The sequence below is a fragment of the Kurthia sp. FSL E2-0154 genome (assembly GCF_038003625.1).
Taxonomy (GTDB): domain Bacteria; phylum Bacillota; class Bacilli; order Bacillales_A; family Planococcaceae; genus Kurthia; species Kurthia gibsonii.
The window spans coordinates 2,207,501-2,264,469 of sequence record NZ_JBBOPO010000001.1; the positions used below are offsets into that span (position 1 = coordinate 2,207,501).

Below are 56,969 nucleotides of genomic sequence, written 5' to 3' on the forward strand. Positions count from 1 at the left end.
CATCAAAACGCTATGAATTCACGTTAGGATACTGTTCGATTAAAAACAGTGGGTTCCCCCATTCGGAAATCTCCGGATCAAAGCTTACTTACAGCTCCCCGAAGCATATCGGTGTTAGTGCCGTCCTTCATCGGCTTCTAGTGCCAAGGCATCCGCCATGCGCCCTTAATAACTTAACCTAATTGATTCCAATCTGCTGCGTAATACTTTGTCAGCTACACTTGTTCGAATGCTCATGTACGTATGTACACTCCGCTTCTCACTGCGTTTGCTTTCGCGTCTTACTTGCATCTTGAAATAATTTTCACATAAGTCATTAAGCCTAAAAAATTAAAACTTAATAATTCAAAATCTATAAAAGAAATTTGTGTTTGTGTTACTTTCAATGTCGTTTTATCCAGTTTTCAAAGAACAATTTGGTGGAGCCTAGCGGGATCGAACCGCTGACCTCCTGCGTGCAAGGCAGGCGCTCTCCCAGCTGAGCTAAGGCCCCATTACGGGTATAAGATCTAAAATGGTGGGCCTAAATGGACTCGAACCATCGACCTCACGCTTATCAGGCGTGCGCTCTAACCAGCTGAGCTATAGGCCCATTTTAAAAGGTTTCATGAGCCTTCAAAACTAAACAGCAAGTAAGATAATCTGTATAAGACCCAAGGTCTTTTCCGTTATATTCCTTAGAAAGGAGGTGATCCAGCCGCACCTTCCGATACGGCTACCTTGTTACGACTTCACCCCAATCATCTATCCCACCTTAGGCGGCTGGCTCCTTACGGTTACCCCACCGACTTCGGGTGTTACAAACTCTCGTGGTGTGACGGGCGGTGTGTACAAGGCCCGGGAACGTATTCACCGCGGCATGCTGATCCGCGATTACTAGCGATTCCGGCTTCATGCAGGCGAGTTGCAGCCTACAATCCGAACTGAGAACGATTTTATGAGATTAGCTTACCCTCGCGAGTTTGCGACTCTTTGTATCGTCCATTGTAGCACGTGTGTAGCCCAGGTCATAAGGGGCATGATGATTTGACGTCATCCCCACCTTCCTCCGGTTTGTCACCGGCAGTCTCCTTAGAGTGCCCAACTAAATGATGGCAACTAAGAATAAGGGTTGCGCTCGTTGCGGGACTTAACCCAACATCTCACGACACGAGCTGACGACAACCATGCACCACCTGTCACCAATGTCCCCGAAGGGAAAATCCTATCTCTAGGACGGTCATTGGGATGTCAAGACCTGGTAAGGTTCTTCGCGTTGCTTCGAATTAAACCACATGCTCCACCGCTTGTGCGGGCCCCCGTCAATTCCTTTGAGTTTCAACCTTGCGGTCGTACTCCCCAGGCGGAGTGCTTAATGCGTTAGCTGCAGCACTAAGGGGCGGAAACCCCCTAACACTTAGCACTCATCGTTTACGGCGTGGACTACCAGGGTATCTAATCCTGTTTGCTCCCCACGCTTTCGCGCCTCAGTGTCAGTTACAGACCAGACAGTCGCCTTCGCCACTGGTGTTCCTCCAAATCTCTACGCATTTCACCGCTACACTTGGAATTCCACTATCCTCTTCTGCACTCAAGTTCCCCAGTTTCCAATGACCCTCCACGGTTGAGCCGTGGGCTTTCACATCAGACTTAAGAAACCACCTGCGCGCGCTTTACGCCCAATAAATCCGGACAACGCTTGCCACCTACGTATTACCGCGGCTGCTGGCACGTAGTTAGCCGTGGCTTTCTAATAAGGTACCGTCAAGGTACGTTCATTTCCTAACGTACTTGTTCTTCCCTTACAACAGAGTTTTACGATCCGAAAACCTTCATCACTCACGCGGCGTTGCTCCATCAGACTTTCGTCCATTGTGGAAGATTCCCTACTGCTGCCTCCCGTAGGAGTTTGGGCCGTGTCTCAGTCCCAATGTGGCCGATCACCCTCTCAGGTCGGCTATGCATCGTTGCCTTGGTAGGCCGTTACCCCACCAACTAGCTAATGCACCGCGGGCCCATCCTACAGTGACGCCGAAGCGCCTTTCAACTTCAAAACATGTGATTCGAAGGATTATTCGGTATTAGCCCAGGTTTCCCTGAGTTATCCCAATCTGTAGGGCAGGTTGCCCACGTGTTACTCACCCGTCCGCCGCTAAATCAGAGAAGCAAGCTTCTCGTCATTCGCTCGACTTGCATGTATTAGGCACGCCGCCAGCGTTCGTCCTGAGCCAGGATCAAACTCTCCATAAAAGTAGTTTGAAAGCTCATTTGCTTTGCTAGCGTTATCTTTTGATAACAATTGCTTATTCACTTAATGTGATAAGACTTGTTTGTGATTATCTTCTTGCTTGTTTAGTTTTCAAGGTTCATGGAGCGGGTGAGGAGAATCGAACTCCCGACAACAGCTTGGAAGGCTGTGGTTTTACCACTAAACTACACCCGCATATGGTGCGCCCGGCAGAAGTCGAATCCACAACCTTCTGATCCGTAGTCAGACGCTCTATCCAATTGAGCTACGGGCGCATAAAATAAATTATATTGTTTTAAAATGTTTTGGTGCGGTCGAGAGGACTTGAACCTCCACCGAGTTACCTCGACTAGGCCCTCAACCTAGCGCGTCTGCCATTCCGCCACGGCCGCATCTTCAAATTCGAGTTACTAGAATATCATATCAACTTAAATGTTATATGTCAATAACTTTTCAAAAGAAAATGGTGAGTCATGCAGGATTCGAACCTGCGACCCTCTGATTAAAAGTCAGATGCTCTACCAACTGAGCTAATGACTCGTGGTGAAATAAAAATGGCTGGGGTACCTGGATTCGAACCAGGGCATGACGGAATCAAAATCCGTTGCCTTACCGCTTGGCTATACCCCAATATTGAATTTATTTAAATGGCGGTCCGGACGGGACTCGAACCCGCGACCTCCTGCGTGACAGGCAGGCATTCTAACCAGCTGAACTACCGGACCAATATTTAAATGGTGACCCCTACGGGATTCGAACCCGTGTTACCGCCGTGAAAGGGCGGTGTCTTAACCGCTTGACCAAGGGGCCATGGCTCCGTTGGCAGGACTCGAACCTGCGACCCTCTGATTAACAGTCAGATGCTACTACCAACTGAGCTACAACGGAGTAATATGATGTCGTTCAAGTGCGTATCATCTTGTCGACTTTTACTATTATAAAGACCTTTCCTCAAAACGTCAACTACTTTTTCAAAAAAAGTTATTTTTTTAAATATATTCTTCCTGAACACTTGCTACAACAGTATTTTTGAATATTTATCTTTCTCATTCTAGGATAGTTTTGATGACAGCTTTCACAAATATATAGCCACTTCGATGTTGTGATTGGGCGACAATATCTTGGTGAACCTGTTTGTTTCAATAACATTTTAAAATCTAAATCTCTGTGTCGATACCCTTTTCCTTCTATATGTAAATGATAATGACAAAGTTCGTGTTTAATGATTCCTTCTACTTCTCGCTCTCCATACACTTCTAAATACTTTGGATTAATCTCAATATTATGTGTTTGTAATAAATAACGTCCTCCCGTTGTTCGAAGGCGTTTATTAAATACAGCTTGATGTCGAAATGGTTTTTTAAAGTATGTCATTGAAACTTCTTGTACCCATAAAGTTAATTGTTCATAATTCATATTCATTTCCTCCATAAAAAAATAAGAATGAATAAGCATATAGCCTTCTTCACTCTTACTCTTATAGTATAACTTATTTTTCAGGCACAATCATGGTTAATGATACGCGTCCTTTTTTCTCATCTACTTGATCTACATAGACAGTTACAATATCACCAAGTGCTACAACGTCTAAAGGATGTTTTACAAAACCTTTTTTCAATTTTGAAATATGAACTAAACCATCTTGCTTCACACCAATATCTACGAAGGCACCAAAGTCTACAACATTTCGGACAGTCCCTTGTAGCTCCATCCCTGCCTTTAAGTCTTCCATTTTTAAAACATCTTGCTTCAGTAATGGTTGCGGAAAAGCATCACGCGGGTCACGCGATGGCTTCATTAACATATCAATTACATCTTTAACCGTAATCTCACCCACATTAAAACGCTCTGATAGTTCAGCGATTGTAAAATGTGAAATCGCTTCTTCGGCTTCTTTTGTTCCAATCTGTTTTACTGTTAGCCCTGCTACTTCTAAAATAGATTTAGCTAATGCATAACTCTCTGGATGAATCCCTGTACCGTCTAAAGGGTTTTTCGCATCTGAAATACGTAAAAAACCAATCGCCTGTTCATACGTTTTTGCACCAAGACGTGGAATCTTCTTCAATTGTGTACGTGCAGTAAATTTACCTTGGTCACTTCTTACACGCACAATGTTCTCTGCTACCGTCTTTGACAACCCAGAAATATGTTGTAATAGTGATGAAGAAGCTGTATTGACATCCACACCTACTTGGTTTACAGCTGTTTCGACAACAAAATCAAGAGAAGATACTAGCTTCTTTTGTGATACATCATGTTGATACTGCCCTACTCCAACTGCCTTTGGTTCAATCTTAACCAGTTCTGCTAACGGATCTTGCAAACGACGCGCAATTGAAATCGCACTTCTTTGCTCTACTTGTAAATCAGGGAACTCGTCACGCGCTACCTCAGAAGCAGAGTACACACTTGCTCCTGCCTCATTCACAATGACATATGCCGTATTACTTGAAGCTTCTTTTAATACTTCTGCTACGAATGCTTCTGACTCACGTGATGCCGTACCATTACCAATCGCAATAATATCAATCGGATATTTATTTAATAGTTGAAGTAATGTATTTTTAGCTTCTTCTGGTTTTGCTTTAGGTGGATGTGGATAGATTACCGATAGGTCTAAAAACTTCCCTGTATCATCTACCACTGCTAATTTACAACCTGTACGATAAGCAGGATCTAAACCTAATACATATTTACCTTTCATTGGCGGTTGTAATAATAAGTTACGAAGATTTTCAGAGAAGATATGAATCGCTTGATTCTCAGCTTTCTCTGTTAATTCACTTCTCACTTCTCTTTCAATAGAAGGTGCAAGTAATCTTTTATAACTATCTGCAATTACTTCTTCTAAATACGCATGTGCCGGTGACGTTTTTGGTTTTAACCATTTATTTCGCATAGCCGTATGAATCTTTACAGGTTCTACGTGTATGCCCACTTTTAAAATTTCTTCTTTTTCACCACGATTCATCGCTAAAATACGATGTGGTACTACTTTTTTTAGTGGTTCTTCATAATCATAGTAAATCTCAAAAACGCTTTTTTCATCTTGAGTAGCATCTTTTACTGTAGTGCGAATCACACCATCTTGCCATGTGATTTTTCGAATTTGTTCACGAATAGTTGGTTCATCCGCAAACTGCTCTGCTAAAATATCACAAGCTCCTTGCAAAGCATCTTCTACTGTCACTACCTCTTCAGTTATAAACTGTTTCGCATATTTAATAGGTGATTCATTCGATTGTGTAAGTAACCATTCTGCAAAAGGTTCTAGACCTTTTGCTTTTGCGACTGTCGCTTTTGTTTTTCGTTTTTGTTTGTATGGACGATATAAATCTTCTACCTTCTTCAACACAGTAGCATCACGTATTGATTTTTCAAGTTCAGGTGTTAATTTTTGCTGCTCATTTATTAACCGTACCACTTCTTCTTTTCTTTGTTCAAGTTGTTGAATGTAATGGTGACGATCTTCTATATTTTTAATTTGTACTTCATCTAAAGAGCCTGTTACTTCTTTACGATAACGTGCAATAAAAGGAACTGTATTTCCTTCTTCTAATAATTCAATTACTTGATTCACTTGTTGTGGTTTAATATTTAACTCTTGCGCTATTAATTTATTCATAGTTACTCGTTCCATTTGAATCCCTCCAATATTAGTAGTGTATCAAAATACATAAAAAAAAGCCTATTCTACTTAGAATAGGCGTGCTGCGATTAAACTTGCATCATCGTTTTTTAAGGTTAAATAAGATGATTGTACTTGCTGCAATTTAATAAATTCATTCTCTAAAAGTAGGCTTCGAATATCTGTGATTTCTATCCCATCCGTATGTAATAAGAAAAAATCTCCTTTTTTATACTCTAACGCTTGTACAACAAAATGTTGAGTCCGTCCTGAAAGATAACCTCTCATCTGTCTCGGATAAATTACCTTACCTTCACTAGGTCGAAATATATAACAAGAAATGTTTCCAATACTCGCAAATTGAATATGGTTTCGTTGAAAACAAATTCGCATGACAGCAGCCACAGCGCCGCGTAACCCTAACATTTTTAAATCACTACGCCTAAGCAATTCACTTAATTCTAATTCGGGATTTTCTTCTAATTCTTTAATAACAACGGTAGCTGAAGCATTTGCTTCAGTACCGCTACCCAGACCATCTGCTATTGCTAAAATACAAATGTTCTCAAATAATTTAACAGTCAATGCATCACCACTAATAGTAGCATCATTTTTAGCTCGAATCATCGTTGTATAATGCATAAAATTATTTCTACCTTCTGTCTGCATAATTAGACACCCCCAGAAGAAATAATTGCTTGTTGTAATTTTTTTATGGCCTTTCTTTGAAGTCGTGAAACATGCATTTGAGATATCCCCAATCTTTCACCAGCTTCTTTTTGACTTAATTGTTCTAAATAAGTTAATTGAATGATTTGCTTTTCACGTTCTGAAAGGACGCTCATTGCATCTGCTACAATCATTCTTCGATTAGTTTTTTCGTACTCTTCATCTTCTCTTCCAACTACATCAAATAATGTAACCGTACTACCATCTGAATCAGACTCGATTGAATGATCCATCGAAAGAGCCTGATAACTTCGACTCATCTCCATCGCTTCTAACACTTCTTCTTCTGTTACTTCTAATCGTTCAGCAACTTCTGAAACTTTTGGCGAACGCTGCAATTCAGTTGTTAGTAATTCAACGGTCGATTTAATTCTTGGGCCTAATTCTTTGATTCTTCTAGGAACATGAACATCCCAAGTTTTATCTCGTAAGAAACGCTTAATTTCACCAATAATCGTAGGCACCGCAAAAGCTTCGAAACTTCTTCCAAAGTCTGGATCAAAACGTCTTATTGCTCCTAGTAAACCTAGCATACCTACTTGAACAATATCATCATGATAGGAACGTCCATTGGAATATTTTCGCGCAATTGATTCTACTAAATATTGATAATGTAATACCAAATTCGTTTGTGCATCATCATCTTCATTTTCTTGATACTTTTGGATCCATTCTAATACTTGTTCCTTAGAAGCAGATTTAGAAGGTGTCCGTTTCCACATGCTCCTTCACCTGCTCTCGTGCAACATATTTTGTCATGAAAACTGTAACACCGTTGTCATTTAAGACTTTTACTTCATCCATTAAGCTTTCGATTAAAAATAGGCCGAGGCCACCTTCTCTTATAAATTCTGCGTTTGTTTCTTCGTCGTAAGGTCCTACTTTTTCTCTAACTTCTTCAAAATCAAAGCTCTTACCGTAATCAGCAATCATAATTTCAATTTTATCAGTATATATAGCACAACCAACAACTACCTCACCTTGTTCTGCTTCTGGATAAGCATGTTGAATTGCATTCGTAATTGCTTCACTTGAAGCAATCTTAATATCTTCAATGTCATCGTATGAAAACCCAATTCGGTTTGCTAATCCTGAAATTGCCAATCTAGTTATTCCTACATATTGAGTTTTCGATGGTACTCTCATTTCGAAATAATCAAATTCTCTCATGGTCGTTCACAGCCCCTTCTTTCTCTATATGGATTACTCCGCTAAGACCTGTAATGTCAAACAATCTTTGTAAACGTTGAGATAGCCCTACCAAAACAAGTCTTCCTTTATTTGCTGTTACATTTTTGTAGAAAGCTACAATGACACCTAGTCCTGTACTGTCCATATAACTTACTTCTGACAAATTCAATTCAACTAGCATATCCTCTTGAATATCAACAGCTAATAATTCTTCTCTTAAACTCGGAGCAGTGAAAGCGTCAACTTCTCCACTCACCATACTTAACACCTTATTTTCCTCTTTATTAATCTCTATTTTAAAATTCATATTTTAGCACCCCAATTTTTTATAACAGTCTATTAATACTGAATACCTTTTTTTTAAACATCTTAAACATAGGCTAATCATCTTCTTTTTTCAATACAACAAAAGTTAGGTCATCTGCAAGATTTTGGAACTGTGATAATTTTTCAATCTCATGGAAAATAGCCTCTGCTAATTGCTGTGGTATTTTGTCTTTATGTTTAAAAATCAAATCGGTTAATTCAGACTTTTCTAAAAACCGATCGTCCACCCTACATTCAGTTACACCATCTGTCATAATAATTACCATATCGCCTTTTGCCAACTGTACACTTCTCTCTTGGTTATGAACATCAGGTAATACGCCTAATAATAGACCTTCAGACTCTAGTTCAATAAATTTACCATCTTTTGCACGATACAATAATGCAGGTTCATGTCCAGCTGAGCAATAAGTAAATGTAGATTGCACGACATCATATCGTCCATAAAACATGGAAATGAACATATTATCATCTACAGTTTTTTCTACAATGCGATTTAAAACATCCATAGCATAAGAGGGGCTGATACTCGGCTGCCCAAGTGTATCTAAACCATTCTTAACCATAGACATACAAAGTGCAGCCGGAATACCTTTTCCTACTACATCCGCGACACCTACTCCGACAAAACGTTTGGAATCTCCTTGGTAATAGATATAATCTCCATTCATTTTTCGAGCTGGAACAGAGATACTCCCAATAGAAAGACCATCAATTGTTGGAATCGTCGTTTTTAACATTGTCTTTTGAACATTCGCAGCAAGTTCTAGTTCATGATCCATTTCTTCCTGGTTCTTCAACAAAATTTTATGTTCACGTAAAGCTAAACCATATTGAATCATAAATTCAGTTAAAAAGTCCAAAGCATTTTTCATACCATCCGTAAACTCTTCACTACCTTCATAAATTTCCGCAAGAGAATCTTTATGAATACTAATTACTTCTTCTGGTGTAATATCTTTTTGTACCAAACGCCTGCTAAAGTTTTGACCTAAATATAAATTACGCTCAGTTTGATACTGTAAATATTGTCCTAGAAGCATTGTGTACTGTTTTTTTATTTCATTTGTCATGCACTCATCACTTCCTCATCGGAGCCATTTAATGATTCTCACAATTGTTCCTTCATTGACGGTCGTTTGAATGTCAAATTCATCCATTAATCTGCGCACACCTGGCAAACCAGCACCTAGACCTTGAGAAGTTGAATAACCGTCTTGCATGACAAGACGAATATCTTCAATACCTGGTCCTTCATCTTGTGCAACAATTTTAATCCCTTTTGTACCGCTCATATCAATTGTTTCAATCAGTATTCGGCCTTTATCTGCATATAAATAGATATTTCGTGCTAATTCACTAATCGCAGTCGTAATACGCGCCTGGTCTACCGCGCCAAATCCAATACGCTTCGCTTCGTTTCTTCCAAGCTGACGTGCCTCAACAATATCCCACTCTGTTAATATTTCAACAAAAGATTCACTCATATCTTTCTGCCCCCCAGCGCTTTCTGGAGTTTCGTAAGACCACCTTCTAAATCAAGTGCTGTAATAACGTCTTTCAAATAAATTCCTAACTCCACCAGTGTAATAGCTATACTAGGTTGAATACCAGTAATTGTTACTTTTGCTCCCATCAAGGAGGTCATACGAATAATGTCGCCCAAAATACGAGCAATAAAGGAATCAATAAATTCAATACAACTTAAGTCAATTACAACTCCTCTAGCTTTTACTTCACTCAACTTTTGTAAAAGATCCGTTTGAAATTGCATAGCTGTAGGATCATCTAATTCTGATTGAATCGATACAATTAGACAATCTTGTAATTTTAAAATTGGGATGTTTAGCACCATTAATGAATCACCTCACGAATGCATCGATTTGTCTCTTCTAGTGCTTTCTCTATTCCTTCTTGAAGTGTTCCCAATGTCGTGACATCTGATAAATCAACACCCAACTGGACAATCGTTTGCGCAATTTCAGGCCGGATTCCTACTAACATACTTTTACCACCTACAATATGAATAGCATTTACGACTTCTATTAAATGATGAGCTACCACTGTATCAAGAACTAGCAAACCGGTAATATCAATTAGTACAACTTCTGATTTATTCGATACAACTGCATGTAAAACATTTTCCATAATTTGCTTTGCTCGATCTCTATCAATAGCACCAATAATTGGAATGACAATTACGCGATCAAATACAGGAATAATGGGTGTAGATAGTTCCTGTAAGGCAATTTTTTGTAAATGAATAATTTTATTATAGCGTTCTTGTTCATACTTTAATAATTCTATAGATAGAGAATGAACTATTTTACGTAAATATTGCAAAATCTCCATTGACTCTGCTGGCTTTTTATCTTTTTGATTCCGCAATACATAATATGTACTCGTTTCAAAAGCCTCGATAAAGGGAAATAATTGGACAGCTGTTCTATTAAGTGTTCCTAATTCTCGGACAAATTTTTGGATATCTAAATGATTCAAAAAATTTCTGATGTATCTCATCGTTTGCTCTAGCATCTTTTCAAATAATTCTTCTTGAAGACTACCCGTAGCCATCTCTGACTCATCAGCCCTTAATTGTTCTTGCCAAACATCTTCAACTTCTTGTAAATGATTTTTTAAAAATCGAATCGTGGCTTTTTCCAATCAATACCCCTCCCTATCTGTTATATATGCAATTGTATCTCAAATCTTACATTTATTCACTTTTTATTCCTTGTTTTATAAAAATCGAGAAAGCACCACTAATACTATTACCATTTTTAAGAAATTAAAAACACCAGATTAAAAAACCTGATGTTTTCACTCTATGTATAGCTTTTAAAATTTTAATAACCCTAAACTAATAGCCAAAGCATCTTCTACTTCTTTCATCAGTGGCTGATCCAGTTGTGTAATTTTGTCAGTCAAACGTGATTTATCAATCGTACGTAGTTGTTCTAATAAAATAACTGAATCTCGTTCAAATCCGTATTTCTTTGCATCAATTTCGACATGGGTTGGTAACTTTGCTTTTTGAATTTGCGCTGTAATTGCTGCGATAATCACCGTAGGACTAAAGCGATTCCCGATATCGTTTTGAATTACCAAAACTGGTCGAGTACCGCCTTGTTCTGATCCCACTACTGGTGATAAGTCAGCAAAAAAAACGTCTCCACGTTTTACATTCAAATTGTCATCCTCCGCAAACGAGTCGCTCCACCATATGTTCTGCTTCATATTCTAAATGTAGACATTCGCTACATATAGTTAAGTTAATTTGAGACATTTCGGCATATCCCTTAACCATAGCTTCTCGTATATCATTTTTATGAGTCATCTTTTTATATCGTTTCGTTGGTACATATAAATTTTGTTCAGACATAATAGATTGTTGATAAGCTTGCTCGATGTTCTCTGTAACTATATTTGATGATTTCGGTAGAATCGTTTCATTTATACTGTTTTGAACCACAGCTCGCACCTCCAAAAAGTTCCCTTTTATCATATCGAAATTTTCTATGTTAGAACAATCTTATCATTCTAGCAATAGAAAGGAAAGGTCTTTTCTAAGAGTTATGCCATAAAAAAATAGATTTCTCTAAATTTATAACATTTTTTTATCATTCTTTATAATAAACTCTCGGCACGCGTGCAGTCAGTATACATGCTATTTCATATGGAATTGTATGAAGGCGATCTGCCCATTCTTGCATCGTAATTTGGTCTGTTCCTTGTTTACCAATCAAAACTACTTTTTCACTTAATGGGAAACTATGAGGTAATCGAACCATTAACTGATCCATACAAATTCTACCTACGATTGGTACGCGAACACCGCCTACAAGAACTTCTTGCCCTTGTAAACCACGTAACACACCATCAGCATAACCAATTGGTAAAGTTGCAATCCATTCACCATCTTCTTGCGCTTCATAGGTTGCACCGTATCCTACGTGTTCACCCTTTTTCAATTGTTTCACGTGAACAATCTCTGTTTCAAGTTGAAGTGCTGGATGAATTGTAAAAGGTAGATGTTCTCCTACATAACTTGAAGGTAGTAAGCCATACATAGAGATACCAAAGCGAACTGCATCAAACTCTACATGGTCTTTTGTTAAAGAAGCTGCTGTGTTTGCTGCATGAACTAAACGAGGTTTGGTTGGTAATTGATTGACTAAGTGTATAAACACATCTTTTTGTTGGTCATAGTATGTAGAGTCTTCCTCGTCTGCTGTTGCAAAATGCGTGAAAACACCATCAAGTTCAAACTGGGGGGATGATTGAATACCATGATATAGTGCGAGCATCTCTTGTTCATTTCGCACGCCAATTCTTCCCATCCCACTATCAACTTTCATATGTACTTTAACAGGAACGTCTAAAGTTGAAAATTGTTCTTTCGCCGCTCCTAACCAATCCATTGAAAAGACTGTTAGTGTAATATGCTCTTTCGCTGCAAATGGAATAAACGAAACGGGTACGGCGCCTAATACTAAAATCGGTATTTTTGAAAACACTTCTCTAAGGTGTAAAGCTTCATCTGGCGTAGCAACTGCTAACATCGTAACCCCTGCTTCAATCGCTGCTTTTGAGACTTCTACATCTCCATGTCCATATGCATTTGCTTTCACAACTGCAATAATTTCAGCGTCTGTATGTAAGTGATTTCGTAACCCTTTAATATTTTTTTGTATAGCTGTCAGATCAACATGAGCTGTTGTTGGTCTAAAATGTGTCATGTTCATTACCTCTTTTTATTTTTTATTCGTACTAAGGTAAAGAATGTATATACCAACATTCTTTGTTTACCCTACTTTTTCAGAAAATAACCATTTATTGTGAATTTCTTTCCATTAAAATGACTTGAGCAGCAGCATATTCTTTCGAATGTGTGATACTAACTAATCCATCTACTTTTTGTTGCTTGAAATAAAGAATAGGTTGTCCTTTTTCATTTGGCAATATTTCAATATCGTGTAACTTACAATCTCGTCCTAACCCTGTGCCATTCGCTTTTGAATAAGCCTCTTTTGCTGAAAAACGCCCAGCTAAAAACTCAAGTTGTCTTCTTGTTTTTAATTGCTCAAAAATAGCCATTTCACGCTCTGTTAAAATACGCATTTTAAACTTAGGGCTTAGATCATTTGATTTTTGAATACGTGCAATTTCAACTATATCCAAGCCAATTCCTTTAATCATCTTCGCTTCTCCCTTCTCTCTACGAACTGTTCCATGTATAATATTTATATTACACGATGAGGTGACAAAATGTTTAATCGAACTGAAAATCTTTCACTTTATATTAAAAAGTACCCCGTAATTTCTGTTTTAATCGGTATGAACTTGGTCGTATATCTACTTGGTTTGATTCCAGGTATAGGAAACAATCTATATGCTCTTGGTATCGCATATAATTATTCCATCTCTCAAGGTGAGTATTGGCGACTTATTACAGCCATGTTTTTACATGGTGGCTTCTTACACTTACTTTTCAACATGTTTGGTTTATATGTATTCGGTCCTGAGTTAGAGCAATTAGCCGGTAAGTTACGATTCTTCTCCATCTATTTCATCTCAGGTTTACTGGCAAATGTTGCAACCTATGTTGTTGAGCCACTAAACTATGCTTCACTTGGTGCAAGCGGTGCAATCTTTGGTATTTTTGGCGCTTACTTAGCATTGGTATATCACACGCGCAAAATTTTACCGCAACTAAAACAATTAATCATTCCTTTAGTCGCAATTTCTGTTATTATGACATTCGTCCAATCAAACATTAATATTACAGCTCACTTAGTTGGATTAGCTGTCGGTTTTATTTTGGGAATGTTCCAATTTACACCAAAACGTATCCGTCGTTTTAGAGAAAAATAAAAAATGAGAAGTAGCTTGTTCGCTACTTCTCATTTTTTTATTTATTCGGTTGATACCATTTAAATAGTTGACTGATCGCTTGTAAATCAAAATGCTTCAGGTGTGCTGTAAAACCTGTCGTACTCGACATAATATGAACATGGCATGAAGCGATATCCTTTCGCTCAGCAAAATAACTCTGTGTTACGCGCATCGATTGAATTCGATTCTTCTGCACAACAAATGTTGTTTTACTGAAATAACGATGTACAATCGTTAACTGTAAATGATTTACTGCAAAACCAGCTGTTTTATACTGCCAATATGCACGCAACAGTATAAGCGGAATCAGTACAATACTCCACATACCATATGGATAGAAGTAATAACTAACGAATCCAACTGGAATAAGTGGTACATAGATTGGATTTAATAAATAACGAATTAAAGACTTCTTTGGCACCTTTGTATACGTTGTTTCCCAAACGTACTCGGGGAATAATTCTTGTAAAATACGAATTGCATTTTTCTTTTTTATGAAAGGTAGTAGGACGACTTGATCTTCTTTTTCATCGCCTGAACCACCTGCACTATCAATAATGACACGACAGTAACCAAATAATTGACGAATTGGATTTTCGATTATACGAATTCCTTGTACACGATTCATTTGAAGTGTCGTTCTCTTTTTCTCTAAAAGCCCCTTTGATAAAAAGAGCTGTTCTTCTGTTCTTTCAAGTTTAAAACCGTAGTTCACAAAATAAGAAATGAGAATTGCTACTGCCCATGATAATAAAATAGCCCCTAATACAATTAAAATAATAAAGAGGACTCCAAAACGAACAATATTCTGCACCTCTCCGTAAATGCGCTCGTATGGAATAAAATCATTAAACTGTGAAGCAATTGCAGCGACAGCAGAGAATAAAATCCCCATACTACTCGAAGTTGTTGCTAATAAAATTAATTCCTTCGTGTTGATTTGATAGATAAACTCTTTTTCAATACGAATTTCAGCGACATCTTCGATTGTACCATCCTGAGCTACAACCACTTCTTGTTTTGCTTTTTTCATTTCAAGTTCAATTCGACTGGCTTGCTCGCGGGTAATCGCAGTCAAACTTACTTCTGCATCTGCTGAACCGCCAGCTGTTTCAACATCCACACGTACTAATTTAAAAGGTCTATGTAAAATCCCTTCTTTATAGTTCAATGTTTGAATGCGTTCAAATGGAATATACCGTTTATTTTTTACGAATAAACCATATTCGATTCGCAACTCGCCATCTTCAAACCAATAAATAAATTTACGCCATTTAATCCATGCAAAGATAAAAACAATGCATAAGAAGAGAATCGCTCCTCCGAGAACAAAAAGCGTCGGATAAAAATTCTCACCGTCTGATGGGTCTAAACTAAGCTCTAATTTTGTACTAAATACAAAAATGACAACAGGTAATAATAATGTTTTAATCGCATTAAAAAAATTAATGGCGATTGTAATAGGGTGTAGACGCATAACTTGTTCATTAGACATCTTCTTCAGCCACCCTTGCTAATTTAGAAATTCTTCTTCGTAATTCATCTGCTTCTTCCATTTGTAAAGCAGGAATCGTATGTGTAGTTGCTGCAGTTGAAATCGAAATTTCTGCTAAATTATACTTCTTTAAAATCGGTCCTTGCACCGTATCAACATGCTGTACACGAATCATCGGTACGAGTGTTCTCTCAACTACAAACAACCCTGATTGCACTTCAATTTCCTGTTCACGCACTTCATAACGCCAGCGCTGCCAACGAATTTTCGGAAATAAGTAAATACCACAAAAAGCTTCAATTACCCATAACCCTAAAACTGTATATGGAATCCATTTATACCATTCAAAATAATACGTTAAGAAAAAAATAAGAGCAGTAATTAATAATGCAATGCCCGAAAAAATACATGCATGAATTCGCCAAACGGTTAATCCTTTTGAATCAATTTGATATTTTAATTCATCCACCTTAGATATGCCTCCTTTTCCAAAGATTTGGAATCTACTTAATTATACGTATTATAACAAAAAGCGTTCCATTTTTTATGTATAAAAAAACTCATGAATCGCTCGAAAGCCATTCATGAGTTGTATATGTTGATTAATCTTCGCTTGAGCGACGACGACGTTCGCCACCACGGTTATCACGACGACGATCTCCGCCACGTGAACCACCATCACGACGTTCGCTTGAAGAACGTTCACCGCGTGAACCACCGCGACGATCTCCACCGCCACTACGTGAGCCACCACGACGATCTCCACCGCGTGAACCGCCACTACGTGAACCACCACGGTATCCACCGCCGCTACGTCCACCACGTGAACCGCCACCATTTCCGCCGCCACGACGCATTGGTAATGGACGCTCTTCAGAAATTTGGATTGGTGTATCATCTGGCTCGTTCGTTAATGATTTAAGAGCTGCTGCAACTAAATCAATTGCATCATTTGTAGCTAATAAGTCTTCAGCCATACTGCGGTAACCACTCGCATTATTTTTATTAACTAACTCTTGTAATTGTTCAACAGCTAATTTCTTTTGTCCTACTAAAGCTTCATCAGCAGTAGGTGGTTTTAAAGGTGTCATACGTTTTTTCGTTGTTTCTTCAACGATACGTAAGTAACCCATTTCACGAGGTGTTACGAATGTAACTGCCATACCTGATTTACCAGCACGACCTGTACGACCAATACGGTGAACGTATGATTCTGGATCTTGTGGAATATCAAAGTTGTAAACGTGTGTTACACCTGAAATATCTAAACCACGAGCTGCTACGTCTGTTGCTACTAATACATCAATTTTATTTTCTTTGAATTGACGTAATACAGAAAGACGTTTTGCTTGAGATAAGTCACCGTGAATACCTTCAGCAAGGTAACCGCGAATGCTTAATGCGTGAGATAATTCATCTACACGACGTTTTGTACGACCAAATACGATTGCAAGTTCTGGTTGATGTACGTTTAATAAACGAGATAGAACGTCGAATTTTTCGCGTTCTTGTGCTTTTACGAAGAATTGCTCAATGTTATCCACTGTTAATTCTTTTGCTTTAATTTTTACGCTTTCTGGCTCAGTCATGAATGTATCTGCAATTTTACGAATTGCTGGAGGCATTGTTGCTGAGAATAAAAGTGTTTGGCGCTCAGCCGGTACGTTTTCAAGAATTGCATTGATATCCTCAATGAATCCCATGTTTAACATTTCGTCTGCTTCATCTAATACTAACGTTTCAACGTTTTCTAGTTTAAGCGTACGACGTTTGATATGGTCTAAAATACGTCCTGGAGTACCTACGATAATTTGTGGTTTATTTTTTAATGCACGAATTTGGCGGCTAATGTCTTGTCCACCGTATACAGAAAGAATACGAGCACGTTTACCGTGACCAATTTTGTAGATTTCTTCTGAGCATTGGATGGCTAATTCGCGTGTAGGAGCAATTACTAATGCTTGAATTGCTTGATTTTTAGGGTCAATTTTTTCGATTAGTGGTACACCAAATGCTACTGTTTTACCAGTACCAGTTTGTGCTTGTCCGATGATATCGTTGCCTGCAATTGCTAGTGGAATTGTACCTTCTTGGATTGGTGTTGCTGATTCGAATCCCATGCGTTCTAGGGATTTTAATGTTGATTCGCTAATATTTAGTTCTGAAAAATTTGTCAAACTTCTCATTCTCCTTTTTCGTGTTTGAATTTGACAAATGGTTACATTTTCAGATGAAAACTAGGGCAAATCGAGCCTCATGTTAGGAAAATCCCTTAACTATTATATCTCTGTGGAATGCAGAGTAACTTTAGATAAAATAAAGCCCGGTCTTTGCCGAGCGGTTCAATTCTACGCTTTTTAACGGTAATATAGAATCGACCGTAATGTTCAAAAAAAAAGTACTCTCTCATCAATGTATGGAGAGTCTTCATATAAAATGTATCCATTGCTCTAATCATTCTAACACGACATAGACTTGTATGCAATCAATTACAATCAGGCATAATATTCTGATTTCTTTTATCGGCTATTATAAATTGAAATACCCGTTCAAACCACTCGTTTTGATTGTCACTATAACAAATATGATGTTCACTACTTTTTGAAAAATACATTTGCTTATCAACCGATTGAATCTGCTCATATAAAAATGATGCCGCTTCCTTTGGTGCAACACCATCTTTTTCACCTTGTATAATCATCGTTGGTTAGTGAATTCGATGTAGATGCGGTAAGACTGTATGTACCACTTTAAAAAAATGTTTCATTGTTGGTACCGTCATAGGACGCGTCTGGTTGATGGCAGCTTGCAAAAAACGTGTCTGTGCAGTTGTTAACAGCTTTCTTTTTTTGATCAGTTCCTTACATGTGAGAAATAATTTTTTACATCCACAAATTTTGCTGCTGTACTTAAAAGAATTAATTTTTTCACACGGTAACGTAAGCTGAGGTGGGTTGCTAACAATCCCCCCCATTGAAAAACCTACGACAATGACTTCATCCACTTGTTTTTCAAGTAGGCGATAAGCATTTTCAACATCACGAAACCAATGTTCAGAACTAACTCCTTTCAAATTGAGTGTCTCACCATGACCTGTTAATGTTACGACTGAACATGTCCATTCGGAGCGTTTTTCCATTAAATAGTCCACTAACGGTTGCACTTCTGCTGTATTCCCCGTAAATCCATGAATAAACAATATTCCTCATTTCAAATAGGCTCCCTCCATTTAAAAAAACGACTAATGTACTATACCCACATTAGTCGTTTTCTCACTGTATGTTATTGGAAGTGCTTTAGAATTGTCTCAAGTGCCATGCCACGAGAGCCTTTTAAAAGAATCATCGTTTTTTCATCAGTCTGTTGTTCAATTTTTTGAATAATTGGCTCATATGCTTGTTCAGACCAAACAACATCTACAGATGGATATTGCGTCTGAATTGCTTCATATAAAACTTTCATACGAGAGCCATATAGACAAATTGTTTGAATCTCATCAAAATCAATTGATTCGATTAAATCATGATGATATTGTTCTTCTTGTTCGCCAAGCTCTAACATATCACCAAGTACAATCCATTTATTTGGACGCATTTGAGTGGTAGACATGAACGTAAGTGCTGCACGAACTGAAGTTGGTGCTGCATTGTATGCGTCATTGATGAAGAGTAAAGGACCGCATGTTACAAGTTGCATACGCATATTTGTAAGGGATACGTGTTTTAAGGAAGTGCGAATTTGATCGTCTGTCAAACCGATTGTATGCGCTACTCCCATAACTGCTACTGTATTTTTCACTTGATGGCTACCGAGTACAGGAATCATAAACTGTCCGTTTAACAGACCATGCACTTCAAACTGACTTCCTTCTTCATTCGTTTCGATTTGATCTGCGTATAAATCATTCGTGCTTTCAAAACCAAACGAAGTAGTTTGTAGTCCTTTTTCTTGTGCGACTAACTCTTGTAACAACGGTTCATCACCATCAAAGAATAAGCGTCCATTTTCTTGTAGCCCTTGAATGATTTCAAACTTGGCTTTCGCAATACCAGCACGAGAGCCAAGTGCCTCCATATGCGCTTCACCAATATTTGTAATGATGACATGATGCGGCTTTGCAAGCTTCGTTAAAAACTCGATTTGTCCAAAACCATCCATACCCATCTCTAAAATGGCAAATTCCGTATCTTCGTCTAAAGATAAAATAGTAAGAGGCATACCTAATTGATTATTAAAGTTACCCTCTGTTTTTTGAACTTTATAATACGGCATAAGCGTCCCAGCAAGTAAGTCCTTTGTTGAAGTCTTACCATTGGAACCTGTAATACCAATAAAAGTTGCTTGATGTTCTGCACGATACGCTTTCGCCATCTGCTGTAACGCTTCTTCTGCATCATCTACTAAAATAACAGGAATATTCGTCGGCATATTTGGTTCATCTTTTTGCCAAAGTGTCGCCGCTGCACCTGCTTCAATTGCTTGTTGAATATACTGATGCCCGTTCGTTTTTTCACCTTTAAAAGGAATGAATAAATCTCCTGGTTGTAAGGTACGTGTATTAATCGACACACCTGTAATCCATTCCTGTTGACCATTCACAGCCTCTTGTTGTAACCAGTTAGCTACTTGTTGAACTGTTTTTTTCATTTTACTTCCGCCACCTTATTGAAAATGAAGTTGTTGTTTCTCTTCAAAACGCTCAATTCCAAGTGTGATTAGCGCTTCAATTAATTCTGGATATGAAAGACCTGTATTTTTCCACAGAATCGGATACATACTTACAGGTGTAAAACCTGGTAATGTATTCACTTCGTTAATCAATACTTCATCATCTGCTGTTACAAAGAAATCGGCACGTACTAAACCACTTCCGTCCAATACTTTAAAGGCACGTTTTGCCATGTCCGTCATTTTTTGCTCAATTGCTTCTGAAACAGGTGCTGGAATTAATAATTCTGTACTACTATCTTTATATTTTGAATCATAGTCATAGAAATCAGTTAAAGGCTTGATTTCACCTGGAACAGATACTTTTGGTTCATCATTTCCTAGAACGGCCATTTCTACTTCACGTGCAACCACGCCTGTTTCGATAATGACTTTACGATCATATTTGAAAGCTACATCGATTGCCTCAATTAATTCTTGTTGATTTGAAGCTTTATTAACACCGACACTTGAACCAAGATTAGCTGGTTTTACAAACATTGGATACGTTAATTTTTCTTCCATCTCTTTTACAAGTGCTTGCTGTGATTTTTGCCATTCTTTACGAATAAAATACACATAAGGAACTTGTTTAAGACCTGCAATTTCAAATAGTTGCTTCATAACAACTTTATCCATCCCAGCAGATGAAGCAAGTACACCACACCCCACATAAGGAATGTTTAATACTTCTAAAAATCCTTGTACTGTGCCATCTTCTCCGTATGTACCATGTAGTAGTGGGAATACAATATCAAAAGGTCGCTCTTGTTGTGATAGTAAGAAACTTGAGATGTCATGTGGTTGCGCATCTTTTTCTCGATTGAATTGTAATGCTTCTACTGTTTCTACAGGTGCTGTTAAATAAGCTCCTTTCACCCATTCACCTTCACGCGTAATATAAATTGGCACGATCTCGTATTGATCATAATTTAGCGCTTGTGTCACCGCTTTTGCTGTTGATAAAGACACCTCATGCTCTGCTGATTGACCACCGTATAAAAGACCCAATTTTTTCTTCATTTTGACTTCCTCCATATACTCCATTATTTTCTTTTTATTTGGAATCTGAAAATCTTTGAACTTTACAAGACGTATTCTATTTTAGAAGGTTGCACGAATGAACCTTTTAACATATACCCAAATTTCAAGCTTTCAAAATAACATTTCTATCATAGCACTCTCAACATTTATTGGGGCAGAAAAACGTAAAAAGTTATCCTTCTTCATATTTTTTTCACCAAAAAAGCATCCCGAGTCGTTCAAGACGTTGGAATGCTCTAGGCTAATTAGTGAATATTTGCTTGAATCGTTGTTGTTGCATCATGTTTTAAAATAGCATTTAAATCATCCCAAATTTCATCTGGGAATTGAATGTCTGCTACATTACGAACTTCTAAAACATAGGCCACTTTTGGTTTCTCAACACGATACAATGATAGTAATATACCATCTTTTGCATCTTCTCTAATTTGTTCATAGTCTGTCGCCGTATAATGTGGGATACGTGAGAGTGGCTTTCTTCTCCAAAATGAAAGTGAACGTTCTTTCATCTGAATCAAATGATTGAACCATCTTGTTACAATTTGTGAGACTTCTTCTAAATCGCGCACATATACTTTTGTAAACTTCTCGCTTTTTGATTCTAAATAAACAAATCGATTTTGTAGCTGATGATAAAATGGTGAACGAATCGGCTCTTTTTTATGCCCAATGTATAATAATTCTGCTTGCTCTTGTGGTGTTAAAAGATTTAACTTTTTCTCATCGGAAAAATCGATCCAACACAAGTCGCTTTTTTTATCACTCATTTGCTTGGAAAACTTTGTTAGCTCATTCTGTTCAACAAAGGCTAATCGCGTATGCATATTAAAAGAACCTTCTTCTGCATTTTGAATATTTTTTAAAAGCAGTAGATTTCCAAGCTGATCGACTGAAAAAATGAAATCTTGTAAATTCAACCCACTAAAAATAACGAATTGATTCAATTCATTCGTATGTATATATAAATGTCTCATATAATCATCTGCAGTGCGTATTTTTTTCGACAAGTCAATCACCCCTCTCCCCATTATCTATTATAAAATGAAATACGAAAATATGAAACATTTGTGATCTGTTTTCGTCACATCTTTGGTATGAAGCGTGTTACAATAATAAGCGTTATTGCAAACCAAAAGTTATTTTACATTTTTCGTTTGAATTGTTATAAGTTGTGGAATTTTAAGGTAGATACATATTCTTTTCAACTTTGGAGTTTAATATAAGTTAGGAGTTTGCTCAATGAAAATAAAAGTGGACGGGAAAATTTTGACGCTTTTAATTGTACTCTGCGTAATCAGTTGTACATTTATTTATACAGCCGTTGCAGGCTCAAACCAGTACGGCGACCCAAAAAGTTTTGTTATTAAACAGCTTGTTTTTTATGTAGTCGGTATTATTGTCATGATTGTGATTGCCCAAACCGATATTAATAAGTTAAAAACACTCGGTGTTGGTATGTATATCTTCACATTTGTTATGCTACTACTATTAATTGTAGCACCTGAAAGTATCGCAAAACCAATTAATAACGCGAAGTCTTGGTATCAAATTCCATTCGTTGGGACATTTCAGCCATCTGAATTTTTAAAGTTTGCCTTACTCATTTTGACGGCTTACATTATTGTGAAGCATACGGAACGATATCCCGTAAAATCAATCAAACATGATTTCTTATTACTCGGCAAAATCGGTTTGCTTGTATTACCACCATCATTAATTGTCTATCAGCAACCAGATACTGGGATGATTATGCTATACTTCGCAATGATTTTCCCAATGCTGTTTTTCTCAAATATCTCAAAAAAAATTTTATTTCCTGTTTTAGCAGTTCCGATTGCGATTGTATCAGTTGTCGCATATATCTATATCTTTATGAATGATTTTTTCCAAAATAATCTTTTGGCAAAATTATCTCCTCACCAACAGTCACGTATCCGTGGTTGGCTTGACCCTTTTAGTTATGGCGATTCTGCCTATCAAACACAAAAAGGGATTTTAGCAATCGGTTCTGGACAAGAATTTGGTAAAGGTCTGTCAGGTAATAATGTTTATATACCTGAAAAACATACCGATTTTATTTTTGCTAATATTGGCGAAGAAGTCGGTTTCATCGGTGCTTCATTCGTATTGATTGTTTTATTCTTATTACTTTATCGATTTGTACAAATTGCCTTATCAAATAAGTCGCAATATACATCGTTATTAACTGCAGGAATTATCAGCTTGCTGACATTCCAAATTTTCCAAAATGTCGGGATGACGATGGGGGTTCTTCCTGTAACAGGTATTACACTACCTTTCCTGAGTTATGGTGGTAGTTCGCTCGTATCCAATATGTTACTTGTAGGAATTATGGCTGCCATTCAAAATGATAATGGCGATTACATGTTTACGACAAAAGAAGATTAATTTAAAACATGCAGTGTTCACGTATTATACGTGTTCAACTGCATGTTTTTTTACAATAAAAAACCAGCTATCCTTTTTGAAAAAGGATACCTGATTGATTGTTTCATATGTACAAACTAATTTGAAGTGCCTTGCACCACATCAAATTAGTTATGTGTTTGTGGTTTATTTTTTGGCGGCGCGAGTGCTTTAAGTAATTCTAGACGAGATTTCGTTGCAGTTGCCTTCACACCAATTTTGGATAAGTTAGAAATAATTTTCGTTACATCTACTTCTCTCTTCATACTCTTACACCTCTCCTTGCTGTCATTAAATTAAAACGATTTTTAAGAAAATAAGTTTCATACTTGACGGTTTTTTATTTGCTTTTTTCTTACATCTATCATATCATCTTTTGTTATTAAATTGTTTATCAATATTGTTACATCTTAATCTTTTACAAGAAATTTACAATTTTATTTCACAAAAGATTTTAGTACAAATTATACTTACCACTATTTTATCAATTTTAAACTTTTAATTTCCATTCCTTGCATACCCCCATGACGTATGCTATTGTATGTATATCGTAACTTACCAGAATAGTCTTTCTATTTTACATACCCCCGATAGGTATGTTACAGTATAACCATACAAATGAACGTAAAGGAGCGATGCTTTATGACAACTGTTCCTGAGTGTCACACAAATAATGAAGAGCGTAAAAGCCACCACCCAGAACATGTTAAGAAAAATCTGGTGACGCGATTGAATCGTATTGAAGGTCAAATTCGTGGAATTAAGGGTATGGTAGAAAAAGATGTATATTGTGACGATATCATCACACAACTCTCAGCAACACAATCTGCACTAAACTCTGTTGCAAAAGTATTATTTGAAGGACATTTAAAAGGTTGTGTTAAAGATCGCCTACAAAATGGTGACGAAGAAATACTAGACGAATTAGTCGTTACGATGCAAAAATTAATGAAAAAATAAGGAGTGCTCGAATATGACAGAAGAAATGCAATTACATGTTGAAGGAATGTCTTGTGGACATTGCGTAAAAGCAGTTGAAAGTAGTGTAGGTGCCATTGATGGTGTCGAAACTGTACGCGTTACATTGGATCAAGGATTAGTTGAAGTAACGTATGATCCTAGACAAGCCTCTGTAGAAGATATGAAGGCTGCAATTGAAGAAGAAGGTTACACTGTAAAATAATTTTATATTGGGTTGTCTTATATTAAGACAGCCCATTCCTTACAGAAAAATATACCCCATATAGGTATAAAAGGAGCTGGACATAATGAGTAAATCAAGTGAAATTAATCTCGATATTCAAGGAATGACCTGTGCAGCTTGTGCCAATCGAATTGAAAGAGGATTAAATAAAATGGATGGTGTCGAAGCTAATATTAACTTGGCACTCGAAACAGGTAAAGTGGTCGTTCATAATGATACAAGTGCAGAGGATGTCATACAGAAGATTCAATCACTTGGCTACGATGCTGTTGTTCATCAAGATGAACAACAAGATACAGATTATAAGCAAAAAGAAATCAAACGTAAAACAACACAATTGATTGTCTCGATTATCTTCTCACTACCACTATTGTGGACGATGGTTGCACATTTTTCCTTTACTTCCCATTTATATGTACCTGAACTATTTATGAATCCTTATGTACAATGGGGACTTGCTACAGTTGTTCAATTCGGTATTGGTTGGCAATTCTATAAAGGTGCTTACTTTGCACTCCGTAATAAAAGCGCCAATATGGACGTATTAATCGTCCTCGGTACATCTGCTGCTTATTTTTACAGCGTCTATGTTGTTTTACGAAATAAAGCAGCCATTGAACAGGGACAAATGCTCGATTTATATTTTGAAACGAGCGCTGTATTAATTACACTAATCTTACTTGGAAAAGTATTTGAAGCGCGTGCAAAAGGTCATTCTTCTGATGCAATCAAAAAATTACTCAACTTACAACCTAAAACAGCTTTCATTGAAAAAGATGGTGAACTACTCGAAGTACCTGCAACAGAAGTCCAAGTAGGCGATATCTTAGTCATTCGCCCCGGCGCCTCTATCCCTGTAGACGGTGAAGTAGTATCTGGTTCTTCTGCTGTAGATGAATCTATGTTAACAGGTGAAAGTTTACCTGTAGATAAAACCAGTGGTTCCAATGTATTTGCTGCTACTGTTAACAGTAATGGTACACTTCGTATTAAAGCAACGAATACAGGTAATAAAACGGTGTTATCAAATATCATTAAAATAGTTGAAGAAGCGCAGGGTTCAAAAGCGCCTATTCAACGTCTTGCCGATCAAATCTCCGGTATTTTTGTTCCAATCGTTATTGGGATTGCAATTTTAACATTTATTATTACGTTCTGGGTTGTCGATACAAGTTTTATTACAGCTCTTGAACATACTATTGCTGTACTCGTTATTGCTTGTCCATGTGCACTTGGTCTCGCAACACCAACATCAATTATGGCTGGTTCAGGGCGTGCTGCTGAAATGGGTATTCTTTTCAAAACTGCTGAAGCACTAGAACAAACACGCACAATTGATACAATCGTTTTCGATAAGACCGGAACAATTACAAAAGGACAGCCTGTTGTTACAAACTTCTATGTGAATCGCTCACATGATGAGGAAGAAGTAATGCAGCTGATTGCTTCTGCTGAAAAAGCATCTGAACATCCTTTAGCACAAGCGATTGTGCACTATGTCGAAGAAACAATGAAAGTTCAAGCTGCAACGGATTTCCAAGCCATTTCAGGTCATGGTATTGAAGCAACAATTGAAGGCAAACAAGTAATTGTCGGAAACCAACGTCTACTTGAAAATCGTATGATTACAATTCACGATATTGAAAATTTCGATGAACAAGGAAAAACGATTATGTACGGTGCAATTAACGGACAACATGTAGCAACGATTGCTGTAGCAGATGAAGTAAAAGAAACTTCAAAACAAGCAATGGCTGAATTGCATGCACTAAGTATTAAAACGGTCATGCTAACAGGTGACAGAGAAGCTGTTGCACAAGCAATTGCTAAAGAAGTTGGCATTGATGAAGTCGTATCAGATGTATTACCAGCTGGTAAAGCAAATGAAATCAAACGACTTCAAAAAGACGGAAAAGTTGCAATGGTTGGCGATGGTATTAACGATGCGCCTGCTCTTGCAACGGCAGATATCGGGATTGCGATGGGAACAGGAACAGACGTAGCAATTGAAGCCGCTGACATTACAATTATGCAAGGTGACTTAATGCGTGTTGTACAAGCTGTTAAAATGAGTCGTGCCACTGTTCGAAACATTAAACAGAACCTCTTCTGGGCACTCGCTTATAACTCAATTGGAATTCCAATTGCCGCAATCGGCTTACTAGCTCCATGGGTTGCAGGTGCTGCCATGGCATTTAGTTCTGTATCTGTTGTACTCAATGCCCTTCGCTTACAACGTACAAAAGTATAAACACTCTTAAGGAGAAGCTGACACATCGTCGCTTCTCTTTTTTATGCTCTTTACTGTTTTAAGTTACTTGATTACGTGTATAGGTAAAGAATGGATTATTTTTATCTATTCCTCTTTAATCTACTAGGCATATTTGATTTTTTTAGTATAGTATAGAGTGTACAAAATGAAAGAAAGGAGATCATAGTATGAATAAATCATTAATGCTTCTCTTATCCGTTCAATTCCTCGTATATGTTGGATTTGGGCTTGTTATTCCTGTTCTACCACTTGTAGTAACTGAACAAGGATTTAGCGATATTCATGTGGGTGGCCTATTAACTGTCTATTCTCTCGCTAGCTTCTTCACAGCACCTATTTGGGGAAGTCTCTCTGATAAAATGGGACGAAAAAGACTTATTCTGATTGGGTTATTCGGCTTCAGTATGAGCTTCTTAATTTTTGCAATCTTCTCTGATTCATTAATCATGATGTATGTATCTCGTATTATCGGGGGGTTATTCTCTGGCGCACTTTATACATCGGTGACTGGATTTATCGGTGACTCATCTTCAGATGAAAATCGTAATATGTATATGGGCTTCATGGGGATGTCGATTGGTTTAGGCTTCATTTTCGGTCCAGCAATCGGTGGATTACTTGGTGCAATTAGTATTAATATGCCATTCTATGTATCATCTATTCTATTACTTATTTTATTAGTTTATGCATCGCTCGTATTAAAAGACCCACCACGTAAAGGTGAAGCCGAAAAACGTGCAATCATTCCAAAAGGAGCTTCGACTCTTTTAAAATATCGTGTACGTTATCTATTCTTCTTCTCATTCATGGTGACATTCTTATTAGCAGGTGTTGAATCAACACTTCAACTATTCCAAATTGATAAGATTCATATTACATCGGCTCAACTTGGCTCACTATTCTTATTTAGCGGATTAGTCGACTTTGTGATCCAAGGCGGTGTTGTTCGTAAAATCAAAGACGGTTCCGAATGGATTTTCATCATTATTGCACAAATCGTCACAGCATTCGGACTCGCTATGTTCCCATTCACAAGTAGTTTAGCATTTGCTGGTTTTGCACTATGTGTATTTACAGCAGGTAATGCACTAGCTCGTACATTAACTACTTCGCTTGCGTCAAAAGAATCTGGTGGTAAGTATGGTACAGCTGCTGGTTTAAGCTACTCGATGGATAATTTGGGTCGAATTATCGGTCCAATGTTCTTCACATGGGTATTTACAATGCAAATTAACTTACCTTATATCATTGCAGCTTCACTCGGTCTATTATCAATCTTTGTCATCTTAACATTCAAAGCAAGTAAAAAGACCTTACGTGAACCACAAGTGAAGGTTGAAAAAACTTAACTAAAAAAACAGGCTCGGTATATTGTATCTCACAATACATGCCGAGCCTATTTATTTATCACAATAAAAAAGCACACCTATTTGTATGATAGATGTGCTCTCTTTATTAAACTTCTGTTAAGTTTTGAGGTTCTTTTGAGTTGAATGTATCTTTGTCTAATTCACCTGTTACACGAGCTGCTGTTACACCAGCAACCATTGAACCACTTACGTTTAACGCAGTACGTCCCATATCGATTAATGGCTCTACTGTAATTAATACACCTGCTAAAGCAACTGGTAAGTTCATTGCTGAAAGTACGATAATGGCTGCAAATGTTGCACCACCACCAACACCTGCTACACCAAATGAACTGATAGCTACAACTAAAATTAATGTAAAGATGAAACTTGGTTCAAGTGGATTAATACCGACAGTTGGTGCAATCATAACTGCAAGCATCGCTGGATAAACACCCGCACAACCATTTTGACCAATTGATACACCAAATGATGCCGCAAAGTTCGCAATTGCATCTGGCACACCTAAACGTTTCGTTTGAGTTTGGATATTTAAAGGTAAAGTACCTGCACTCGAACGTGATGTGAATGCAAAGATTAATGTTGTTGAAACCTTCTTCACATACGTAATCGGGCTAACACCTGTTAAGCTAATGATGATTAAATGAATAACAAACATTGCAATTAATGCTGCATAGGAAGCGATAACGAATTTCCCCATGTTGTAAATCGCACCGAAATCAGAAGTAGCAACTGTTGAAGTCATAATCGCTAAAATACCGAATGGAGTTAAACGTAAAACGATTTTTACAACATTCATTACTAATGCATAAATCGCTTCAATTCCTGTTTTAATTAAATCAGCTGTTTTTTCATCCTTACGACGTACACCTAGATAAGCAAAGCCTAAAAACGCTGCAAAAATAACGACTGCAATTGTTGAAGTTGGACGAGCGCCTGTTAAGTCTAAGAATGGATTTGTAGGTAGCAGATCAAGAATTTGTTGTGGTAAAGTACGGTCGCCCATTTCCTCTGTTTTTTGAACAATTTGTTCACCACGTTGTTGTTCTGCACTACCATTCATTAATGAACTTGCATCTAAATTAAAACTTGCTGCTGACGCAATACCTACTGCTGCTGCAATCCCTGTTGTTGCAACAAGTGTAATTAAAATAATGGATGCCATCTTACCAAAATTCTTACCGACAATTACTTTTGTGAATGCCGCAACAATTGAGATAAATACTAATGGCATTGCAACCATTTGTAGTAATTTCACATATCCTGAACCGATAATGTTAAACCAATCGGTTGATTGAATCAAAATATCTGATGTAGCACCATATGTGAAATGTAATGCTAAACCATATAAAACCCCTAGTCCCAAACCTGTAAATACACGTTTAGAAAAAGATACCTTCTTTTTATTCATAACGACTAATAAACTAATAAGACCAATTAAAATAACAACATTTAATATTGTTAAAAAGATACTCATGGATGTTCCTCCTCTTTGACAAAAGATATTCTTTCATTGCTTTTCACATAATAATATAACAATACCTATCGGTCAAGTATGTTTTGTTCATATATATAATATTACTTCTTTCCAATGAAGGAATAAGATATACTTATAAAGAAAAATTAGGAGGGAGAAATCATGTTAATTAGCGATACAACTCATCTCATTTCATATATCGTTTCGGTGACATTATTTTTCAATATCATACTTGCTCTTGCTATTATCTTTTTGGAAAGACGCGAATCATCTTCGATTTGGGCATGGCTTCTCGTACTTTTCTTTATTCCCATTGTCGGGTTTATTTTATATTTACTACTTGGACGTAAACTGACAAGACGACGCATGTTTAGATGGAGTGGACGTAAAAAGATTGGTATCGAAACATTAGTTGACTATCAAATTGAATCGATTAAAGAAGGTAGTTTTGAATATAAATTATCTGAAACAGCTGCAAAATATAAAGAACTTATCCACATGAACTTATTATCAAATCACGCTGTTTTAACACAAGATAATCACATTCATATCTTCGATGATGGACAAGATAAATTCGATCATCTTTTAGAAGATATTGCTGAAGCTAAACATCATATCCATATTCAATACTACATTTTTAGATTAGATCGACTAGGCACACGCATTTTAGATGCTCTTATTGAAAAAGCGAAGCAAGGTGTACAAGTGAGGGTCCTTTATGATGAAATGGGATCACGCGGTGTGCATAAAAAAGATTTTAAAGCCTTAATTGAACAAGGAGGAGAAGTAGAAGTATTCTTCCCATCTATTCTTCCTTTAATCAACCCACGTATGAACTATCGTAACCACAGAAAAATTGTTGTAATTGATGGAAAAGTTGGTTATATCGGTGGCTTTAACGTAGGTGATGAATATCTAGGTTTAAAAGAGAAATTTGGTTACTGGCGTGATACGCATCTACGTATTAACGGCAGCTCTGTTCAACCATTACAAACACGTTTTTTACTTGATTGGAATCAAGCATCTGATCGTAAAAATTTAGAGTATGAAGATAGTTTCTTCCCAACATTTTATCGTCAAGGGAATACAGCTATTCAAATCGTATCATCTGGACCTGACTCAGATTGGGAAGCAATTAAAAATGGTTATATTAAATTAATTAATATGGCTAAAAAGTATGTATATATTCAAACACCCTATTTCATTCCCGATGATGCTTTTATTAACGCTGTACGCATTGCTTGTCTATCTGGAATTGATGTACGCATTATGATTCCAAATAAACCAGATCACATTTTTGTTTACTGGGCAACTTACTACTATGTTGGTTTATTAATTGAAGCTGGCGCAAAAATATATGTTTATGAAAATGGCTTTTTACACACAAAAATGGTTGTAATTGATGACGAAGCAGCTTCTGTCGGAACGGCAAATATTGATTCACGAAGCTTTAAATTAAACTTTGAAGCAAATGCGTTTATCTATGATACCGATGTAGCACATCAACTTGCTGAACTATTTGAACGCGATATTTTATATTCTTCTGAGCTAACACCTGAAAAATATAAAAATCGTTCAACCATCATTAAACTGAAAGAATCTATTTCTCGATTGCTATCACCTATTTTATAACGAAAAAGAACTCTTGCATGACTTATTTATAATCATACAAGAGTTCTTTTTTATTATCCTTTTGCACCGAGATATTCTTCTAATGTCGAGTTATTCTCATAAATTTCTGTCGCTATTTTTTCACCTACATAGCGGAAATGCCACGATTCATGTTTATACCCTGTGACTTTTTCTTTTCCTTTTGGATAACGCATAATAAAACCATACTTATGTGCATTTTCAGCTAACCATTTACCTGCTTCTGTTTCGCCAAAACGGTCATCCGCATAGTCTCCTGGCTTTCCTACCTCACCGATATCAAATGCTAAGCCTGTTTGATGTTCCGAAAACCCAGGGCGCGCACTATACGTATCTGCAGCCTCTTTTCCATCTCTTTTCACATAGCCATCATATAAAACTTTTTGACGATCGTATGAGCGATATGTGCTAAATGCATCAAATGTATATCCTGCTTTTTTAGCCGCCTTATTTAATTGTTCAAATGCTTTTCGAGCTTCTTTACTTTCACCCGGTGCAAAATTTTGAGGCATTGGATATACTTTGTTCGCAATTAAAATACCTTTTACATAGTGTTCTTTTTTAGGTGTTTTTTGATTAATAATGTAACCACCTGCATCTCTTTTCTCTTGTTCTTTTTCAGTGTTAGTCGTTTGCTGTGATGTTTGTTCTTTTTTGGGTTCGTTCGATTGCTCTTTTTGCTCACTACAAGCTGCTAATAGAATGCTACTACTTAGTAAAAGTGTTGCAGTCCATGTAAATGTTTTTAATCGCATCACTTTTCCTCCTTTATTCTCTGTTCCTTTTATCTTCACTAAAAATGCAGCATCTCATCAAGAGATCCTGCACTTTTCATTACTTGATTGATTCAATTGTAAGACGTTACTTACATAAAAAGGTTCACAAATAGAATACCTGCTGAAGCAATACCGAAGAAAATCGATAAATTGCGCATCCAGCGTGATTCTTTTTCAAAACCTTTTGAAGCCATATCTTTTGCACGCACTGCATTTGTTAATGTAAACATAAGTGTAATACAAAATACTGCCCAATTAAAGTTTTGTTTAATTAGTAAGAATACCGCTAATACACTCGTAATTAAAACGGCGATTCCCATAATTCTTTTTGTCACGTCCATTTCCTCCTCTAATAAAAAAGGCTGTCCTCTTTTACATGCAACTGAGAATCACAGATGGATTTTCAATTGTATTATGTAAATAGAGAGACTGCCTTTGTCTAAGCTCAACACTTATTTTTTCTTTTTCTTCTGTTGTTTCGCAGCACGCTCTGCTGGTGTTAATTTACGTTTTTCAGCGGGAGCTTCTGGTTCAGATTCAACTGTACCACCGAATAGCTTTTTCTTCGGAGTAGGTTCTTGGCCTTCTGGTACTGTTGGTGGATATAACTTACGTCCAATGATTGTTTGAAGTACAAGTAATGCACCACTAACAGACCAATATAGAGGTAAAGCAGCCATACTTGTGAACGAAATGAACATGATCATAATCGGTGAGATGTACATCATAAGCTTCATTTGTTTCTTTTGTTGCTCTGGAATTGTCCATAGAGATACTTGTGCTTGGAAGAAGTATACAGCACCCGCGATTAATGTCATCGCAATATCCGGATCGCCCAGTTTGAACCATAAGAAGTGATGCGATTGTACATCTGCAGAATAACGAATTGCATAGTACAGACCCATGATAATCGGCATTTGAATAATCATTGGTAAACAACCCATGTTTAATGGATTTACACCATGCTTCTTATATAGTCCCATCATTTCTTGTTGTAGAGCCATTTGCTCTTCTTTAGACTTCGCTTGCTTTAATTTCTTTTGAATATCGTCCATTTCAGGCTTTAACTTGTCCATTTTTTCTTTCATACCTTGTTGATTCTTATAGTTACGAATCATGAATGGCATTAAAACAAGACGTACTAAAACTGTGATAATAATGATGGCACCACCATAACCACCATCTAGAACTGTATTACCAAAGAAATCAATTAAAAACTCCATCGGCTTTACGAATGTGCTATAGAAGAAGCCTTCTTGGTTCTCTACTGCTTCACATCCCGCTAAAATAAACGGCGCTAAACCGAGGATTGAAATTAATCCTAGTTTCTTTTTCACTATTTTCACCTACATCAATTTTTTCACTACTGTGAAGTATACAGTATGTTAGTACAATTAATCAAATCAAAGAAAGGTACATTTAAGACATTTTATAAAATTCTTTCTGGTAGTTGAAAACGGAAATACTCATGATCAACTTGATCGCGGAAATGTTTTGGTGTTAATCCAACATATTTTTTAAAAATTCGCGTGTAATAACTTTGGTTACAGAAGTGGAATTGCTCAGAAATGTTTGAAATACTTTTGTTCGTGTGACGCAAGTAATACTGTGATTCTTCCACACGACGTACATTTAAATATTCAACTAATGTAATGCCCACATGTTCCTTAAAAATTCGAGATAAATGTGATGTACTGATTGAGAAATGAAGTGCAATATCTTCAACTGATAAGTCAGTCTCTACTTCGTCATCTATGTACATAATTACTTTGTTTACAGTTTGATGCTTATAAGAAGGCTGCTTTCTTTCTGAAATTACATAAATGTAAAATTCAATTAAGTCGTCGGCGAACTGTAAAAATTCAGCATCGTTCATTCTTTCATCAATCATCTCTACGCATGCTGCGTTAAATGCAAATGCTTTTTTAAATGGAGCTTGATTCTCTACTAATTTGCGTGTTACCACAGAAGATAAAACAACGAAGTAGTGTCGAATTGCTCGGAAAAAGTGCTTGCCTGAACGCTCTGAAAGAATATCAATTAGCTTGCCTAGTGTTTCTTTTGCAGCTTCTTCTTCTAATTGATAAATTTCTCTTACTAATTGCGCTTCAATATCAAAGAATTTGTCGATACCATCGTAGCGATTCATCGTTTCAATTTCTTGAAAGTATCGCTTTGAAATAGCTTCTGAAATCGAATATTGGTGTTGTAGCATAAGCTTCCCCATCTTTCTAAAATTACGCATTTTGTAATAACCCACTTTATACTATATAACGAAAATAGTAATATGAAAATAGTTTTAACCCTATTCACACAAAAAATGTAAAAAAATATAAATTGAGCCTTTATACTTACTTTCCTTACACACAAAATACCTGTTTTTTATAAAAATTATACATTAATATTAATTAAAGGGAAAGACCACGTTCCTGTTTTTTATGATAAATTTTGCATTTTTTTCACAGATATATACTATTTTTTTCGACTGTAATTCCATAAAATGAAGCTATTTATCGTTCAATTTTATCATATAACTGCTTTTTTCAAGTTGTTTTATTTTCTTTTCTTAAATTTACCTCATTGATGTAGTAAAATGCTATAATAGTGTGTAAAATAAGATTATGAGAAGACAAGGAAAGAAACGAGGTATGAATTAATGGATCCAAGATCAATTGAGGAATTGATAGAGGTTATTAAGGAGTTTTTCCCGGACAATACATCAATTGTTGTTTCAGATACAAAAGAGTATCTTTATTACCAACCAAGTAAAAAGATTGATTTGAAAATCAAGCCGGGTGACCCAATTCCAGAAGGTTCGGCAACACATAAAGCACTAGATTATGGTCAAAAAATTAATTCATTTATTGAGCCAGATATCTTTGGTGTTCCTTATTACGGCATGTCAATTCCACTTATGGAAGAAGGCGAGCCAAAAGGTGCAATTACAGCGGTATTCCCACAAAAGCCATCACCATTCTTAACAAATTACATTACAGTCAAAATTGATGACTGTTGGTATCCTGTAAAACACAATGAAGTAATCTACTTAGAAACACAACTTCGCAAAACTTTCGTTAAGACGATGTCTAAAGAAGGTTACCACCGTTTAAATTTAAGTGATTTAGAATTATTCTTATCGCCAGATACCTTTATTCGATGCCATCGCTCATATATCGTTAACATTGATTTCATTGATGAAATCCAACCAGACTCACATTCAACATTTTTATTAATCATGAAAGACGGCACAAGAATACCTGTCAGCCAACGCTATGCAAGTTACTTCCGTCGCTCTTTAGGTTTTTAGTTTATATGTAAATCCAAAGTATGTCTTTAATAGCTACTTTGGATTTTTTCTTTTTTATAACATGTTTTATTTGTTATTGTATCGTTAAAACTATATTGTAGAAATATTCTATTTTCTATTTTCAGCAAACATTTTCCCTATTAATCATTTTTTAAACCCTTTCATGCATTAAAAAACTATATGTGACAATTTAGTGATAAAATTTTTTTGAACTAAATTTTCCATAAAAATAATATTTATTCAAGATAGAAAAGGGGAGTTTTTCATGGTTGCAAAAGTTGAAGAAAGATTACGCGCCACAGCACTTGCTGATAAAGTAATGTCTGCTGAAGAAGCGGCTCGTATTATTACAGATGGTATGACTCTTGGTTTAAGTGGTTTCACTCGTGCTGGAGATGCTAAAGCTATTCCAATGGCATTAGTTGATCGTGCAAATGCTGGTGAGAAATTTAAAGTAAACGTATTCACAGGTGCTTCATTAGGTTCAGATATTGATGCTTTAATGTCAGATGCTGGAATCGTTAATAAACGTCTTCCATTCCAATTAGACCGCACAATGCGCAGTCATATCAATAAACAAGATATGTATTTTGTTGACCAACATTTATCAGTAACAGCTGAATACTTACGCCAAAATGCTATTGATGCAATTGATGTTGCTGTAGTAGAAGCTGTCGCAATTACTGAAGATGGTATGTTAATTCCAACAACTTCTGTTGGTAACTCACCAATCTATGTTCAAACAGCTAAAAAAGTTATCATTGAGTTAAACTTAGCTTCATATGAACAATTAGAAGGTATTCATGATATTTATGTACCGGAAGCACAGGGCAAACGCGGACCGATTCCACTTGTAAACGCTTCAGACCGCATTGGTACAATCGGTATTCCATTAGACTTTGATAAAGTAGCTGCAATCGTATTAACAGATCAAGTAGATACGCCAACTACAATGACTGCAATTGACGCTGAAACACAACAAATTGCAAATCATATTATCGACTTCTTTCGTAAAGAAGTAAAAGAAGGTCGTCTAACAGAAACACTTGCACCTCTACAGTCAGGTGTTGGTTCTGTAGCCAATGCTGTTCTTGGCGGTATGGCAAACTCAGAATTCAAAGACTTAGAAGTTTATTCTGAAGTACTGCAAGATTCTGTATTCGATTTAATCGATGCTGGTAAAGTAAAATTCGCTTCTGGTTGTGCGACTTCTCTTACAGCCGAAAAATTAGACTCTGTATTTGGTAACTTAGAACGTTATAAAGATAAACTTTGCTTACGTCCACAAGAGATTTCAAACCATCCTGAATTAGTTCGTCGTATGGGCTTGATCGCGATGAATACAGCACTTGAGTTTGATATTTATGGTAACGTAAACTCTACACATGTAGCAGGTAATAAAATGATGAATGGTATCGGCGGTTCTGGTGACTTCGCTCGTGCTGCACGTACGTCCATCTTCATTACAAAATCATATGCTAAAGAAGGCAAAATCTCATCTGTTGTACCATTCGTTTCACACGTTGACCACAACGAACATGATGTAGATGTTGTTGTAACTGAACAAGGTTTAGCTGATTTACGCGGTTTAGCTCCACGCGAACGCGCTGAACTAATTATCGAAAAATGTGTACATCCTGATTATAAACCAGCGTTACGCGCTTACTTAGAAGAAGCTAATACACGCGGCGGGCATACACCTCATGTACTTGAAAAAGCGTTCTCATTCCATACGAACCTAGCTCAATATGGTCAAATGCTTCCTCCAGTACACGCTTAATTTATGATACGAAAAAGGAATCGCGTCGCTATGAGGACGTGATTCCTTTTCTTTTACACAATTATTTCTTCTCTTGTTCTTCATTTTGGTATTGAACAGATGTTAAACCGCCTTCTGCTACCATTTCATTTTCTTCAATTTTGTAGTCTTTTTCAGGATTACCAGTAATGCTATCATCATAGTGTGTTGCATGTACAACTTTTTCATCATTATGACGCTCTTCACCTGTTTTATCTTTATTTGCATTTACGTACTCATTTACTTTATCTTTTGTGCTGTTGAAAGCAGCTAATGCTTTTTCACGATTTTCTGGTTTCTTTAAGTATGCATAAGCTCCTGCTGCTAAACTTGCTAATAATAATGTTTTCTTTTTACTCATAATAAATTCCTCCCAGTTAAGTTCATTAAAACTATTATACCCGAAACAACTTTTCCTCAACCTAACATTTACTATTTTCTATATTACATTTAAGTGACCTAATATTTCAAATGATACAAATTCTATTTTTTTTGAAATAAATTGTTTACATTACCTATATTTTGTATGTATAATATATAAGGATTCTAGAGTTAGTGGACACTAACTTTTATGTAGAGAGAATTAGAATCTCGTCAATAATCTGTTCGCTCGGTTTAGTTGTTGAACGGATTTTTCGATTTTAACTTCATCTAGAGGGGGTAGCGGAAACTACTCTCTTTTTTATGACGTATTTGCTCATTTGAGGTGATTCAATATGTATGAACCAAAGAGTACAAAAGGAAATCTAACGAAACAACGTATTTTACATATCGCGCGCAGTCTATTTTATCGTCAAGGCTACGACTGTACATCAACAGCACAAATTGCAAAGCAGGCTGATATTTCAGAAGCTGCTATGTATAAATACTTTAAAAATAAACATGATTTGTTATTAGCTACTGTTCAACCAAGTGTTTTATTTAATCGTACAAAAGAAGAACTTATTTCTTTGCCGAATGATGAATTAATTCAACTATGGACTTCTGATTTACTTGAAAAGATTTTTGCTAACCGTCCACAATTTACAATTTTATTTACGGAAGCGGTTCGCCACCCTGAACTATCAGAACAATATACAACGAGTTTATATGAATTAACACATGGAGATCATGAAATTTTAAGGCGAATGAAACAAGGTCGAATAATGGAAATCGATTTGAAGTTATTACAAGTTGGTATTATCGGTGCAACATTGTCGATGGTACAACATACCTTTATTTATAAGCCTGAAACTGAATTCACACATGTGCCAGAACATATTAAGAAAACTATCTTTCAAATCATTCAAGGTGAGTTGTTAAAAAAAGAACAGGAGAAATTGCAGTAATCTGCACTTCTCCTGTTCTTTTTCTTATTGCATTGGTGGTAATGTTTGATCAGTTGGCTTTGGTTTGCGTACAAAGCACATAATTGCTGCGATATAATATAAAATTGATGTAATACTAATCAATCCTGATAATACACCTGCTGCGATTAATAGACCGCCTGTTGCGTTCATGCTTTTATTCTTCATTAGATAAACAAACGCGATAATACCTAAAACAACTGAAATCACTAATAATGCGACAATCACCCAACCAAATGTATTAACGAACGGTTGAATGACATCAATAGCTTCTTGCATCTCCTCAACAGTCATTTGTTCTTGCCCTGTCTGATTTTGTTCGACTACAATTTCTTCAACTGTATTCGGATCATCAAAAACGACGCCAATACCGAAGATTATAACAGACATTAAACCTATTCCTAGTACACTACAGATGATTGCTGCCATTGTTAATACTTTTTCTACAGTTCTTTTCATATTCTCATCCTTTCAATTTTTCATTCTACATATTATTGGGTAAATTTCAAATAATTTCATAAAAAGAAACCATCTTCCCATGTAAATCTACGGAAAAGATGGCTTTTGGTTTCATACTTTTGATACTTTTATATCATCATATGTGTTCGAACGCTCGAAAGCTGCGACAACATATGAACAAACAGGCTCCATTTTATAATGATTTTTACGCGCATAGTTCGCTGCAGTATCTAATAATTGTTTGGCAACACCTTGTCCTCGCAGCGAATCATCTACGAATGTATGATCCATCACCATAACATCACCTAATTGCGTCCACGTAATTTCAGCAACATTTTCTCCATTAACTTCATGGATATAAGCACCTTGATTTCCGTCTTGTTTTAAACTAAATTCCATTTCATCAACCTCCTTTTCCATAGTTTACCACAATTTATTGGATTTTAAGTGGATGAAGACTCGCTTCTATTTCTGTACGTTTCGGTTCTAAAAATGGTGGAAGTGCTAATTTATTTCCCATTTCATCTAATGATTCATCTGCATCAAAACCTGGTTCATCTGTTGCTAGTTCAAACAGAATGCCATTTGGATCACGATAATACATTGAACGGAAATAGTAACGGTCTACTTTTCCAGATGTTACATAACCAAGTTCATCAAATTTTTTAACCCATTCATCATATTCCTCAAAATTGTTTACTCTAAACGCAACGTGATGCACACTGCCCCTACCTGGTCTTTCCATCGGTAAATCGAGTCTTTGTTCAATATGCACTTCTCCTGCTGGTCCTCCAAGATCTGTTGAAAACACTAAGATGTTTGGTTGGTTCGGCACAAGTGATGGATAGCTTCCGATATATTCAAAACCCAGTACTTTTGTTAAAACACGCTCTGTCGCCTGTGTATTACGTAGTGTCAATGTCACACCACCTAATCCAACAATCGCATATTCAAGTGGAATATCATCCACTTTCCAAGGCTCTCCATATGGAATGCCCGAACCGTCATCTACAACAAGTAAAAAACGCGCCAAGTCTTCGTCTCGAAATGGTAATACTTTACGTCCAAAACGTTCTTCAATTTCTCCGTGTTCAACACCAAGCTCATCGAAGCGTTGAACCCAAAATGCTAGTGCTTCTTCTGATTTCACACGAAATGCTATGTTATTAATGCTCGATACACCTTCATGTGTTCTACCTGCCATCGGGATATCGAAGTATGTCATATCTGTCCCCGGTGTTCCAACTGCATCCGCATAAAATAAATGATATGAAGATGTATTATCCTGATTTACGGTTTTTTTAACTAGGCGCATTCCTAAAATACGTGTGAAAAAATCGTGATTTCGTTCAATATGTGAAGTAATAGAAGATACGTGGTGAATACCACCTAATCGTAATGTCATATAAAACACTCCTTTTAAAAAATATCTTGAATTCGAGATATTTACCACATTCATCTTAACATGCTTTATTTTAAATTGCAAAATAAAAAGCAATTGATGTTTTCAGCTCTACATCAATTGCTTTTTATCTAATTAGTTAAACCAACCTTTTACTGTATCTACAAGGTTTTGGAAGAAGTTCTTCACACTCGCCCAGAAACCAGTATCACTATTAATATCATTTTTGATATTGTCTAATTTATCTTTAATTGTGTTATTTAAGTCATCTAGTTGTGAAGACCATTTACCAAAGTCGATGTCTAACTTACTGATTTTATCCATTAAATCAACTAGCATTTGACGATCTTGGTCACTTAATTGAATGTTTAATGTGCTTAATTTATCATCGACAATTTGAGCTACTTCTTCTTTTGTAGCTGGCTTTTGTTTTGCAATTTCTTGCTTAATTTCTGTTAGTAACTGACTTACTTTTTCATCTGAAACATTTGAATTTTTTGCTAAACCTGTTGCTACATTTAACTCTTGATTTGCTACATCTGTACGGTCTTTATCGAGCTTTTTACCTGTTGTTGATTCATATGCTTTATAAATACCTGCTAATGCAGAATGTCCTGTTACAGGTTTTGGTGCCGCTACATCTACTTTTGCATCATCTACACCTGCAGTTAACATTGCATTGGCATACATATCAGACGTTACTTCTGTAATATCATCTGGTGTGACAATATTAATCGCTAAGCCTTTACCTTTATCTTGTGGCGTGATTTTTGCTGATGAGTATAGTCTTGCGCGTGGATTACCATCTTGAATATACTTCGCAATATCCGCTCCTGTAACAGTGATTTCTTCTGTTTCCTCATCTGCTGCTACATTTAAACTTTTCTTCACTTTTTCTTTTTCATCTGCTGTTAATGAATCACCATATACAGCGATTGGTACACCTAGTTTTTCATTTACTGCATCTTTATTCGTTTGTGTAGCTGTACTAGCTAAACTAATTGTTGGTGCTGCAATAGACGTTGTTGCCAGACCAATTGCTGCCACAACGGCGATTACTTGCTTTTTCATGTATTCTTACACTCCTTTACAAATTCTTCTGTTTCTTTCGCGCTATACAATAATACGAAAAAATAAGGAAAAGGTTTCTTTATCCGTCTATAACATCTTTTTTATACAATTGAGTATGAAAAAAAGGAGGGTACCTACGCATAAAGCTACGGCTCCTCCTGTTAAAATGAGAGGGGAGTTGGAATGACTTCGAATAGAAGTTATTTTAGAATAGTCCATCCATCTTCTTGAACAATTCTTCCTGCTTTCATTAATGTACCTAGTGCACGTTTGAAAGCTCCTTTACTCATGTTAAACATCTCTTTAATTTCTTCAGGTGAGGATTTATCACCGAATGGCATTTTACCACCTGCTTCTTGAAGGTAGGCAAAAATTTGATCTGCGTCTTCTGATAAACGCTCATATACACGTGGTAACATTGAAGCGTTCACTGTACCGTCTTCTTTTACTTCAATCACACGAACGGTTACGTCAGCACCTAGTCTTGGTTCTGCTTTACGCTCTGATTCATGAACAAAAATACGGTATGGTACATCAACACCAATTAAAAATGTACCTACAGGTAATAAACGATATGGTCTTGCTACAATATTTTGATTGAATAATGATGGGTCTGCGTCTTCATAAAGCTCTAAAAAACGATCTTCATTAATTAAACGACCAAATAGTCCACCATTACGATCAACGCGTAATGTCACATATAAATGATCGCCTGGCTCTGGCCATAATTCACGAAGTGTTGGTAGATCTTCTGCTGGAACGAATACTTCACGCGAAGTACCGATATCGATTTTTGCACCATCATGTTCACTTACATGTAATACTTTTGCAAAACCATATTCATCTTTTAAGATGTGTGGGATTGCTGTTGTTGCAGCTAAGTCGCCACGACGGTCAGCATATAAGAATACTTCAACATGATCATTCAATTGAAGTTCTTCTTCTACATCTGATGCATTTAACGGAATATCTACCTCATCATTCGTTAAAATATATTTTGAATCTAAAATTTCCTTTACGACTAATTTTGTAACGTCGCCTACTTGTAATTGTGTCACTTTATGACTCCTTTCGCACTAAAGAACGGGTTTTGTTGTTAATCTTCTTGTTGATTCCTAACAACTTCAAGCTTTTGAAGAAACTCGGGATTTTCTTCTAGCACTTGAATCAGATCTGCTATTCGATCAATTGAATTCCAACTTAAATGATGCTCGATTCCTTCCACATCATGATAAATCAGCTCCTCATTCACACCAATGAGACGCAATAACTTTTCTAATAAGCTATGGCGATCGACTAATCTCTTTCCTAGCTTCGTACCTTTTGAAGTTAAAGTTAAACCACGATAACGCTCATACACTAAATAGCCATCCTTATCTAACTTCTGAACCATCTTTGTAACAGAAGAAGGAAGCACTGATAGAGCTTCTGCGATATCCGATACACGTGCATAGCCCTTCTGATCAATTAATAAATAAATCTGTTCGATGTGATCTTCCATACTAGGTGTCGGCATCTAGTTCCCTCTCTTTCAATGTCTTATCCTTCTATCTTACTACATGAAAACATAAAACGTAACCACTTCAAGAGAAAGGTCAATTATTTGTACTAATCAGAACTTTTTTCGAAATCACTGAGAAGAACTTTCATCAATTTTAGCGTAAACACATGTATCACGAAGGTGAAGGCCACTTGCATCTAAACAATCATTTCGTAAAATACCTTCTAGTTCATAACCCGTTCTTTCTGCAACAGCACGACTACGAACATTATCTCGATCACAGCGAATTTCAATTCGTTTCGCACTTAATTCTTCGAAAGCAAACTCTGTAATACGTTTGACTGCTTCCGTCATATATCCATTCCCTTCAAAACGGTCATCAATCCAATAACCAATCTCAAATTTCGGAATTTCCCAATCAATTCGATGTAGGCCTGAACTTCCAACAAACTCGCCTGTTTCTTTTAAAAATACGTGGAGGCGTAAGTCTTTTCGTGCTAAGAAATTCGCATTTGCTTCACGTAATGTTGCGCGCACTTCATCGCGTACTGCTTCTTTTTGAGCCCATGGCATGTAGGCTTTTAAAGAGCGAGCAGAACGCTTTTGTGCTTCAAATACAGCATCTGTATCATCTAATTCTGGCATGCGGATAATTAAGCGCTCTGACTCAAAGCTCGATTCAAAGTCCCAATTAATTTGAGGCTTTGGACGTTCCTCTGTTACGTCATCCCAGCAAACTGGCGTTTTTACACCCGATAAAAAATCTTCGCGTGTAATACCATATGTGATTGCATCGTAGTATTCACCTTCTTTTGGTACGTACCATGCCTTTCTAAAATGCGCTTCCTTCACAAAGCCTACACGTTCAAATGTTTTACGCATTGCAACATTATCTTGACGTGTATGACCTTCTAAACGAATTTTACCAGGTAATTTGAAAACATATTCTGAAACTAATCGAAGTGCTTGTAGACCATAACCTTTTTCACGATACTTTTCTGCGATTCGTAAGTCGAAAATTGGAATTTCATCTTGTAGATCATAGAGTTGAACAATACCTACTTTTTCACCCTCTGTATTCTCTACCCAAAACGTCTTCACATCGTCTGACTCATAGCCGCCTTCTTCAATCACCTTTTCAATTATTTCTCTCCCTGGGTGAGAATTCACGTGATAAGGCCATACATTCGTTGTTAAAAATTGAATCAATGGTTCTTGTTCTTCAATCGTCCATTCCTTTAATTCCATTGTATTTCCCTCTTTTTTCTATTTTATATGAATCATTTTTATCTTATACAGGTTCGAATAAAGTCATTTCTTCGAATGTATTGAGTATATTAAAATCTAGCATATTATTCAATTTTTCATATACATTTAAAAAGCTCTACTACATGTCGAGGTCATGTAATAGAGCTTTTATTTATACAATTCTTCCACCTAAGTACAGCCCTATTAAAAAGAAGATAAAGCTTACAATAAGTGTACTTCCCGTATAAACTATCGCAGTTATATATTTTTTCTGTTGTGCTAAACGAACAAAATCAAAGGCAAAAGTAGAGAATGTCGTATAACCACCTAATATACCTAACGTAATAAACGCGAAGACAATTTGACTTTGTATGTTATAAATAATCATGAATCCCATAATCAAACTACCAATAACATTTACAATAAATGTAGCTATATAAAAAGGGCTTTGATATTTTTCGAAAGTAAGGACTGTTACGTAACGAAGAATTGCTCCAATCCCTCCACCTAGTGCAATCCATAAAATCATACTATCCGTTCTCCCCTCTTACGCAAGAGTAAAAAGCCTATGTATGCAGCTAGAAAGCAACTAATTGTTATTCCAACTGCATAGATACTTGCGTAAAAAGGATTTACTTCAAAATGGGTAAACCATTCCGCTGAAAAAGATGAAAAAGTAGTAAATGACCCTAGTATGCCCGTTGTCCAAAATACTTTCCAAACGGGTGCGGACTTTTGTAAATAGTATGCTTGTAAAGCCCCCATCGAAAAGCTGCCTATAATATTCACAATCCACAATACTGCCTCAGCAGGTGACCATAGAATAACAAAGTAGCGAAGGGTTGCTCCAACAGCTCCTCCTAAAAATACCGCTAAGAAGTTCATTCGCTTTCCTTTAACTGAAGTAATACTGGGCAATGATCACTCCCTAAAATGTCATCATGAATTTCAGCTTTTTGAATCGTATGAGCAATTCGGTTCGACATAATAAAGTAATCAATACGCCAACCGATATTGCGATCACGCGCTTTATTCATATAAGACCACCAACTATATTTACCTTCTTCTTCAGGATAAAGGTAACGGAATGTATCTGTAAAACCCGCTTCGAGTAAAGCAGTCATTGCTTGTCGTTCTTCCATCGTAAATCCAGCATTACCTACATTTGTTTTTGGATTTTTTAAATCAATGGCTTCATGTGCCACGTTCAAATCTCCACAGTAAATGACAGGCTTTTTCGCATCTAATTGTTGCAAATAATTTTTTAATTCCACTTCCCACTCCATACGTCCAGAAAGACGAGATAAGTCGCGTTTAGTATTGGGTGTATATACATTCACCAGATAAAATTTTTCATATTCAAGCGTAATAATCCTCCCTTCTTCTTCACTTGTTTGCTCCCCCACACCATAATGTACAGAAAGTGGCTCATGTTTAGTGAAGATAGCTGTACCAGAATAGCCTTTTCGTTCAGCATAGTTCCAGTACTGATAATAGCCTGGTAAATCTAATTCAATTTGACCTTCTTGGCATTTTGATTCTTGAATACAAAAGAAATCTGCCTCAACAGCTTGAAAGTATTCCATAAATCCTTTCTTAACAACTGCTCGAATACCATTTACATTCCACGATACGAATTTCATATAGTGCGCCTCCTTATTCCTATGTAAAAAAGCTCCTATGAAAGTTCGATTCCCTATGAGGTTACGAACTTTCTAGTAGCTTTTAAAATTATTTTGGTTGTGCTACATCTTCTCCGACAATACGCACTTCTGTTTCTAACTCTACACCGAATTTTGCTTTTACAACTTGTTGAACCATTTCAATTGTCTTAATATAGTCTGTCGCTGTTGCATTGCCTTTATTAATGATGAACCCTGCGTGTTTTGTTGAAACTTCTGCACCGCCAACACCTTTTCCTTGTAAGCCACTATCTTGAATTAGCTTACCAGCAAACATGCCTGGAGGACGTTTGAATACACTTCCTGCTGAAGGATATTCTAATGGTTGTTTTGACGTACGTTTATGTGTTAAATCTGCAATTGTTGCATCAATTTCTTCTTTATTTCCCTTCTTCAATTCGAAAACAGAAGAAAGTGCATAGAAGCCTTTTGATTGAATCACACTTTTACGATAGCCTAGTTCTAATTCTTCTTTTGACAGAACAACTACATCGCCTTCACGTGTTAAAACTTTACAACTTTTAATGACATCATTAATTTCGCCACCGTATGCGCCTGCATTCATTGCCATTGCACCACCAACTGACCCTGGAATACCACATGAGAATTCCAAACCTGTTAGTGATTCTGCTGCTGCTGCTTTTGATACATCAATAATAAGCGCACCTGCTTGTGCATAGACAGTTGTACCTTCAATATGGATTTGGTTAAGTTTTGAAAGATTTAGTACGATTCCACGCATTCCCCCATCACGAATAACCATGTTCGATCCATTTCCTAATAGGAAAATCGGAATATTATTTTTGCGTGCATATTTTACAACCGCACCTGCTTGCTCTTCTGTAGTCGCCATGACAAATACATCAGCAGGTCCTCCTAATTTTGTCATTGTATATTTATTTAAGGGTTCATCGATTTTGATATGCTGAGGGTCGACAATCACTTCTAATTCTTTTGCCCATTGTAATTTCATAGTTGAAACATACATTCCTTTCTCGAATAAGTTCATTTAAAACGTGAATATACATTAGACATTCTACCTGTATTTATTCATTAAAGCCACTCTTTCGACCATTTTTCAATTGAACGAATTGTACTTTCCAAACTCATTCCCTTATCTGTTAATCGATACTCTACACGAATTGGGACTTCTGTATATACATGACGTTCTACAATCCCCTCTTTTTCTAATTCCTTTAAACGCTCAGATAGTAAACGCCCACTAATTGGTAAGCTCGACTGTATTTGATTAAAACGTCTTGGACCATCTAATAAATCATAAAAAATTAAACCGACCCAACGCTTTCCAATCAAATCCATCGCTTTGGATAATCGAGGACATAATTCTTTTTGTGTCATCTTCTTCACCTCGTACTTTCTATTGTACAGATTTCTTGTGTGTGTGACTAATTGTAATAATTATCTGTGCGAAAATGAACAAATCTTTAGGTTTTAGTATAAGAATAAAGGGAAAAAGTGAGTGTAGAAGATTTGTGAAGAAACATCGCAAAATATCTTCCATTGCCTTGAATTTTTTATCTCGAATTAAAAACTCTTGAATTCGAGATAAAAATGCGTTATGATGTATTCAATACCAAATAATAAACAATTCTAGGAGGATTTATAATGACAAAACAAGTATTTAAAGTAGACAGTGCACACTCAAATTTAGGATTCGAAGTCAAACATATGATGATTGCAAAAGTACGTGGTTCATTCGATACATTTACTGCAGACTTAAAATTAGACCCTGAAGATTTAACAGATGCTGAAATTAAATTTATAATTGACGTGGCAAGTATTAATTCACGTAACGAAGATCGTGATATGCACTTACGTTCTGAAGATTTCTTAGATGCTGAAAAATATCCACAAATGACATTTGTTGCGACAGATATCAAGAAAACAGGTGATGCAGAGTATGATTTAACAGGTGATTTCACAATTCGTGACGTAACTAAACCTGTTACATTCAAAGTAGAATATACTGGACGCGGACGTAACCCATGGGGTGCAGAAGTTGTAGCATTCGAAGCAAACACAAAAATTAACCGTAAAGACTTTGGTTTAACATGGAACTCAACTTTAGAAACAGGTGGCGTACTTGTTGGTGAAGAAATTAAAATCCATGTTGAAATCGAAGCAAATCCATTAGACTAGTATTAAAACAGGTAACCATACCTTTTTCAGAGGGTTATATATTAACAGACATCGTGTCTATTGACGCGGTGTCTTTTTTGTTGATTATTTTATAATAAAAAAGAGCCGTACATGAATGTACGACTCTGATTATATGAATTAAGCATTCACTGTTACGTTCGCTAATTTTTGTGCTGCTGCTTTCACTGCTTCGAAACCAGCTGCTTTGATTTCTTCAGCTTTTGCAGGCATTGCATTATGACCTTCGATGATTACTTCATCAATGATTTCCATACCGAATACGCCGCCAACTACTGCTTTGATGTAGTTTACTGCCATTTCCATACCAGCTGTTTCTGGAGTTGAGTAAATACCGCCCCGAGCATTTAAGATGATTGCTTTTTTATCTGTTAATAATGATACTAAGTTACCGTTCTCGTCATATTTAAATGAGAATCCAGCAGCATATACGTAATCAATGAATGTTTGTAATTTAGCTGGGATTGTTAAGTTCCAAAGTGGGAAAGCAAATACAACTACATCTGCGTTTGTTACTGCTTCACGTGCTTTTGTTTGAGCGGCCATTACAGCAGCTTCTACTTCGTTTAATTCTTCGCCTTGCGCTAATTTACCGTAAGCGTTGAATACGTCTTGACCGAAGTATGGAGTATCTTCTTCATATACATCGTAAGTTGTTACATTTACGTTATCTAAACCTTTTACAGACTCCATGAATACTTCATACATTTTACTTGAAACGCCTTCTGTTGAAGGACGATTATTTGCTTTTACTACTAATACGTTTGTCAAAATAATCTCTCCTATTTATATAATCAATTTTATTATTGTCTCGATTTCGAGATAAATTAATCATACAGAAAATCGCTTTTTAAGTCAATCAAAAAACCTACGACTTTCGACTGAAAATCGTAGGCAACTTTTCATTATAGTTCACATTGTCCGTCTTTACATACACCAGACTGACCTGACCCCATCATTTTTAACCCTGGGCGTAAGCCTTCTTCTTCGGCAACTTGTTTAATTGCTTGTTCAAATACAGAAGTTGGTTGTGCTCCCGATACAGCATATTTTTCATTTAGTACGAAGAACGGAACACCTTGTACACCAATCTCACGTGCTTGTTGGATATCTGCAAGCACTTCTGCTGCAAATTGATCATCTGCGAATAAATCACGTACAGCTGCTTCCTCTAGCCCTACTTCTTTTGCAAGTGATACTAAGACATCTGTATTACCAATCTTCATACCTTCTTCAAAGTAAGCTTTTAATAAGCGTTCTGTCATCTCTTTTTCAAGACCATGCTCGCCTGCAAATTTTGATAGACGATGTGCTTTAAATGTATTGGCAGGTGTCATTTTATCAAAGTCATAATGTAAGCCGACTTCTTTTGCACGTGCCGCAATACCTTCCGTTTGTGCTTTTGCTTGTTCTTCAGAAGAACCGAATTTACGCGCTAATGCTGTGTACATCGATTCATCTGATTCTGCTGGCGATGTTGGATCTAATTGATATGCTTTAAACTCCACATCAATTTTCCCTTTAAAGCCTGTATTTTCAATTGCTTTCTCTAACTCTCTTTTACCAATGTAGCAGAATGGGCATACATAATCTGACCATACTTCGATTTTCATTCCAATCACCTCTTCACCATTCTATAGGGAAAAGGAATCAAAAAGCAATTTATCAGCTCATACCCATGTAGGTATTTTTGGAATCAAAAAATACGCACTTACAATCGAAGTAAGTGCGCATCTTTTTCTTATTGGAATGCTTCTGTTAATGTTGGGACAATTTGTTTTTTACGTGATACTACACCTTTTAGCTCAATTTGATTATTCGCTAAAATTGTACCGAATGCTTCAGCTGAACGTGTTGCTAATTGACCTGCTGGTACTGCAACTGAATCATTGTTTAAAATATCTGTTACAACGAAGAAGAATAAATCTAATCCTTTTTCTGCAACTTCTTTATTTAATAATAATTCAAGTTCTGCTTGGCGACTTAATACATCATTCACGTCTACAGCATTTACTTGTGCAATGATGACTTTGTTTGAACCCATTTCGAATTCTTTTGCATCAAGTGATAATAAATCTTCTAGTGATTTATCTGATAAGTCTGCACCTGCTTTTAACATTGCTAGACCATATTCTTCTAAGCTTACACCTGCTTTAGCAGCTAATTCTGTTGCTGCTTTTACATCTTGTGGTGTGCAAGTTGGTGATTTTAATAATAATGTATCTGATACGATTGCAGATAACATTAAACCAGCATAGTTTGCAGGAACTTCTACGTCGTTCTCTTTGAACATTTTGTTTAAAATCGTTGCTGTACAACCAACTGGCTCTGCACGATAGTAAAGTGGGTTCGCTGTTTCAAAGTTTGCAATACGGTGATGATCGATTACTTCGCTAATTGTTACATCTTGAATATCTTCAGCAGATTGTTGGAATTCATTGTGGTCTACTAAGATCACTTCTGCTGCTTCAGGTGCAACTTTTTCAACAAGGCGTGGTGCATCAAAACCGAATTTTTCTAAAGCGAATGCTGTTTCATTGTTTACTTCGCCTAAACGTACTGCTTCTGCGTCTACACCTAGTTGTTGTTTTAAGTAAGCATAAACTAATGCAGATGTAATTGTATCTGTATCTGGATTTTTATGCCCGAAAACTAAAATTTTGCTCATATTCTAAATTCCTCCTAAAGAAATGTACTTACTTATTAATCCTATGTATTTTACCATATTTATAAATGAAAAAAAATGAAATGAAACCTTGAAAATAAAAATTCATCTACGCACTATTTTACCTTTAAACATTTTATTAACCGTTATTTTTTAACAATTTTTTGTCTGTTATATTATATATAGTTCAATTAGCATCTAATAAATAGTTATATATGATATTATTTTGATATAAACGAAATGAAAAAAGAGGTCGAACTATGGAACATGCAATCGAAAAGAAATACATTCCTTTAGCCAACTATTTTCATGTATTAAAAGAACCGGTGATTCAACTTTCTTTTTCTGAAATAGAAACGATTATTGGACAAAAGTTGCCAAATGCAGCTTATTTAAATAGAAGCTGGTGGACAAAAACAAAACCACCTTTACACCATTTTTTAGCGTGGACAGAAAAGAACTACTTCGTTTCAAAAGTACAGCTTGGTTTTTATGTACAATTTGAACGTTCTGCTCAACAAGTACAACAAAACAAAACAACAAATGACGCAACATGCACATATATTATTCGCCAAGCTGAGCTAAATGATGTACGCAATTTAACGCGTTTTATGCATCGCTTAAAAGAAGTAGAGCCGATGAATCACTATGATTTCTTACAAGCTCCTGATACTTTATCCGCTTTACGTAAAAGAATTTCGCATTGGAATGTTAAAAATGCCGGACAATTTTTTGTGGCAGTTGTTGATGGACATATTCGTGGTGTTGCACAAGTCTGGCGACATATCTCACAAGGATTCCAACATCGTGCGATGACATCGCTTCAACTCATGCCCGAATATCAAAAAGCAGAAATCGCGCATGACTTACTTTGTGCAGCAGAAGAATGGGCAAAAAAACAAGGAATTGAACGATTAGATGCATCTGTATTAGATGGTAATCATCATACACTGACGTATTATAAAAGTAGACACTTTGAAGTTGAGGGTACAAGGTTACATGCAATTCACGTGAATGGACAATTTTATGATGAAATTTTCTTAGGTAAAATGTTAACACAACCACCTACATATACAGATGCCACAAAAGAAGAAGTTTACGTATAAAATAAAGTAGCGAATGGGCTGAAAAACCACTCGCTACTTCTATTATTTGCATATTAAATATTCTGTTGTAAATCGTTCATAAGCATCTAGATTTACATCATATCCAATACCTGCTTTTTCAGGTAAATGAATAACACCCTTCTCTACAACAACTTCAGGAATAATCAAATCTTCTTCGAAATAATGGCTAGAACCGGAAGTATCCGCTGGTAATGTGAAATCGGTTAATGTTGCAATGGCGACACTATGCGCACGCCCAATACCTGCTTCTAGCATACCGCCACCCCACATCTTAATACCCGCTTTACTCGCTTCTTCATGAATTAATCTAGCTTCTTCAATACCACCAACACGCGCAATTTTAATATTAAAGATTCGCCCTGCATTGAGGGCAATAGCTGTTTTTGCATCTTTCAAACTACAAATGCTCTCATCTAAACAAATCGGTGTTTTTAATTCTTTTTGTAACGTCGCATGCTCTATTAAATCGTCTGCTCCAAGTGGTTGCTCAATCATCAATAGATTATAGGCATCAAGTTCTTTTAATAAAGGAAGATCTTCTAATGTGTAGGCTGAATTCGCATCAACCATAAGCGGTACATCTGGATAGCGCGCACGAATTGTTTTAACTACTTCGACGTCGTTACCTGGTTTAATTTTCACTTTAATTCGTTTCGCGCCATTTTGTAATGCCTGCTCTATTTTTTCATATAGTTGCTCGCTTGTCGGTTGTAATCCAATACTTACACCTACTTCGACTTCATTTCGGATACCGCCAATTACCTGATAAAGTGGTTTATTCATTCGCTTGGCATAGACATCCCAAATCGCTGTTTCAATAGCTGCCTTTGCCATTGGATTACGGCGATAAATCGATAAAAGTTCACGTACTTCACTGGGGTGCTGAAAATCTACATGGAGTAATCTCGGTATATAAAAATCTCGCAACATATGCCAACAGCTTTCGACTGTTTCTTCTGTGTACCACGGAATTTCAAAGGCATCCCCCTCACCGTAACCACAGAAACCTTTTTCATCATAAGCCTCTACTATAATAAATACTTTATCTTGTACCGTACCAAAGCTTGTCGTAAAAGGATGCTTCATTCGCATTTTCATTTTTCGTAAAACAAATTTTTCAATTTTCATGTTCGTTTATCACCCTAACACTGGTGCGGATTGCTTTCTTGCCTGCTCTAATCCTGTCATAACAGCGCGTGATAGAATATTTACACCGACAATTAATTGGTCATGATTAAATGTCATATGTGGATGATGAAGTCCTGGTACTAATCCACAACCAAGACCAAGCATAGCCGCTTTAATATGAGGACGACGTTTTGTATAGAAATGGAAGTCCTCTCCTCCTGGTGTGATGATTTCTTCACCTAAATGATCTTCACCTACTGCTTCAATAATCGACTTTTTCAAAATATCTCTCGCTTCGTCACTTACTTCTGCAGCAGCGATATCTAATAACACTTTTTGTTCGATATGTGCTCCGTACATTTCTGATACGGCACGAATACTTCGGCTAATCCCTTCACCTAGCTGTTCCATTGCAGCATTTGTTTGCGCACGTGCATCCATCGTTAAAATGGCTTTACCTGGAATAACATTCCCAGCCTCACCACCTGCTTGGAAGCGTGTCACTTTAACAGACCAAGGAATTGTTGTATCCACATGAATTGACTTCAAAGCGTCTACTAAACTACTACCAATCTCAATCGCATTTTTTCCAAGATGAGGACGAGCAGCATGTGCCTCTTCACCATAAATTTCACATGATACTTGGCGTGACGCACCATGATGAAGTGCTGGACTAAATTCACCATCTTTTAATTCTTGGATTGGGCGAACATGTACACCGAATAAATAATCCACATCATCCATTAGCCCTGTATCAATAACCGATAACGCCCCTTGCCCTTTTTCTTCCGCAGGTTGGAAGATGACGCGAATTGTACCGCCTTCGTCCATTGAAAACTGATTTTTATCAATTAATTCTTGAATAAATAAACAAGCACCAATAGCCATTGTCATATGTCCATCATGCCCACATGAATGATTCGCACGGAATTCGCCGTTTACTTCTTGCCATAGCGCATCCATGTCTGTTCTTAGAGCGACAACCGGACTGCCACTACCAAATTCAGCATATAAACCTGGAATACGTTCAAAAAGATGTACTTTAAATCCATGACTTTCTAGTAAATTTGCAATATATTTGGTTGTACTTATTTCGCTCCAACTTTTTTCTGGATTCTCATGCAAATGTAAAAATACTTCGTCTAGTGTTGGCTTTAATGTCTTTAACAAGTCACTATTCATTTTAATCCCCATCCTTTTCTACTTACATACATTATATAATCAATCGGTCCGTTATAATGAAACTAAATGAATTTTTAAGGAGTTCGTTCTCATGCAAAAAACAATACAAGAAATTTTAGAGTTCCGAAAAGAGCGCGGTTGGCATCTTAATCAAGATGCACGTGCTTTAGCTATCTCAATCTCACTTGAGGCAAATGAATTATTAGAGCCTTTTCAATGGAAGACAGGTGAAGGCACCACCAAGCAATTAAAGAAGAACTAGCTGATGTATTCATTTACTTAGTTGCTCTCGCTGATCACATGGATATTGATTTACAACAGACTGTTTCTGAAAAACTAGCCAAAAATCTCAATAAATATCCAGTAGCCGAAAAATAATGTGTTTAACTTATTAATATTATGATAATGGAATATTTCAATAATTAACATCATAAACACTTTATTTTTATTAAAATAAAAAAAGTGTAGTGATTTTTAAATGCATCACTACACTTCTTTATTAATCAATTTCCATCTGTTTCGTTTCTTTTCCTAGGAAGATAATCGCGATAATGGCAATGACAATCGCAATCGTGAAAATTGTAAAAATACTACTAATATCAATACTTCTCGCTGTTAACACCCCAACTAATAGCGGTCCGAAAATCCCACCTAAACGACCTACAGAAGCAGCCATACCTGATCCTGTACCACGAATAATGGTTGGGTAATTTTCAGGCGTATAAGCGTACAATGCACCCCATGCTCCTAAATTGAAGAAAGATAGGAACATACCTGATACTAGTAGCATCGCTGTCGTATCTGCAAAACCGAATGTTAAAGCGCTTACTGCTGTGCCAAGTAAGTAAAGTGATAACACAAATTTACGCCCTACTTTTTCAATAATCCAAGCTGCTGTAAAATAACCTGGTAATTGTGCAAGTGTCATAATCAGTACATATTCAAATGATTGAATCATGCTGAATCCTTTCATAACCATAACACTTGGTAGCCATAAGAACATACCGTAATAAGAGAAGACCACCATAAACCAAACAATCCATAGCATGAGTGTACTCTTTGCATATTCTTTCTTCCAAACAGACTGTATATTTTTCCAAATAGATTGTCTTTTGGATTTATTCGCCTCATATTTTGGTGAATCAGGTAAACTAATACGTAAGTAAATGGCATAGAATGCTGGAATCGCTGTTAAGATTAATGCCACGCGCCATCCGTATGTTGGAATGACAAAATAAGAAATAATCGCTGCCAGTAGCCAGCCACCTGCCCAGAAGCTCTCTAAAAGAACGACTACACGGCCACGCTCTTTTGGTGCAACACTTTCAGAAACCAATGTTGAAGCTACTGGTAATTCTCCACCGAGCCCCATTCCTACGAAGAAGCGTAGTACCATAAAAGCTGCTAGCGTTGTTGTAGCAGCTGATAGACCACTTGCTACTGAGAAAATAACGAGCGTCCACATAAATACAGCTTTTCGTCCAAAACGATCTGCCATTAAACCAAATACGAGCGCACCAACAGCCATACCAATCGAGTTAATACTACCAATCCAGCCCATCTCTGTCGGTGTTAAATTCCACTCCACTGCTAAAGCTGCAATAACGAACGATAGAATTCCTACGTCCAATGCGTCAAAGAGCCAGCCAACTCCTGCAATTGCTAATAGTTTATTTCGTGTAATCGGCTTCTTTTTGCCTTTTGTTATTGTTGTCACGTAAAACCCTCCAACTGTCTTGTCACTAGAATATACATAACTATACCCTTTTTCATTTATTGTGACAATCCCTTTACAAATTCAAATTGTTCCGAAAATTTCTAAAGAACTATAGATATAAATGCAAAAATAAGTTAAAATGTCTTTTATAGAAAAACAGTTGTCTTTTTAAGATGAACAACTGTAATTGAAGAACGTACAAAAAAGGAGCGCATTTATATGTGGAAAGGCTTAATTGAACAATACAAAGAATATTTACCCGTAACTGACAAAACACCAGCATTAACTTTACATGAAGGGAATACACCTTTAATCCGTTTAAACGCATTATCAGAAGAATTAGGAATCGATCTTCACGTAAAATATGAAGGATTAAATCCAACAGGTTCATTTAAAGACCGCGGTATGGTAATGGCTGTAGCAAAGGCTGTAGAAGATGGTAGTAAGTGCGTCATCTGTGCTTCAACAGGAAACACATCAGCGGCAGCAGCAGCATATGCAGCACGCGCTGGTATTCAATCACTTGTTGTAATTCCAAAAGGGAAAGTAGCAGCTGGTAAGTTAGCACAAGCTTATATGTACGGTGCAAAAATTATCGAAATCGACGGTAACTTTGATGAAGCATTACAAGCAGTACGTGATATTTCTGAAACAACAGACGTAGCACTTGTAAACTCTGTAAATCCTTATCGTTTAGAAGGTCAAAAAACAGCTGCTTTTGAAATTTGCGACCAAT

General features: G+C 36.6%; 62 protein-coding genes, 10 tRNA genes and 2 rRNA genes (2 of these 74 running past the window's edge). 15 read left to right on the plus strand and 59 right to left on the minus strand.

Annotated features, from left to right (window positions below):
* The 26 genes from MHB75_RS10845 to acpS all read right to left on the minus strand — a co-directional run.
* A 23S ribosomal RNA gene (locus MHB75_RS10845) occupies positions 1-179 on the minus strand (it extends 2,751 nt beyond the left edge of the window).
* Between the two features lie 238 nt (positions 180-417).
* Positions 418-493, minus strand: a tRNA-Ala gene (locus MHB75_RS10850).
* 22 nt (positions 494-515) lie between these two features.
* Positions 516-592, minus strand: a tRNA-Ile gene (locus tag MHB75_RS10855).
* An 89-nt stretch (positions 593-681) separates the two neighbouring features.
* A 16S ribosomal RNA gene (locus tag MHB75_RS10860) occupies positions 682-2,229 on the minus strand.
* Together the 16S and 23S rRNA genes with 10 tRNA genes alongside form the textbook arrangement of a ribosomal RNA operon.
* A gap of 119 nt (positions 2,230-2,348) precedes the next feature.
* Positions 2,349-2,422, minus strand: a tRNA-Gly gene (locus MHB75_RS10865).
* A 3-nt stretch (positions 2,423-2,425) separates the two neighbouring features.
* Positions 2,426-2,502 (minus strand) — tRNA-Arg (locus MHB75_RS10870).
* Positions 2,503-2,533: 31 nt separating this feature from the next.
* Positions 2,534-2,619: transfer RNA gene (locus MHB75_RS10875), tRNA-Leu, on the minus strand.
* A gap of 72 nt (positions 2,620-2,691) precedes the next feature.
* Positions 2,692-2,767, minus strand: a tRNA-Lys gene (locus MHB75_RS10880).
* Positions 2,768-2,782: 15 nt separating this feature from the next.
* Positions 2,783-2,857 (minus strand) — tRNA-Gln (locus tag MHB75_RS10885).
* Positions 2,858-2,875: 18 nt separating this feature from the next.
* Positions 2,876-2,952: transfer RNA gene (locus MHB75_RS10890), tRNA-Asp, on the minus strand.
* Positions 2,953-2,962: 10 nt separating this feature from the next.
* Positions 2,963-3,037 (minus strand) — tRNA-Glu (locus MHB75_RS10895).
* 1 nt (position 3,038) lies between these two features.
* Positions 3,039-3,115: transfer RNA gene (locus MHB75_RS10900), tRNA-Asn, on the minus strand.
* 93 nt (positions 3,116-3,208) lie between these two features.
* Entirely contained in the window at positions 3,209-3,643 is a 435-nt protein-coding gene (locus MHB75_RS10905; RefSeq protein ID WP_141274062.1) for a SprT family protein, read from the minus strand.
* Positions 3,644-3,716: 73 nt separating this feature from the next.
* Positions 3,717-5,870: a Tex family protein gene (locus MHB75_RS10910; RefSeq protein ID WP_340997671.1), complete on the minus strand. Its 2,154-nt coding sequence runs from the start codon at positions 5,868-5,870 to the stop codon at positions 3,717-3,719.
* Positions 5,871-5,927: 57 nt separating this feature from the next.
* Positions 5,928-6,527, minus strand: coding sequence for a SpoIIE family protein phosphatase (locus tag MHB75_RS10915; RefSeq protein ID WP_285215491.1), 600 nt, complete (start codon positions 6,525-6,527; stop codon positions 5,928-5,930).
* Between the two features lie 2 nt (positions 6,528-6,529).
* The gene (gene sigB, locus MHB75_RS10920; protein WP_068450609.1) at positions 6,530-7,309 is read right to left on the minus strand and encodes an RNA polymerase sigma factor SigB; all 780 of its coding nucleotides are present in this window, start codon (positions 7,307-7,309) and stop codon (positions 6,530-6,532) included.
* A complete protein-coding gene (rsbW, locus tag MHB75_RS10925) occupies positions 7,287-7,757 on the minus strand; it encodes an anti-sigma B factor RsbW (RefSeq protein ID WP_068450608.1) in 471 nt (156 codons plus the stop codon). Before rsbW ends, sigB begins: the two co-directional genes overlap by 23 nt.
* Positions 7,744-8,085 carry an anti-sigma factor antagonist gene (locus MHB75_RS10930; RefSeq protein WP_141274059.1) on the minus strand — a complete coding sequence of 114 codons (342 nt, stop codon included), beginning with the start codon at positions 8,083-8,085 and terminating at the stop codon, positions 7,744-7,746. The genes rsbW and MHB75_RS10930 overlap by 14 nt, the downstream gene beginning before the upstream one ends.
* 73 nt (positions 8,086-8,158) lie before the next feature.
* On the minus strand, positions 8,159-9,178 hold the full coding sequence (locus MHB75_RS10935) for a PP2C family protein-serine/threonine phosphatase (RefSeq protein ID WP_285215492.1): 1,020 nt from the start codon (positions 9,176-9,178) through the stop codon (positions 8,159-8,161).
* A gap of 15 nt (positions 9,179-9,193) precedes the next feature.
* Complete coding sequence (locus MHB75_RS10940) at positions 9,194-9,592, minus strand: anti-sigma regulatory factor (protein ID WP_087681120.1); 399 nt, start codon at positions 9,590-9,592, stop codon at positions 9,194-9,196.
* Positions 9,589-9,960 carry an STAS domain-containing protein gene (locus MHB75_RS10945; protein ID WP_141274057.1) on the minus strand — a complete coding sequence of 124 codons (372 nt, stop codon included), beginning with the start codon at positions 9,958-9,960 and terminating at the stop codon, positions 9,589-9,591. The genes MHB75_RS10940 and MHB75_RS10945 overlap by 4 nt, the downstream gene beginning before the upstream one ends.
* Entirely contained in the window at positions 9,960-10,769 is an 810-nt protein-coding gene (locus MHB75_RS10950) for an STAS domain-containing protein (RefSeq protein WP_340997676.1), read from the minus strand. The genes MHB75_RS10945 and MHB75_RS10950 overlap by 1 nt, the downstream gene beginning before the upstream one ends.
* Positions 10,770-10,943: 174 nt before the next feature.
* Positions 10,944-11,294, minus strand: a complete 351-nt coding sequence (locus tag MHB75_RS10955; RefSeq protein ID WP_068450600.1) for a type II toxin-antitoxin system PemK/MazF family toxin — start codon at positions 11,292-11,294, stop codon at positions 10,944-10,946.
* A 4-nt stretch (positions 11,295-11,298) separates the two neighbouring features.
* Positions 11,299-11,577 carry a transcriptional regulator gene (locus tag MHB75_RS10960; protein ID WP_255314754.1) on the minus strand — a complete coding sequence of 93 codons (279 nt, stop codon included), beginning with the start codon at positions 11,575-11,577 and terminating at the stop codon, positions 11,299-11,301.
* A gap of 148 nt (positions 11,578-11,725) precedes the next feature.
* Positions 11,726-12,844 carry an alanine racemase gene (gene alr, locus MHB75_RS10965; protein WP_445667004.1) on the minus strand — a complete coding sequence of 373 codons (1,119 nt, stop codon included), beginning with the start codon at positions 12,842-12,844 and terminating at the stop codon, positions 11,726-11,728.
* A gap of 94 nt (positions 12,845-12,938) precedes the next feature.
* Positions 12,939-13,304 carry a holo-ACP synthase gene (gene acpS / locus MHB75_RS10970; protein ID WP_340997678.1) on the minus strand — a complete coding sequence of 122 codons (366 nt, stop codon included), beginning with the start codon at positions 13,302-13,304 and terminating at the stop codon, positions 12,939-12,941.
* 69 nt (positions 13,305-13,373) lie between these two features.
* Here acpS and MHB75_RS10975 point away from each other — a divergent pair, with 69 nt between their 5' ends.
* Positions 13,374-13,979 (plus strand): rhomboid family intramembrane serine protease, encoded by a 606-nt coding sequence (locus tag MHB75_RS10975; protein ID WP_068450596.1) that lies wholly within the window; start codon positions 13,374-13,376, stop codon positions 13,977-13,979.
* Between the two features lie 37 nt (positions 13,980-14,016).
* On the opposite strand, the gene MHB75_RS10980 is transcribed toward MHB75_RS10975, so the two are convergent.
* The 8 genes from MHB75_RS10980 to MHB75_RS11015 form a co-directional block, all read right to left on the minus strand.
* A complete protein-coding gene (locus MHB75_RS10980; protein WP_340997680.1) occupies positions 14,017-15,495 on the minus strand; it encodes a PH domain-containing protein in 1,479 nt (492 codons plus the stop codon).
* Entirely contained in the window at positions 15,488-15,964 is a 477-nt protein-coding gene (locus tag MHB75_RS10985; RefSeq protein WP_141274051.1) for a PH domain-containing protein, read from the minus strand. The genes MHB75_RS10980 and MHB75_RS10985 overlap by 8 nt, the downstream gene beginning before the upstream one ends.
* Before the next feature lie 133 nt (positions 15,965-16,097).
* Positions 16,098-17,672 carry a DEAD/DEAH box helicase gene (locus MHB75_RS10990; RefSeq protein ID WP_068450588.1) on the minus strand — a complete coding sequence of 525 codons (1,575 nt, stop codon included), beginning with the start codon at positions 17,670-17,672 and terminating at the stop codon, positions 16,098-16,100.
* A 308-nt stretch (positions 17,673-17,980) separates the two neighbouring features.
* Positions 17,981-18,196, minus strand: a complete 216-nt coding sequence (locus MHB75_RS10995) for a hypothetical protein (protein ID WP_340997683.1) — start codon at positions 18,194-18,196, stop codon at positions 17,981-17,983.
* 6 nt (positions 18,197-18,202) lie between these two features.
* Positions 18,203-18,694: an alpha/beta hydrolase gene (locus MHB75_RS11000; protein ID WP_340997686.1), complete on the minus strand. Its 492-nt coding sequence runs from the start codon at positions 18,692-18,694 to the stop codon at positions 18,203-18,205.
* A gap of 83 nt (positions 18,695-18,777) precedes the next feature.
* Positions 18,778-20,142, minus strand: a complete 1,365-nt coding sequence (locus tag MHB75_RS11005; protein ID WP_340997687.1) for a UDP-N-acetylmuramoyl-tripeptide--D-alanyl-D-alanine ligase — start codon at positions 20,140-20,142, stop codon at positions 18,778-18,780.
* Positions 20,143-20,157: 15 nt separating this feature from the next.
* Entirely contained in the window at positions 20,158-21,225 is a 1,068-nt protein-coding gene (locus MHB75_RS11010) for a D-alanine--D-alanine ligase (RefSeq protein ID WP_340997688.1), read from the minus strand.
* Positions 21,226-21,491: 266 nt separating this feature from the next.
* A complete protein-coding gene (locus MHB75_RS11015) occupies positions 21,492-22,220 on the minus strand; it encodes a hypothetical protein (protein WP_340997690.1) in 729 nt (242 codons plus the stop codon).
* Between the two features lie 265 nt (positions 22,221-22,485).
* On the opposite strand from MHB75_RS11015, the gene MHB75_RS11020 reads away from it, so the two are divergent.
* On the plus strand, positions 22,486-23,655 hold the full coding sequence (locus MHB75_RS11020; RefSeq protein WP_141274046.1) for an FtsW/RodA/SpoVE family cell cycle protein: 1,170 nt from the start codon (positions 22,486-22,488) through the stop codon (positions 23,653-23,655).
* Positions 23,656-23,801: 146 nt separating this feature from the next.
* Here MHB75_RS11020 and MHB75_RS11025 read toward each other — a convergent pair whose 3' ends face one another.
* Complete coding sequence (locus MHB75_RS11025; protein ID WP_165442666.1) at positions 23,802-23,939, minus strand: Lmo0850 family protein; 138 nt, start codon at positions 23,937-23,939, stop codon at positions 23,802-23,804.
* A gap of 376 nt (positions 23,940-24,315) precedes the next feature.
* Between MHB75_RS11025 and MHB75_RS11030 the strand changes: the two genes are divergently transcribed.
* From MHB75_RS11030 to MHB75_RS11045, 4 genes are all read left to right on the plus strand, one after another.
* Complete coding sequence (locus tag MHB75_RS11030; protein WP_068450576.1) at positions 24,316-24,633, plus strand: metal-sensitive transcriptional regulator; 318 nt, start codon at positions 24,316-24,318, stop codon at positions 24,631-24,633.
* A 13-nt stretch (positions 24,634-24,646) separates the two neighbouring features.
* Positions 24,647-24,856, plus strand: coding sequence for a copper chaperone CopZ (gene copZ, locus MHB75_RS11035; RefSeq protein ID WP_340997696.1), 210 nt, complete (start codon positions 24,647-24,649; stop codon positions 24,854-24,856).
* An 85-nt stretch (positions 24,857-24,941) separates the two neighbouring features.
* A complete protein-coding gene (locus MHB75_RS11040) occupies positions 24,942-27,128 on the plus strand; it encodes a heavy metal translocating P-type ATPase (protein WP_340997698.1) in 2,187 nt (728 codons plus the stop codon).
* Between the two features lie 188 nt (positions 27,129-27,316).
* Positions 27,317-28,498, plus strand: a complete 1,182-nt coding sequence (locus tag MHB75_RS11045; RefSeq protein WP_340997700.1) for an MFS transporter — start codon at positions 27,317-27,319, stop codon at positions 28,496-28,498.
* A gap of 106 nt (positions 28,499-28,604) precedes the next feature.
* On the opposite strand, the gene MHB75_RS11050 is transcribed toward MHB75_RS11045, so the two are convergent.
* A complete protein-coding gene (locus tag MHB75_RS11050; RefSeq protein WP_340997702.1) occupies positions 28,605-29,996 on the minus strand; it encodes an L-cystine transporter in 1,392 nt (463 codons plus the stop codon).
* A 162-nt stretch (positions 29,997-30,158) separates the two neighbouring features.
* Here MHB75_RS11050 and cls point away from each other — a divergent pair, with 162 nt between their 5' ends.
* Positions 30,159-31,628, plus strand: a complete 1,470-nt coding sequence (gene cls / locus MHB75_RS11055) for a cardiolipin synthase (protein WP_340997705.1) — start codon at positions 30,159-30,161, stop codon at positions 31,626-31,628.
* A 53-nt stretch (positions 31,629-31,681) separates the two neighbouring features.
* Here the strand turns inward: cls and MHB75_RS11060 are convergent, their stop codons facing one another.
* The 4 genes from MHB75_RS11060 to MHB75_RS11075 form a co-directional block, all read right to left on the minus strand.
* A complete protein-coding gene (locus tag MHB75_RS11060) occupies positions 31,682-32,401 on the minus strand; it encodes a M15 family metallopeptidase (protein ID WP_141274042.1) in 720 nt (239 codons plus the stop codon).
* Positions 32,402-32,511: 110 nt separating this feature from the next.
* Positions 32,512-32,763 (minus strand): hypothetical protein, encoded by a 252-nt coding sequence (locus MHB75_RS11065; protein ID WP_141274041.1) that lies wholly within the window; start codon positions 32,761-32,763, stop codon positions 32,512-32,514.
* Positions 32,764-32,874: 111 nt separating this feature from the next.
* Positions 32,875-33,759 (minus strand): membrane protein insertase YidC, encoded by an 885-nt coding sequence (gene yidC, locus MHB75_RS11070; RefSeq protein ID WP_141274040.1) that lies wholly within the window; start codon positions 33,757-33,759, stop codon positions 32,875-32,877.
* A gap of 92 nt (positions 33,760-33,851) precedes the next feature.
* On the minus strand, positions 33,852-34,637 hold the full coding sequence (locus MHB75_RS11075) for an AraC family transcriptional regulator (RefSeq protein ID WP_068450564.1): 786 nt from the start codon (positions 34,635-34,637) through the stop codon (positions 33,852-33,854).
* A gap of 441 nt (positions 34,638-35,078) precedes the next feature.
* Between MHB75_RS11075 and MHB75_RS11080 the strand changes: the two genes are divergently transcribed.
* Complete coding sequence (locus MHB75_RS11080) at positions 35,079-35,729, plus strand: LytTR family DNA-binding domain-containing protein (RefSeq protein ID WP_068450562.1); 651 nt, start codon at positions 35,079-35,081, stop codon at positions 35,727-35,729.
* Between the two features lie 265 nt (positions 35,730-35,994).
* A complete protein-coding gene (locus MHB75_RS11085; protein ID WP_340997708.1) occupies positions 35,995-37,509 on the plus strand; it encodes a succinate CoA transferase in 1,515 nt (504 codons plus the stop codon).
* A 61-nt stretch (positions 37,510-37,570) separates the two neighbouring features.
* Here the strand turns inward: MHB75_RS11085 and MHB75_RS11090 are convergent, their stop codons facing one another.
* Complete coding sequence (locus MHB75_RS11090; RefSeq protein WP_068450558.1) at positions 37,571-37,888, minus strand: hypothetical protein; 318 nt, start codon at positions 37,886-37,888, stop codon at positions 37,571-37,573.
* Between the two features lie 355 nt (positions 37,889-38,243).
* On the opposite strand from MHB75_RS11090, the gene MHB75_RS11095 reads away from it, so the two are divergent.
* Positions 38,244-38,855: a TetR/AcrR family transcriptional regulator gene (locus MHB75_RS11095; RefSeq protein ID WP_340997710.1), complete on the plus strand. Its 612-nt coding sequence runs from the start codon at positions 38,244-38,246 to the stop codon at positions 38,853-38,855.
* 24 nt (positions 38,856-38,879) lie between these two features.
* Here the strand turns inward: MHB75_RS11095 and MHB75_RS11100 are convergent, their stop codons facing one another.
* From MHB75_RS11100 to MHB75_RS11155, 12 genes are all read right to left on the minus strand, one after another.
* Positions 38,880-39,332 carry a DUF4064 domain-containing protein gene (locus MHB75_RS11100; protein WP_141274037.1) on the minus strand — a complete coding sequence of 151 codons (453 nt, stop codon included), beginning with the start codon at positions 39,330-39,332 and terminating at the stop codon, positions 38,880-38,882.
* A 111-nt stretch (positions 39,333-39,443) separates the two neighbouring features.
* On the minus strand, positions 39,444-39,731 hold the full coding sequence (locus tag MHB75_RS11105) for a GNAT family N-acetyltransferase (protein ID WP_141274036.1): 288 nt from the start codon (positions 39,729-39,731) through the stop codon (positions 39,444-39,446).
* Between the two features lie 34 nt (positions 39,732-39,765).
* The gene (locus MHB75_RS11110) at positions 39,766-40,737 is read right to left on the minus strand and encodes a ring-cleaving dioxygenase (RefSeq protein WP_340997714.1); all 972 of its coding nucleotides are present in this window, start codon (positions 40,735-40,737) and stop codon (positions 39,766-39,768) included.
* A 132-nt stretch (positions 40,738-40,869) separates the two neighbouring features.
* Positions 40,870-41,805, minus strand: coding sequence for a DUF1002 domain-containing protein (locus MHB75_RS11115; RefSeq protein ID WP_087681100.1), 936 nt, complete (start codon positions 41,803-41,805; stop codon positions 40,870-40,872).
* A 200-nt stretch (positions 41,806-42,005) separates the two neighbouring features.
* A complete protein-coding gene (locus MHB75_RS11120) occupies positions 42,006-42,863 on the minus strand; it encodes a CvfB family protein (protein ID WP_087681099.1) in 858 nt (285 codons plus the stop codon).
* A gap of 38 nt (positions 42,864-42,901) precedes the next feature.
* Entirely contained in the window at positions 42,902-43,321 is a 420-nt protein-coding gene (mntR, locus tag MHB75_RS11125) for a transcriptional regulator MntR (protein WP_068450546.1), read from the minus strand.
* 114 nt (positions 43,322-43,435) lie between these two features.
* On the minus strand, positions 43,436-44,554 hold the full coding sequence (locus MHB75_RS11130) for a GNAT family N-acetyltransferase (protein WP_340997718.1): 1,119 nt from the start codon (positions 44,552-44,554) through the stop codon (positions 43,436-43,438).
* A 172-nt stretch (positions 44,555-44,726) separates the two neighbouring features.
* Positions 44,727-45,083: a fluoride efflux transporter FluC gene (locus tag MHB75_RS11135; protein WP_340997721.1), complete on the minus strand. Its 357-nt coding sequence runs from the start codon at positions 45,081-45,083 to the stop codon at positions 44,727-44,729.
* Positions 45,080-45,439 (minus strand): fluoride efflux transporter FluC, encoded by a 360-nt coding sequence (locus tag MHB75_RS11140; RefSeq protein ID WP_218026242.1) that lies wholly within the window; start codon positions 45,437-45,439, stop codon positions 45,080-45,082. The genes MHB75_RS11135 and MHB75_RS11140 overlap by 4 nt, the downstream gene beginning before the upstream one ends.
* Positions 45,436-46,197, minus strand: coding sequence for an exodeoxyribonuclease III (locus MHB75_RS11145; RefSeq protein ID WP_340997722.1), 762 nt, complete (start codon positions 46,195-46,197; stop codon positions 45,436-45,438). The genes MHB75_RS11140 and MHB75_RS11145 overlap by 4 nt, the downstream gene beginning before the upstream one ends.
* Positions 46,198-46,285: 88 nt before the next feature.
* Positions 46,286-47,209 carry a UDP-N-acetylmuramate dehydrogenase gene (gene murB, locus MHB75_RS11150; RefSeq protein ID WP_340997725.1) on the minus strand — a complete coding sequence of 308 codons (924 nt, stop codon included), beginning with the start codon at positions 47,207-47,209 and terminating at the stop codon, positions 46,286-46,288.
* Between the two features lie 80 nt (positions 47,210-47,289).
* Positions 47,290-47,595, minus strand: coding sequence for a winged helix-turn-helix transcriptional regulator (locus tag MHB75_RS11155; protein WP_340997728.1), 306 nt, complete (start codon positions 47,593-47,595; stop codon positions 47,290-47,292).
* Between the two features lie 267 nt (positions 47,596-47,862).
* Between MHB75_RS11155 and MHB75_RS11160 the strand changes: the two genes are divergently transcribed.
* Positions 47,863-48,396 (plus strand): YceI family protein, encoded by a 534-nt coding sequence (locus MHB75_RS11160; protein WP_141274026.1) that lies wholly within the window; start codon positions 47,863-47,865, stop codon positions 48,394-48,396.
* A 138-nt stretch (positions 48,397-48,534) separates the two neighbouring features.
* Here the strand turns inward: MHB75_RS11160 and MHB75_RS11165 are convergent, their stop codons facing one another.
* The 3 genes from MHB75_RS11165 to MHB75_RS11175 form a co-directional block, all read right to left on the minus strand.
* The gene (locus MHB75_RS11165) at positions 48,535-49,185 is read right to left on the minus strand and encodes an FMN-dependent NADH-azoreductase (protein WP_087681096.1); all 651 of its coding nucleotides are present in this window, start codon (positions 49,183-49,185) and stop codon (positions 48,535-48,537) included.
* A gap of 134 nt (positions 49,186-49,319) precedes the next feature.
* Positions 49,320-50,027 carry a DsbA family oxidoreductase gene (locus MHB75_RS11170; protein ID WP_141274025.1) on the minus strand — a complete coding sequence of 236 codons (708 nt, stop codon included), beginning with the start codon at positions 50,025-50,027 and terminating at the stop codon, positions 49,320-49,322.
* 128 nt (positions 50,028-50,155) lie between these two features.
* Complete coding sequence (locus MHB75_RS11175) at positions 50,156-51,082, minus strand: manganese-dependent inorganic pyrophosphatase (RefSeq protein ID WP_141274024.1); 927 nt, start codon at positions 51,080-51,082, stop codon at positions 50,156-50,158.
* 257 nt (positions 51,083-51,339) lie between these two features.
* On the opposite strand from MHB75_RS11175, the gene MHB75_RS11180 reads away from it, so the two are divergent.
* Positions 51,340-52,185, plus strand: coding sequence for a GNAT family N-acetyltransferase (locus tag MHB75_RS11180; RefSeq protein ID WP_340997734.1), 846 nt, complete (start codon positions 51,340-51,342; stop codon positions 52,183-52,185).
* 42 nt (positions 52,186-52,227) lie between these two features.
* Here MHB75_RS11180 and menC read toward each other — a convergent pair whose 3' ends face one another.
* Both menC and MHB75_RS11190 read right to left on the minus strand, forming a co-directional pair.
* Positions 52,228-53,334 carry an o-succinylbenzoate synthase gene (menC, locus tag MHB75_RS11185; protein WP_340997736.1) on the minus strand — a complete coding sequence of 369 codons (1,107 nt, stop codon included), beginning with the start codon at positions 53,332-53,334 and terminating at the stop codon, positions 52,228-52,230.
* A 9-nt stretch (positions 53,335-53,343) separates the two neighbouring features.
* The gene (locus tag MHB75_RS11190; protein WP_340997739.1) at positions 53,344-54,516 is read right to left on the minus strand and encodes a M20 peptidase aminoacylase family protein; all 1,173 of its coding nucleotides are present in this window, start codon (positions 54,514-54,516) and stop codon (positions 53,344-53,346) included.
* A gap of 91 nt (positions 54,517-54,607) precedes the next feature.
* Here MHB75_RS11190 and MHB75_RS15120 point away from each other — a divergent pair, with 91 nt between their 5' ends.
* Together MHB75_RS15120 and MHB75_RS15125 are read left to right on the plus strand one after the other, a co-directional pair.
* Positions 54,608-54,778, plus strand: coding sequence for a hypothetical protein (locus MHB75_RS15120; protein WP_445667005.1), 171 nt, complete (start codon positions 54,608-54,610; stop codon positions 54,776-54,778).
* A gap of 11 nt (positions 54,779-54,789) precedes the next feature.
* Entirely contained in the window at positions 54,790-54,894 is a 105-nt protein-coding gene (locus MHB75_RS15125) for a hypothetical protein (RefSeq protein ID WP_445667023.1), read from the plus strand.
* A gap of 121 nt (positions 54,895-55,015) precedes the next feature.
* On the opposite strand, the gene MHB75_RS11200 is transcribed toward MHB75_RS15125, so the two are convergent.
* Complete coding sequence (locus MHB75_RS11200; protein ID WP_141274019.1) at positions 55,016-56,233, minus strand: MFS transporter; 1,218 nt, start codon at positions 56,231-56,233, stop codon at positions 55,016-55,018.
* 219 nt (positions 56,234-56,452) lie between these two features.
* On the opposite strand from MHB75_RS11200, the gene thrC reads away from it, so the two are divergent.
* A protein-coding gene (thrC, locus tag MHB75_RS11205; RefSeq protein WP_340997742.1) for a threonine synthase crosses the window boundary here: on the plus strand, positions 56,453-56,969 show its 5' end (the start). It continues 536 nt past the right edge of the window; only the first 517 of its 1,053 coding nucleotides appear in the window; the start codon lies at positions 56,453-56,455; its stop codon lies beyond the right edge, outside the window.

Bases quoted from the DNA above. Each gene is read 5' to 3' on its own strand.
- MHB75_RS10905 (WP_141274062.1), bottom strand. From the start codon at position 3,643: ATGAATTATGAACAATTAACTTTATGGGTACAAGAAGTTTCAATGACA.
- MHB75_RS10910 (WP_340997671.1), bottom strand. From the start codon at position 5,870: ATGGAACGAGTAACTATGAATAAATTAATAGCGCAAGAGTTAAATATT.
- MHB75_RS10915 (WP_285215491.1), bottom strand. From the start codon at position 6,527: ATGCAGACAGAAGGTAGAAATAATTTTATGCATTATACAACGATGATT.
- sigB (WP_068450609.1), bottom strand. From the start codon at position 7,309: ATGTGGAAACGGACACCTTCTAAATCTGCTTCTAAGGAACAAGTATTA.
- rsbW (WP_068450608.1), bottom strand. From the start codon at position 7,757: ATGAGAGAATTTGATTATTTCGAAATGAGAGTACCATCGAAAACTCAA.
- MHB75_RS10930 (WP_141274059.1), bottom strand. From the start codon at position 8,085: ATGAATTTTAAAATAGAGATTAATAAAGAGGAAAATAAGGTGTTAAGT.
- MHB75_RS10935 (WP_285215492.1), bottom strand. From the start codon at position 9,178: ATGACAAATGAAATAAAAAAACAGTACACAATGCTTCTAGGACAATAT.
- MHB75_RS10940 (WP_087681120.1), bottom strand. From the start codon at position 9,592: ATGAGTGAATCTTTTGTTGAAATATTAACAGAGTGGGATATTGTTGAG.
- MHB75_RS10945 (WP_141274057.1), bottom strand. From the start codon at position 9,960: ATGGTGCTAAACATCCCAATTTTAAAATTACAAGATTGTCTAATTGTA.
- alr (WP_445667004.1), bottom strand. From the start codon at position 12,844: ATGACACATTTTAGACCAACAACAGCTCATGTTGATCTGACAGCTATA.
- acpS (WP_340997678.1), bottom strand. From the start codon at position 13,304: ATGATTAAAGGAATTGGCTTGGATATAGTTGAAATTGCACGTATTCAA.
- MHB75_RS10975 (WP_068450596.1), top strand. From the start codon at position 13,374: ATGTTTAATCGAACTGAAAATCTTTCACTTTATATTAAAAAGTACCCC.
- MHB75_RS10980 (WP_340997680.1), bottom strand. From the start codon at position 15,495: ATGTCTAATGAACAAGTTATGCGTCTACACCCTATTACAATCGCCATT.
- MHB75_RS10995 (WP_340997683.1), bottom strand. From the start codon at position 18,196: ATGATTATACAAGGTGAAAAAGATGGTGTTGCACCAAAGGAAGCGGCA.
- MHB75_RS11005 (WP_340997687.1), bottom strand. From the start codon at position 20,142: ATGAAAAAAACAGTTCAACAAGTAGCTAACTGGTTACAACAAGAGGCT.
- MHB75_RS11010 (WP_340997688.1), bottom strand. From the start codon at position 21,225: ATGAAGAAAAAATTGGGTCTTTTATACGGTGGTCAATCAGCAGAGCAT.
- MHB75_RS11015 (WP_340997690.1), bottom strand. From the start codon at position 22,220: ATGAGACATTTATATATACATACGAATGAATTGAATCAATTCGTTATT.
- MHB75_RS11020 (WP_141274046.1), top strand. From the start codon at position 22,486: ATGAAAATAAAAGTGGACGGGAAAATTTTGACGCTTTTAATTGTACTC.
- MHB75_RS11025 (WP_165442666.1), bottom strand. From the start codon at position 23,939: ATGAAGAGAGAAGTAGATGTAACGAAAATTATTTCTAACTTATCCAAA.
- MHB75_RS11030 (WP_068450576.1), top strand. From the start codon at position 24,316: ATGACAACTGTTCCTGAGTGTCACACAAATAATGAAGAGCGTAAAAGC.
- copZ (WP_340997696.1), top strand. From the start codon at position 24,647: ATGACAGAAGAAATGCAATTACATGTTGAAGGAATGTCTTGTGGACAT.
- MHB75_RS11040 (WP_340997698.1), top strand. From the start codon at position 24,942: ATGAGTAAATCAAGTGAAATTAATCTCGATATTCAAGGAATGACCTGT.
- MHB75_RS11045 (WP_340997700.1), top strand. From the start codon at position 27,317: ATGAATAAATCATTAATGCTTCTCTTATCCGTTCAATTCCTCGTATAT.
- MHB75_RS11050 (WP_340997702.1), bottom strand. From the start codon at position 29,996: ATGAGTATCTTTTTAACAATATTAAATGTTGTTATTTTAATTGGTCTT.
- cls (WP_340997705.1), top strand. From the start codon at position 30,159: ATGTTAATTAGCGATACAACTCATCTCATTTCATATATCGTTTCGGTG.
- MHB75_RS11060 (WP_141274042.1), bottom strand. From the start codon at position 32,401: ATGCGATTAAAAACATTTACATGGACTGCAACACTTTTACTAAGTAGT.
- MHB75_RS11065 (WP_141274041.1), bottom strand. From the start codon at position 32,763: ATGGACGTGACAAAAAGAATTATGGGAATCGCCGTTTTAATTACGAGT.
- MHB75_RS11075 (WP_068450564.1), bottom strand. From the start codon at position 34,637: ATGCTACAACACCAATATTCGATTTCAGAAGCTATTTCAAAGCGATAC.
- MHB75_RS11080 (WP_068450562.1), top strand. From the start codon at position 35,079: ATGGATCCAAGATCAATTGAGGAATTGATAGAGGTTATTAAGGAGTTT.
- MHB75_RS11085 (WP_340997708.1), top strand. From the start codon at position 35,995: ATGGTTGCAAAAGTTGAAGAAAGATTACGCGCCACAGCACTTGCTGAT.
- MHB75_RS11090 (WP_068450558.1), bottom strand. From the start codon at position 37,888: ATGAGTAAAAAGAAAACATTATTATTAGCAAGTTTAGCAGCAGGAGCT.
- MHB75_RS11095 (WP_340997710.1), top strand. From the start codon at position 38,244: ATGTATGAACCAAAGAGTACAAAAGGAAATCTAACGAAACAACGTATT.
- MHB75_RS11100 (WP_141274037.1), bottom strand. From the start codon at position 39,332: ATGAAAAGAACTGTAGAAAAAGTATTAACAATGGCAGCAATCATCTGT.
- MHB75_RS11105 (WP_141274036.1), bottom strand. From the start codon at position 39,731: ATGGAATTTAGTTTAAAACAAGACGGAAATCAAGGTGCTTATATCCAT.
- MHB75_RS11110 (WP_340997714.1), bottom strand. From the start codon at position 40,737: ATGACATTACGATTAGGTGGTATTCACCACGTATCTTCTATTACTTCA.
- MHB75_RS11115 (WP_087681100.1), bottom strand. From the start codon at position 41,805: ATGAAAAAGCAAGTAATCGCCGTTGTGGCAGCAATTGGTCTGGCAACA.
- mntR (WP_068450546.1), bottom strand. From the start codon at position 43,321: ATGCCGACACCTAGTATGGAAGATCACATCGAACAGATTTATTTATTA.
- MHB75_RS11130 (WP_340997718.1), bottom strand. From the start codon at position 44,554: ATGGAATTAAAGGAATGGACGATTGAAGAACAAGAACCATTGATTCAA.
- MHB75_RS11135 (WP_340997721.1), bottom strand. From the start codon at position 45,083: ATGATTTTATGGATTGCACTAGGTGGAGGGATTGGAGCAATTCTTCGT.
- MHB75_RS11140 (WP_218026242.1), bottom strand. From the start codon at position 45,439: ATGAACTTCTTAGCGGTATTTTTAGGAGGAGCTGTTGGAGCAACCCTT.
- MHB75_RS11145 (WP_340997722.1), bottom strand. From the start codon at position 46,197: ATGAAATTCGTATCGTGGAATGTAAATGGTATTCGAGCAGTTGTTAAG.
- murB (WP_340997725.1), bottom strand. From the start codon at position 47,209: ATGAAATTACAATGGGCAAAAGAATTAGAAGTGATTGTCGACCCTCAG.
- MHB75_RS11155 (WP_340997728.1), bottom strand. From the start codon at position 47,595: ATGACACAAAAAGAATTATGTCCTCGATTATCCAAAGCGATGGATTTG.
- MHB75_RS11160 (WP_141274026.1), top strand. From the start codon at position 47,863: ATGACAAAACAAGTATTTAAAGTAGACAGTGCACACTCAAATTTAGGA.
- MHB75_RS11170 (WP_141274025.1), bottom strand. From the start codon at position 50,027: ATGAAAATCGAAGTATGGTCAGATTATGTATGCCCATTCTGCTACATT.
- MHB75_RS11175 (WP_141274024.1), bottom strand. From the start codon at position 51,082: ATGAGCAAAATTTTAGTTTTCGGGCATAAAAATCCAGATACAGATACA.
- MHB75_RS11180 (WP_340997734.1), top strand. From the start codon at position 51,340: ATGGAACATGCAATCGAAAAGAAATACATTCCTTTAGCCAACTATTTT.
- menC (WP_340997736.1), bottom strand. From the start codon at position 53,334: ATGAAAATTGAAAAATTTGTTTTACGAAAAATGAAAATGCGAATGAAG.
- MHB75_RS11190 (WP_340997739.1), bottom strand. From the start codon at position 54,516: ATGAATAGTGACTTGTTAAAGACATTAAAGCCAACACTAGACGAAGTA.
- MHB75_RS15120 (WP_445667005.1), top strand. From the start codon at position 54,608: ATGCAAAAAACAATACAAGAAATTTTAGAGTTCCGAAAAGAGCGCGGT.